General features: G+C 72.2%; 49 protein-coding genes and 2 riboswitches (1 of these 51 cut by a window edge). Of the genes, 46 read left to right on the top strand and 3 right to left on the bottom strand.

From position 1 onward, the window contains the following. The first annotated feature begins 17 nt into the window (after nucleotides 1-17). From ELR47_RS11005 to aspS, 10 genes are all read left to right on the top strand, one after another. Nucleotides 18-1,622, top strand: coding sequence for a potassium/proton antiporter (locus ELR47_RS11005; protein WP_130649938.1), 1,605 nt, complete (start codon nucleotides 18-20; stop codon nucleotides 1,620-1,622). 128 nt (nucleotides 1,623-1,750) lie between these two features. Next, complete coding sequence (gene yajC, locus ELR47_RS11000) at nucleotides 1,751-2,032, top strand: preprotein translocase subunit YajC (RefSeq protein WP_205745203.1); 282 nt, start codon at nucleotides 1,751-1,753, stop codon at nucleotides 2,030-2,032. Continuing rightward, a complete protein-coding gene (locus ELR47_RS10995; RefSeq protein ID WP_205745202.1) occupies nucleotides 2,029-2,913 on the top strand; it encodes an HD domain-containing protein in 885 nt (294 codons plus the stop codon). The genes yajC and ELR47_RS10995 overlap by 4 nt, the downstream gene beginning before the upstream one ends. A gap of 32 nt (nucleotides 2,914-2,945) precedes the next feature. Further along, a complete protein-coding gene (secD, locus tag ELR47_RS10990) occupies nucleotides 2,946-4,427 on the top strand; it encodes a protein translocase subunit SecD (protein WP_165404010.1) in 1,482 nt (493 codons plus the stop codon). Then, nucleotides 4,424-5,479 (top strand): protein translocase subunit SecF, encoded by a 1,056-nt coding sequence (gene secF, locus ELR47_RS10985; RefSeq protein WP_130649935.1) that lies wholly within the window; start codon nucleotides 4,424-4,426, stop codon nucleotides 5,477-5,479. The genes secD and secF overlap by 4 nt, the downstream gene beginning before the upstream one ends. Before the next feature lie 110 nt (nucleotides 5,480-5,589). Then, entirely contained in the window at nucleotides 5,590-6,114 is a 525-nt protein-coding gene (locus tag ELR47_RS10980) for an adenine phosphoribosyltransferase (RefSeq protein ID WP_130651340.1), read from the top strand. Nucleotides 6,115-6,436: 322 nt separating this feature from the next. After that, on the top strand, nucleotides 6,437-8,758 hold the full coding sequence (locus ELR47_RS10975) for a RelA/SpoT family protein (protein WP_205745201.1): 2,322 nt from the start codon (nucleotides 6,437-6,439) through the stop codon (nucleotides 8,756-8,758). A gap of 79 nt (nucleotides 8,759-8,837) precedes the next feature. Continuing rightward, nucleotides 8,838-9,575: an MBL fold metallo-hydrolase gene (locus ELR47_RS10970; protein WP_130649934.1), complete on the top strand. Its 738-nt coding sequence runs from the start codon at nucleotides 8,838-8,840 to the stop codon at nucleotides 9,573-9,575. 394 nt (nucleotides 9,576-9,969) lie between these two features. After that, nucleotides 9,970-11,280 (top strand): histidine--tRNA ligase, encoded by a 1,311-nt coding sequence (hisS, locus tag ELR47_RS10965; RefSeq protein ID WP_130649933.1) that lies wholly within the window; start codon nucleotides 9,970-9,972, stop codon nucleotides 11,278-11,280. Between the two features lie 75 nt (nucleotides 11,281-11,355). Further along, on the top strand, nucleotides 11,356-13,215 hold the full coding sequence (gene aspS, locus ELR47_RS10960) for an aspartate--tRNA ligase (protein ID WP_229730610.1): 1,860 nt from the start codon (nucleotides 11,356-11,358) through the stop codon (nucleotides 13,213-13,215). A gap of 64 nt (nucleotides 13,216-13,279) precedes the next feature. Here the strand turns inward: aspS and ELR47_RS10955 are convergent, their stop codons facing one another. After that, nucleotides 13,280-14,362 carry a ribonucleotide-diphosphate reductase subunit beta gene (locus tag ELR47_RS10955; RefSeq protein ID WP_130649932.1) on the bottom strand — a complete coding sequence of 361 codons (1,083 nt, stop codon included), beginning with the start codon at nucleotides 14,360-14,362 and terminating at the stop codon, nucleotides 13,280-13,282. An 11-nt stretch (nucleotides 14,363-14,373) separates the two neighbouring features. After that, nucleotides 14,374-17,289 (bottom strand): ribonucleoside-diphosphate reductase subunit alpha, encoded by a 2,916-nt coding sequence (locus ELR47_RS10950; protein WP_165404009.1) that lies wholly within the window; start codon nucleotides 17,287-17,289, stop codon nucleotides 14,374-14,376. 161 nt (nucleotides 17,290-17,450) lie between these two features. Beyond that, a riboswitch (cobalamin riboswitch) is annotated at nucleotides 17,451-17,724 on the bottom strand. 165 nt (nucleotides 17,725-17,889) lie between these two features. On the opposite strand from ELR47_RS10950, the gene ELR47_RS10945 reads away from it, so the two are divergent. From ELR47_RS10945 to aroB, 24 genes are all read left to right on the top strand, one after another. Then, complete coding sequence (locus tag ELR47_RS10945; protein WP_205745200.1) at nucleotides 17,890-19,320, top strand: replication-associated recombination protein A; 1,431 nt, start codon at nucleotides 17,890-17,892, stop codon at nucleotides 19,318-19,320. After that, a complete protein-coding gene (locus tag ELR47_RS10940; RefSeq protein ID WP_130649931.1) occupies nucleotides 19,317-19,667 on the top strand; it encodes a DUF948 domain-containing protein in 351 nt (116 codons plus the stop codon). The genes ELR47_RS10945 and ELR47_RS10940 overlap by 4 nt, the downstream gene beginning before the upstream one ends. Nucleotides 19,668-19,682: 15 nt before the next feature. Next, a complete protein-coding gene (locus ELR47_RS10935; protein ID WP_130649930.1) occupies nucleotides 19,683-19,949 on the top strand; it encodes a hypothetical protein in 267 nt (88 codons plus the stop codon). Nucleotides 19,950-20,025: 76 nt separating this feature from the next. Beyond that, the gene (gene alaS / locus ELR47_RS10930) at nucleotides 20,026-22,686 is read left to right on the top strand and encodes an alanine--tRNA ligase (protein WP_130649929.1); all 2,661 of its coding nucleotides are present in this window, start codon (nucleotides 20,026-20,028) and stop codon (nucleotides 22,684-22,686) included. Next, on the top strand, nucleotides 22,683-23,165 hold the full coding sequence (gene ruvX / locus ELR47_RS10925; protein ID WP_130649928.1) for a Holliday junction resolvase RuvX: 483 nt from the start codon (nucleotides 22,683-22,685) through the stop codon (nucleotides 23,163-23,165). Before alaS ends, ruvX begins: the two co-directional genes overlap by 4 nt. Nucleotides 23,166-23,246: 81 nt before the next feature. Next, a complete protein-coding gene (gene mltG / locus ELR47_RS10920; protein WP_130649927.1) occupies nucleotides 23,247-24,374 on the top strand; it encodes an endolytic transglycosylase MltG in 1,128 nt (375 codons plus the stop codon). Then, nucleotides 24,371-25,270: a shikimate dehydrogenase family protein gene (locus tag ELR47_RS10915; RefSeq protein WP_205745199.1), complete on the top strand. Its 900-nt coding sequence runs from the start codon at nucleotides 24,371-24,373 to the stop codon at nucleotides 25,268-25,270. The genes mltG and ELR47_RS10915 overlap by 4 nt, the downstream gene beginning before the upstream one ends. A gap of 39 nt (nucleotides 25,271-25,309) precedes the next feature. Beyond that, the gene (locus ELR47_RS10910; RefSeq protein ID WP_130649926.1) at nucleotides 25,310-26,302 is read left to right on the top strand and encodes a roadblock/LC7 domain-containing protein; all 993 of its coding nucleotides are present in this window, start codon (nucleotides 25,310-25,312) and stop codon (nucleotides 26,300-26,302) included. A 5-nt stretch (nucleotides 26,303-26,307) separates the two neighbouring features. Further along, nucleotides 26,308-27,186, top strand: coding sequence for a DUF4388 domain-containing protein (locus ELR47_RS10905; RefSeq protein ID WP_130649925.1), 879 nt, complete (start codon nucleotides 26,308-26,310; stop codon nucleotides 27,184-27,186). A gap of 52 nt (nucleotides 27,187-27,238) precedes the next feature. After that, on the top strand, nucleotides 27,239-28,906 hold the full coding sequence (locus ELR47_RS10900; protein WP_130649924.1) for a GspE/PulE family protein: 1,668 nt from the start codon (nucleotides 27,239-27,241) through the stop codon (nucleotides 28,904-28,906). Nucleotides 28,907-28,924: 18 nt separating this feature from the next. Continuing rightward, nucleotides 28,925-30,547, top strand: coding sequence for a PilT/PilU family type 4a pilus ATPase (locus ELR47_RS19135; protein ID WP_165404008.1), 1,623 nt, complete (start codon nucleotides 28,925-28,927; stop codon nucleotides 30,545-30,547). 15 nt (nucleotides 30,548-30,562) lie between these two features. Beyond that, entirely contained in the window at nucleotides 30,563-31,801 is a 1,239-nt protein-coding gene (locus ELR47_RS10890) for a type II secretion system F family protein (protein ID WP_205745198.1), read from the top strand. A 137-nt stretch (nucleotides 31,802-31,938) separates the two neighbouring features. Further along, nucleotides 31,939-32,031, top strand: a riboswitch (cyclic di-GMP riboswitch). Between the two features lie 102 nt (nucleotides 32,032-32,133). Next, a complete protein-coding gene (locus ELR47_RS19130) occupies nucleotides 32,134-32,583 on the top strand; it encodes a type IV pilin protein (RefSeq protein WP_130649922.1) in 450 nt (149 codons plus the stop codon). A gap of 86 nt (nucleotides 32,584-32,669) precedes the next feature. After that, entirely contained in the window at nucleotides 32,670-33,473 is an 804-nt protein-coding gene (locus ELR47_RS10880; RefSeq protein WP_165404007.1) for a prepilin peptidase, read from the top strand. 133 nt (nucleotides 33,474-33,606) lie between these two features. Next, nucleotides 33,607-34,644: a type IV pilus assembly protein PilM gene (gene pilM / locus ELR47_RS10875; protein ID WP_130649920.1), complete on the top strand. Its 1,038-nt coding sequence runs from the start codon at nucleotides 33,607-33,609 to the stop codon at nucleotides 34,642-34,644. Next, on the top strand, nucleotides 34,641-35,279 hold the full coding sequence (locus ELR47_RS10870) for a hypothetical protein (RefSeq protein ID WP_130649919.1): 639 nt from the start codon (nucleotides 34,641-34,643) through the stop codon (nucleotides 35,277-35,279). Before pilM ends, ELR47_RS10870 begins: the two co-directional genes overlap by 4 nt. Next, the gene (locus ELR47_RS10865; protein WP_130649918.1) at nucleotides 35,276-35,995 is read left to right on the top strand and encodes a type IV pilus inner membrane component PilO; all 720 of its coding nucleotides are present in this window, start codon (nucleotides 35,276-35,278) and stop codon (nucleotides 35,993-35,995) included. Before ELR47_RS10870 ends, ELR47_RS10865 begins: the two co-directional genes overlap by 4 nt. Continuing rightward, nucleotides 35,992-36,807, top strand: coding sequence for a hypothetical protein (locus tag ELR47_RS10860; protein ID WP_130649917.1), 816 nt, complete (start codon nucleotides 35,992-35,994; stop codon nucleotides 36,805-36,807). The genes ELR47_RS10865 and ELR47_RS10860 overlap by 4 nt, the downstream gene beginning before the upstream one ends. Nucleotides 36,808-36,893: 86 nt before the next feature. Further along, nucleotides 36,894-37,406, top strand: coding sequence for a hypothetical protein (locus tag ELR47_RS18360; RefSeq protein WP_165404006.1), 513 nt, complete (start codon nucleotides 36,894-36,896; stop codon nucleotides 37,404-37,406). Next, a complete protein-coding gene (locus tag ELR47_RS10855; protein ID WP_165404005.1) occupies nucleotides 37,399-38,832 on the top strand; it encodes a PKD domain-containing protein in 1,434 nt (477 codons plus the stop codon). Before ELR47_RS18360 ends, ELR47_RS10855 begins: the two co-directional genes overlap by 8 nt. Next, nucleotides 38,832-40,280, top strand: coding sequence for a hypothetical protein (locus ELR47_RS10850; RefSeq protein WP_130649915.1), 1,449 nt, complete (start codon nucleotides 38,832-38,834; stop codon nucleotides 40,278-40,280). The genes ELR47_RS10855 and ELR47_RS10850 overlap by 1 nt, the downstream gene beginning before the upstream one ends. Before the next feature lie 71 nt (nucleotides 40,281-40,351). Continuing rightward, nucleotides 40,352-41,539 (top strand): chorismate synthase, encoded by a 1,188-nt coding sequence (aroC, locus tag ELR47_RS10845; protein ID WP_130649914.1) that lies wholly within the window; start codon nucleotides 40,352-40,354, stop codon nucleotides 41,537-41,539. Beyond that, the gene (locus tag ELR47_RS10840; RefSeq protein WP_130649913.1) at nucleotides 41,539-42,126 is read left to right on the top strand and encodes a shikimate kinase; all 588 of its coding nucleotides are present in this window, start codon (nucleotides 41,539-41,541) and stop codon (nucleotides 42,124-42,126) included. Before aroC ends, ELR47_RS10840 begins: the two co-directional genes overlap by 1 nt. After that, nucleotides 42,123-43,256, top strand: coding sequence for a 3-dehydroquinate synthase (gene aroB, locus ELR47_RS10835; RefSeq protein ID WP_165404004.1), 1,134 nt, complete (start codon nucleotides 42,123-42,125; stop codon nucleotides 43,254-43,256). The genes ELR47_RS10840 and aroB overlap by 4 nt, the downstream gene beginning before the upstream one ends. 73 nt (nucleotides 43,257-43,329) lie before the next feature. On the opposite strand, the gene ELR47_RS10830 is transcribed toward aroB, so the two are convergent. Further along, the gene (locus tag ELR47_RS10830; protein ID WP_165404003.1) at nucleotides 43,330-44,529 is read right to left on the bottom strand and encodes an ATP-binding protein; all 1,200 of its coding nucleotides are present in this window, start codon (nucleotides 44,527-44,529) and stop codon (nucleotides 43,330-43,332) included. A 216-nt stretch (nucleotides 44,530-44,745) separates the two neighbouring features. Here ELR47_RS10830 and ELR47_RS10825 point away from each other — a divergent pair, with 216 nt between their 5' ends. The 12 genes from ELR47_RS10825 to ELR47_RS10770 all read left to right on the top strand — a co-directional run. Then, the gene (locus ELR47_RS10825; protein ID WP_130649910.1) at nucleotides 44,746-45,195 is read left to right on the top strand and encodes a type II 3-dehydroquinate dehydratase; all 450 of its coding nucleotides are present in this window, start codon (nucleotides 44,746-44,748) and stop codon (nucleotides 45,193-45,195) included. Then, nucleotides 45,192-46,343, top strand: coding sequence for a M24 family metallopeptidase (locus ELR47_RS10820; RefSeq protein ID WP_130649909.1), 1,152 nt, complete (start codon nucleotides 45,192-45,194; stop codon nucleotides 46,341-46,343). The genes ELR47_RS10825 and ELR47_RS10820 overlap by 4 nt, the downstream gene beginning before the upstream one ends. Nucleotides 46,344-46,375: 32 nt before the next feature. Beyond that, complete coding sequence (gene efp / locus ELR47_RS10815) at nucleotides 46,376-46,933, top strand: elongation factor P (RefSeq protein WP_130649908.1); 558 nt, start codon at nucleotides 46,376-46,378, stop codon at nucleotides 46,931-46,933. Continuing rightward, the gene (gene nusB / locus ELR47_RS10810; protein WP_130649907.1) at nucleotides 46,933-47,595 is read left to right on the top strand and encodes a transcription antitermination factor NusB; all 663 of its coding nucleotides are present in this window, start codon (nucleotides 46,933-46,935) and stop codon (nucleotides 47,593-47,595) included. Before efp ends, nusB begins: the two co-directional genes overlap by 1 nt. A gap of 35 nt (nucleotides 47,596-47,630) precedes the next feature. Beyond that, the gene (locus ELR47_RS10805; RefSeq protein ID WP_130649906.1) at nucleotides 47,631-48,575 is read left to right on the top strand and encodes a patatin-like phospholipase family protein; all 945 of its coding nucleotides are present in this window, start codon (nucleotides 47,631-47,633) and stop codon (nucleotides 48,573-48,575) included. A gap of 413 nt (nucleotides 48,576-48,988) precedes the next feature. Then, nucleotides 48,989-49,549, top strand: a complete 561-nt coding sequence (gene pyrR, locus ELR47_RS10800; RefSeq protein WP_205745197.1) for a bifunctional pyr operon transcriptional regulator/uracil phosphoribosyltransferase PyrR — start codon at nucleotides 48,989-48,991, stop codon at nucleotides 49,547-49,549. Further along, nucleotides 49,546-50,487, top strand: coding sequence for an aspartate carbamoyltransferase catalytic subunit (locus ELR47_RS10795; RefSeq protein ID WP_130649905.1), 942 nt, complete (start codon nucleotides 49,546-49,548; stop codon nucleotides 50,485-50,487). Before pyrR ends, ELR47_RS10795 begins: the two co-directional genes overlap by 4 nt. After that, entirely contained in the window at nucleotides 50,484-51,794 is a 1,311-nt protein-coding gene (locus ELR47_RS10790; RefSeq protein WP_130649904.1) for a dihydroorotase, read from the top strand. Before ELR47_RS10795 ends, ELR47_RS10790 begins: the two co-directional genes overlap by 4 nt. Continuing rightward, on the top strand, nucleotides 51,791-52,963 hold the full coding sequence (carA, locus tag ELR47_RS10785; RefSeq protein WP_130649903.1) for a glutamine-hydrolyzing carbamoyl-phosphate synthase small subunit: 1,173 nt from the start codon (nucleotides 51,791-51,793) through the stop codon (nucleotides 52,961-52,963). The genes ELR47_RS10790 and carA overlap by 4 nt, the downstream gene beginning before the upstream one ends. After that, nucleotides 52,950-56,393, top strand: a complete 3,444-nt coding sequence (gene carB / locus ELR47_RS10780; RefSeq protein ID WP_130649902.1) for a carbamoyl-phosphate synthase large subunit — start codon at nucleotides 52,950-52,952, stop codon at nucleotides 56,391-56,393. Before carA ends, carB begins: the two co-directional genes overlap by 14 nt. Then, nucleotides 56,390-57,322, top strand: a complete 933-nt coding sequence (locus tag ELR47_RS10775; RefSeq protein WP_130649901.1) for a dihydroorotate dehydrogenase electron transfer subunit — start codon at nucleotides 56,390-56,392, stop codon at nucleotides 57,320-57,322. Before carB ends, ELR47_RS10775 begins: the two co-directional genes overlap by 4 nt. Further along, nucleotides 57,322-57,671 carry the beginning of a dihydroorotate dehydrogenase gene (locus ELR47_RS10770; RefSeq protein ID WP_130649900.1) on the top strand. It continues 634 nt past the right edge of the window, so 350 of the gene's 984 nt are visible here — the first part of the coding sequence; it begins with the start codon at nucleotides 57,322-57,324; its stop codon lies beyond the right edge, outside the window. Before ELR47_RS10775 ends, ELR47_RS10770 begins: the two co-directional genes overlap by 1 nt.

The following is a 57,671-nucleotide window of genomic DNA, read 5'->3' as shown; positions in this document are numbered from 1 at the left end:
CGACCGCGAGGAGCGACGTGCAGCTCGAGATCGGTGTCGACGCGCTGCTGCTGGTCGGCTCCGGGCTGCTGCTGCTCGCCGGCCTGGCCTCGGCCGTGCTCGACAAGGCCGGCGCGCGGTTCCGTGTCCCCGGTGCACTGCTGTTCCTGGGCCTCGGGATGCTGGCCGGCAACGACGGGCTCGGCCTGGTCCTGCTCGACGATCCGCAGCTGGTGCAGAACGTCGGCACGGTGGCACTGCTGTTCATCCTGTTCGAGGGTGGGCTCACCACCAAGCCGACCGACCTGCGGCTCGCCGCCCTGCCCGGCGCGTTGCTCGCGACCATCGGCGTGGCGGTCACGGCCGGCATCACCGGACTCGGCATCTGGCTGGTGCTCGACCTCGATCCCGTGACCTCGCTGCTGCTCGGGGCCGTGGTCGCCTCGACCGACGCCGCCGCCGTGTTCTCGATGATGCGCACCACACCGCTGCCGCGGCGCATCTCGGCGTTGCTGCGCATCGAGTCGGGCGCCAACGACCCCATCGCGGTCATGCTCACGGTCGGCCTGCTCGCGACCCTCGCGGGCGACGAGGTCACGGCAGGGGACTGGGCCGTGTTCGCCCTCGTGCAGTTGCTGGGCGGCGCGCTGGTCGGGCTGGCCGTCGGCGGGATCGGGGTCGCGACGCTGCGGCGCCTGGACCTCGGCGTCGAGGGCATGTACCCCGTCGTTGCCGGGGCGTTGGGGGCGCTCGCGTACAGTTCGGCGGCGTGGGCGGGTGCCTCCGGGTTCGTGGCGGTGTACTTCGCCGGCCTGCTGGTCGGCGCCCTGGTCCCACGCCATCGACGCTCGATCCGCGGGGTGCACGAGGCGTTGGCCAACGCCGCCGAGATCGGGCTGTTCCTGCTGCTCGGCCTGCTGGTGACCCCCTCCGAGTTGCCACCGGTCGCGCTGCCGGGGTTGCTGGTCGCCCTGCTCCTCGCGGTGGTCGCCCGCCCGGTGGCGGTGTGGCTGTGCACGCTCGGGCAACGCTTCTCGTGGCGGGAGCGGGCCCTGGTGTCGTGGGGCGGGCTGCGCGGCGCGGTCCCGATCGTGCTCGCCACGTTCCCGGCGACCGCCGCGGCCGACGATGCCGGCGCGATCTTCAACGTGGTGTTCTTCGTCGTGCTCGTCTCCGTGCTGGTGCAGGGGACCACGCTGCGGCCGCTGGTGCGCGGGTTGCGCCTGCAGGTCGACCGTCCCGCGTGGGCGCCCGTCGCCGAGGCGCTGCCCATCGAGGGGCTCGACGTCGACCTCGTCGAGGTCTTCGTGACCGAGGACCTCGCCCTGCACGGCCGTCGCCTGCACGAGGTCCCGCCGCCCGACCGCGCGCTGGTCGCGGCCATCGTGCGCGGGCACCGGGTGCTCATCCCGCGCGGGGACACCCGCCTGGCCACGGGGGACGTGCTGCTGCTCACCACCCACCGCCAGGGGGACGTGCTGACGCGGATGACCGCCTGGGCGCGCGGTGAGGTTCCGACCACGGGCGGGTCCACCGCCCTGGGGCACACCGGGGACCCCGTCACGGCCGACGACGACCCCGCAGCGCCCGGGGCTGCCGGCCCCGCGACGGCGCATCCTGGCACCGACGACGACGAGCGATAGGCTGGCCGTCCGTACGCCCGCCGTTCGATCGCGGGCGGCTCTCGTCGCGCAGCGACACGCCGATCCGGCGTCCCGCGCGACGCCCTCTCGACATCTGGTGATCAAGACCTGCGACCAAGGACGTGCCCGTGGATGGTGGTGGCCTCGGCGGCCTGCTGTTGCCCCTGTTGTTCCTCGTCGTGCTCTACCTGCTGCTGATCCGCCCGCAGCAGAAGCGGCAGAAGGCCCACCAGCGACAGGTGGCCGACCTCCAGGTCGGTGACGACGTCGTCACCATCGGTGGTCTGCACGGCCGTATCACGGCGCTCAGCGACGACGCGATGGATCTGCTGGTGACCGACGACGTGGTCCTCCGCTTCCAGCGCAGCGCGCTCGCGCGCGTCGTGCGCGACGAGCCGGAGACGGCGTGAGCGACGAGCAGCAGTCGCTGGACCCGGCCGCCGCCGAGCGCGAGGCCGCACCGGCCCCGCCCGACGCGGCCGAGGTCGAGCGTCCCGAGCAGCTCACGGATCCGGCCAGCTTCATCGCCGAGTCCGCCGAGGCGGCCCTGGTGCGCGGCATGGACGCGACCGACGCGGTGGCGGAGGCAGCGGAGGTCGCGCTCGACGCCGAGCGCCGCACCGGGGGACCGGTCGACATCCTCACGCGCCTGCAGTCCGACGAGGTCGTCAGCGCCTTCATCAAGCTCTCGGACCAGTTCCTCGACGCGCAGGGCTTCACCGAGCACGGCTTCCGCCACGCCAACCTGGTCGGCCGGATCGCGCACAACGTGCTGCTGCATCTCGGCGCCGACCGGGAGCTGTGCGACCTGGCCGCCGTCGGTGGCTACCTGCACGACGTCGGCAACGTGGTCAGCCGCATGAACCACGGGCTGTCGGGGGCGTGGATCGCCTACGACGCGCTGCGGCGGCTCGAGGTCGACCCCTACCGGATCGGCCTGGTCCTCTCCGCCATCGGCAACCACGAGGAGCAGTACGGGTCCTCGATCGGTCCGGTCGGGGCCGCGGTCATCCTGGCCGACAAGGCCGACGTGCACCGCAGCCGGGTGCGCAAGGGCGCCGACACGGCCACCGACATCCACGACCGCGTCAACGACGCGGTCACGCACTCGTTCCTGCGCGTGGACGCGGAGCGTGCGACCATCACGCTGGAACTGGAGCTCGACACGGACCGTTCGACGGTCATCGAGTACTTCGAGATCTTCCTGGAACGCATGGTGATGTGTCGCCGCGCCGCGCGCACGCTCGGGTGCGAGTTCCGCATCACCGCCAACGGCGTGCCGCTCGGCTGAGCGCCGCCGGTCCGACACTCGTAGGAACCGACGTGAACAAGCGGAGCCTGGTCGCCACGTTGACGGTGACTCTCCTCGTGGTGCTGCTCGCCGGCACCTACCTCGGGCTGGGCAACCGTCCCAACCTCGGGCTCGACCTGCAGGGCGGCATCAGCGCCATCTACACCGCGGAGATCGAGGGCGAGGAACCCGAGGAAGGGCTCGACGAGATCCTCGACCAGACCGTCGAGGTGATCCGCGCACGGGTCGACAGTCTCGGGGTCGCCGAACCCGACATCTCGCGGGCCGGCACGGACATCATCGTCCAGCTGCCGGGCATCTCCGACGCCGAACGCGTGCAGGAGATCATCGGCACCACGGCCCAGCTCGCCTTCCGCCCGGTCGAGGAGGTCATCCCGCCCGGAGCCCCGGCCCACGACGAGGGTCCGGACTGCTCCGCACCGATCGACGAGCGCGAGCAGCTCGCGTCGGACGAGTCCGGGATCCTGTGCGGTTCCCCGTTCGACGGCGCCACGCCGGGTGACCCGGCCGAGACGGCGGCGACCACCCCGGTCGACAAGTACCGGGTCGGCCCCGTGGCGTTGACCGGTGAGCGCATCGAGAACGCCTTCCCGACGCTCGGGCAGGGTGGCTTCGAGGTCACCCTCGAACTCGACAACCAGGGTGCGCAACAGTGGGCCGAGATCACCGGCGAGCTCGCCTGCGAACGTGACCAGGGACAGCCCGGCATGCTCGCCATCGTGCTCGACGACGTCGTCGAGTCCGCTCCCGGCATGAACCCCGGGGTCGCCTGCGGGGTCGGCATCACCGGCGGCACCGCCTCGATCACGACCGGCGGCGCCACCCAGGAGGAGCAGGAGGCCGACGCCGTCGACCTCGCGCTGATCCTGCGCACCGGCGCGCTGCCGATCAGCCTCGAGGCGGCCACCTTCGACGTCGTCTCGCCGACGCTCGGTACCGAGTCGCTGCGCTCCGGCCTGCTCGCCGGCGCGATCGGGCTCGCGCTGGTCGGCGTCTGGCTGCTGTTCTTCTACCGGGTCCTCGGCGTCGTCGCGCTGTCGGCCCTGGCGATCTTCGGCGTCGTGACCCTGTCGCTGGTGACGGCGCTGGGCACGGTCGGTTTCGCGCTCACCCTGGCGGGGATCGCCGGTCTGATCGTGGCGATCGGCATCACCGCCGACTCCTCGATCATCTTCTTCGAACGCATCCGTGACGAGGCCAACCTGGGCAAGACGGTGCGCACCAGCGTCAAGACCGCCTTCGCCTCGGCGTTCCGCACGAACCTGGCCGGCAACACCGTCACGCTGGCGGCCGCGGTCATCCTGTACTTCCTCGCCGTCGGCCCGGTCCGCGGCTTCGCCCTCATGCTCGGCATCGCCAGCGTCCTGGACATCCTCATCATGGTCGCCTTCACCCGCCCGCTGGTGTTCCTGCTCGCGGGAACCAAGCTGATGAATCGTCGGACGGTGCGCGCCGCCGAACCGGCCGTCGCGACCGCGGGGGTGCGCCGATGAGGACGCCGACCTTCGACTTCGTCGGACGCAGCCGCCTGTGGGCGATGATCTCCGGCACCCTGATCCTGATCAGCCTCGGCTCGCTCGGGATCGGCGGTCTCGACCTGTCGATCGACTTCGTCGGCGGGACCGCCTACCGCCTCGAGGGCATCGACCCCGGCACCACCTCGGGCGACCTGCGCGACGCCGCCGAGGACGCCGGCGCGGTCGACGTCATCCCGCAACTCCAGGGAGCGGGCGACGACCGGGGCGCACTGGTGCGCACCGACGCGATGGAACCGGGCAGCGAACAGGCCCTGGCCGTCGAGCAGGCGCTGGTCGAGGCCTCGGGGGCGGAGAACTCCACGATCAGCTTCGTCGGCCCGACCTGGGGCCAGCGGATCACCCAGCAGGCCCTCGAGGCCCTGCTGGTGTTCATGGTCGTGGTCGTGATCTACATCTCGTTCCGGCTCGAGTTCAAGATGGCGGTCGCCGCCGTCGTCGCGCTGGTCCACGACCTGCTGATCACCATCGGGTTGTACTCGCTGGTCGGGTTCAACGTCTCGCCGGCGACGGTGATCGCCCTGCTGACCATCCTCGGGTACTCGCTCTACGACACCGTGGTCGTGTTCGACCGGGTCAAGGAGAACGCGGTCCAGCTCGGGGAGCCCGGGCGGCGGACCTATGCGCAGCTGGTCAACGCCTCGATGAACGAGGTGCTGTACCGCTCGTTGAACACCTCGATCACCTCGGTGCTGCCGGTCGGCGCGCTGCTGCTCATCGGCTCGCAGCTGCTGGGCGCGACGACGCTGCAGGACCTCGCGCTCGCGCTGTTCGTCGGCATGCTCGTCGGCGTGTACTCGTCGCTGTTCGTCGCCGCGCCGTTCCTGTCGTGGTGGAAGATGCGTGAGCCCGAGCAGGTCCGGGCCGCCGAGCGCGAGGCCGAACGGCTCGAGCGCGGTGAGGACCCCGACGAGGACGTGCCGTCCGTGACGGCCAGCACCGAACGCCGCGCGCCGATCACGACCGACTACGTGCGTGGCGAGGGCAAGCGCAGGAAGCGACGCCGCTGACCTTCGCGGCCCGGCGACGCGTCGCGCGTCACGCGACACCCCGCACCGGCGGCAACCGGCCGAACGTTCGACGGCGTGGTCCGGCGCCCGACAGGAGCAGTGCAGTGGAGATCCAACTCGACCCGGCCGTGCTCGCCGACAAGGTCCGTGACGTCCCCGACTACCCCAAGCCGGGCGTGGTCTTCAAGGACGTGACACCGCTGCTGGGCGACCACGTCAGCTTCTCGACCGCCGTCGACTGGCTGGTCACCCGCTTCGGGCGCGGCACGGTCGACAAGGTCGTGGGCATCGAGGCCCGCGGGTTCATCCTGGCCGCCCCGGTCGCCTACCACTTCGGTGCCGGGTTCGTCCCGGCCCGCAAGACCGGCAAGCTCCCGGGCGAGACGGTGTCGGTCACCTACGAGCTCGAGTACGGCCACGAGACGCTCGAACTGCACCGCGACGCGATCGCGCCGGGGGAGCGGGTGCTCATCGTCGACGACGTGCTCGCCACCGGCGGGACGGCCGCGGCCACCGTCGGCCTCGTCGAACAGCTCGGTGGTCAGGTCGTCGGACTCGGGTTCCTGATCGAGCTCGGCTTCCTCGAGGGTGCGAAGCGGCTCACGCACGATCACGTGTCCCTGCTCACGTACTGATCTCTCTTCCCGCCGGTTCCTCAGCGACCGGGGAGCGGGGCCGGTCACGCGTCGAGGGCCGAACGGTCTCCGGCGGGCGGCGCAGCTCCGGGTCGGCGCGCGGCCTGAGGGAGTCGCCGCCGGTTCCTCAGCGACCGGGGAGCGGGGCCGGTCACGCGTCGAGGGCCGAACGGTCACCGGCGGCGGCGCAGCTCCGGGTCGGCGCGGCCTGAGGGAGTCGCCGCCGTTCCTCAGCGACCGGGGAGCGGGGCCGGTCACCGGCGACGGGCGCGGACGGGGGGTCGGGCGGTGCTGGGTACAGTGGACGTCGGCGAGAGCAGAGGTGGACGAGCTGGCGCAGGAGTCGGGTACCGGGATCGAGCAGGGACGTGAGACGCGTCCCGTGCCTCGGCCGGCGCGCCCGTCGGGCGTGCTCGGCGTGTTCTCCCGCCTGCCGATCGGACGCGAACAGGTCCCGCCCGAACTCGAGGGGCTCGCTGCCGCCATCCGGGCCTCCACCCGGGCCGACGTCCGTGAGGTGGTCCGCGCCTACCGCTTCGCGGAGCTGATGCACGAGGGGCAGCGCCGCAAGTCCGGTGAGGCCTACATCACCCATCCGGTCGCCGTCGCCACCGAGCTCGCGACGCTCGGACTGGGTACGCCGACGCTGGCCGCCGCGCTGCTGCACGACACCGTCGAGGACACTCCGGCGACCCTCGAGGACATCCGCGAGGGCTTCGGCGAGGAGGTCGCCCACCTCGTCGACGGGGTCACCAAGCTCGACCGACTGCAGGTCGAGTCCAAGCAGCAGCAACAGGCCGAGACGCTGCGCAAGATGATCCTGGCGATGGCCCGCGACATCCGGGTGCTCGTCATCAAGCTCGCGGACCGGCTCCACAACATGGAGACCATCGGGCACATGCCGCGCGAGAAGCAGAAGCGGATCGCGCAGGAGACGCTCGACATCTATGCGCCGTTGGCGCACCGCCTCGGTATGCAGAACTTCAAGCTGCGGCTCGAGGACCTCGGCTTCCGGACCCTGCACCCCAAGCGCTACGACGAGATCGTGGCGATGGTGGACGACCGCAACCCGGAACGCGAGGCCTACATCGAGGAGGTGATGGCCGCCATCCGGGACCAGCTGCGCGAGCTCAAGGTGCGCGGCGAGGTCACCGGGCGTCCGAAGCACTACTACTCGATCTACGAGAAGATGGTGCTGCGTGGCAAGGAGTTCGACGAGATCTACGACCTCGTCGCGGTCCGCGTCATCGTCTCGTCGGTGCGCGACTGCTATGCCGTCCTCGGCCAGCTGCATGCGGCCTGGCGTCCCGTCCCGGGACGCTTCAAGGACTACATCGCGATGCCGAAGGTCAACCTCTACCAGTCGTTGCACACCTCGGTGATCGGTCCGAAGGGTCGCCCGCTCGAGGTGCAGATCCGCACCCGTGCGATGCACGAGACGGCGGAGTTCGGCGTCGCGGCCCACTGGAAGTACAAGGACGGTGCCCGCGGCAACGACGGCGAGGCCGGCCAGGCCGGTGACCTGCCCTGGATCGAGCAGCTGCTCGAGTGGCAGCAGGAGGTGCAGGAGCCGGGCGACTACCTCGAGTCGCTCAAGATCGACCTCTACCAGGACGAGGTGTTCGTCTTCACCCCCAAGGGTGAGGTCATGGGCCTGCCGGCCGGCTCCACGCCGATCGACTTCGCCTACGCCGTGCACACCGAGGTCGGGCACCGCTGCATCGGTGCCCGCGTCAACGGGCGGCTCGTGCCGCTCGACCACCAGCTGGTCAACGGTGACAGCATCGAGGTGCTGACCTCCAAGGCCGAGGACGCCGGCCCGTCGCGCGACTGGTTGCAGGTCGCCGCCTCCACCCGCGCCCAGTCGAAGATCCGGGCCTACTTCAACCGGGAACGCCGCGAGGACGCGATCACCCGCGGTCGCGACGCGATCACCCGCGCGTTGCGCCGCAAGGGCATCAGCTACGCCCGGGCGATGGCGGCCGGCGACCTCACCGAGGTCGCCCGGGGTCTGTCGTACAAGAACGTCGAGGCGCTGTTCCGCGCCGTCGGCGAGAGCCACATCAGCGCCGCCACCGTGGCTCAGCAGGTCCTCAACGAGCTGACCGAGGTCGAACAGGACCCGGCCGAGGAGCTGCCCCGCACGCCCAGCGCGTCCCCGATCCGGCTCTCACGCGGGAGCGGGGACGACGTCAAGGTCGAGGGCGACAGCGGCATGCTGGTCAAGCTGGCCCGTTGTTGCACGCCGGTGCCGGGTGACGAGATCATCGGCTTCGTCACGCGCGGCCGGGGCGTGTCGGTGCACCGTGCCGACTGTTCCAACGTCGGGGACCTCGAGAACGAGCCGGAGCGGTTCGTGCCGGTCGACTGGTCGGGCGAGGTCACGGCCAACTTCCTCGTGTCGGTGCAGATCGAGGCACTCGACCGCAAGCACCTGCTGCGTGACATCACCGCGGTGCTCGGTGACCTGCACATCAACATCACCTCGGCGCAGGTCGCCACCCGCAAGGACCGCGTCGCCGTGCTGCGCTTCTCCTTCGAGCTCGGCGACCCGACGCATCTCGAGTACGCCCTGCGCAGCGTGCGCCGGGTCGACGGTGTCTACGACGCCTACCGGGTGATCCCGCAGACCAGCAACCGGTGACGCGCGCGCCGAAGGTCGTCCCCTGAGCCGGGCGGTCTAGGCTCCGACCTCCGCGCGCCCGTACCCGTCCGAGGCCCACATGACCGACCGTTTCATCCTCGGTGTCCCGCTGGGCCGCTGGCAGACCAACTGCTGGATCGTCGGCGACCGTGGCCGCGGGTCGGCGGTCGTCGTCGACCCGGGTGAGCACGGCGCGGAGCAGGTGCCAGGCCTGTTGGAGCGGGCCGGTGTGCGTTGCGAGGCGATCCTGCTCACGCACGGGCACCTCGACCATGCCTGGGCGGTGCCGGAGCTGGCCCGTTCGCTCGAGACGCCGGTGCTGTTGCACGCCGACGACCGCTGGTTGTGGGACGATCCCGCCGCGGCCTTCGGGGCGCCACCCGAACTGCTCGAGCAGCAGTTCGGCCTGCGTTGGGACCCCCCGGACGAGTACCTGCGCGAGCTCCGTGACGGTGCCCGGCTGTCCTTCGCCGGCCTCCGGTTCGACGTCCGCCACAACCCCGGGCACACGCCCGGCCACGTGACCTACCTCGGCCGGGAGCTCGCGGACACGCCCGTCACCTTCGCCCTCGGCGACGCCGAGGTGGCGACCGAGGACGTGCTGTTCTCCGGCGACCTGCTGTTCGCCGGGTCGATCGGTCGCACCGACTTCCCGCGCGGGTCCACGGACGACATGTGGCGCTCGCTCACGGACACGGTGCTGCCGCTCGACGACGACACCCTGGTGCTGTGCGGCCACGGGACCGACACGACGGTCGGTCACGAGCGCGCGACCAACCCGTTCCTCCGTCAGCTGCCCGGCGTCGGCTCCCGCTGAGCTCGACACGTGGGAACCGGAGGGCACGACGAACGGGCGGCGTGACCTCGTCGGGGGTCGTGCCGAGCGCGGTGCGCACCGGGGCGCCGATGCCCGACACGAGCAGGTAGGAACGCCGCTGGTCGGTCGCGGGGCGCTGGAGGAGGCGCCCCGCGAGCGACCCTCGTCCACTCCCGCAGCCAGCGCCAGCGGCGGAGCGCGGGACCGGACCGTGCGCAGGTGGTCGGCGGACTCGTCGTGCCGACGAGCCGGCCCGCAGGGCCCCACCGACGGCTGGGGACCGCGGCGCTAGCCTCGCGGCGACGTGACGCCTGTCCGAGGCCGACGTCGCGGTCCGCCCCGTTGCCCGCGTCGGTCGTGCCGCCGCCCTCCGCCGAAGGTCGAGTACCCCGCCATGGCCACCATCGACGCCAACCCGCCGTCGGGCACGCGTGACTTCCTGCCCGCGGACGTGTCGCGACGCGAACGCGCCTTCGCGACCATCCGCCGGGTCTTCGGCGCCCACGGTTTCGAGCCGCTCGACACGCCCGCGTTCGAGCGCCTCGAGGTCCTCACCGGCAAGTACGGCGAGGAGGGTGATCAGCTCATCTTCAAGATCCTGCGCCGTGGTGAGCACGAGGCCACCGGTGAGGCCGACCTGGCGCTGCGCTACGACCTGACGGTCCCGCTCGCGCGGGTGGCCGCCCGCTACGGCTCGCAGCTGCCGATGCCGTTCAAGCGCTACCACGTCGCGCCGGTGTGGCGGGCCGACCGTCCCGGCAAGGGCCGCTACCGCGAGTTCTTCCAGTGCGACGTGGACACGGTCGGCTCGGACTCGCTGGTGGCCGACGCCGCCACGCTGCACGCGGTGACCGATGTGCTCGACCAGCTCGGGCTGTCCGGCTTCCGGGTGCAGCTCAACTCCCGCAAGGCGCTGCACGGCCTGGTCGAGGCCTACGGTGTGCCCGAGGCGCTCGAGGGATCGACGCTGGTGGCGCTGGACAAGCTCGACAAGATCGGATTGGACCGGGTCGCCGGCGAACTGCTCGAACGCGGGGTGCCGTCCGACGCCGTCGACGCGCTGGCGGGTGACCTCGCCGCGACCGACCTCGTCGACCGCGTCCGCGGCCGACTCGAGCGGACCGATCGCGGCCGCGCCGGGCTCGCCGAGGTCGACCGGGTGCTCGAGCTGGTCGGGACGGTTCCCGGTGGGGACATCGCCTTCGCGCCCGTGCTCGCCCGCGGGCTCACCTACTACACCGGCCCGGTCTTCGAGGTCGTGCACGACGGTCTCGACGCCACCATCGCCGGTGGTGGCCGCTACGACGGGCTGATCGGGATGTTCCAGGGCCAGGACGTGCCGGCGACCGGTGGGTCGCTCGGCATCGAGCGGATCCTGCTGCTGCTCGAACGACAGGATGCCGGGCGTCGCTCCGGTCCCGACGTGCTGGTCACCGTCCTCGACGAGGACGGTGCGACCGACGCGATGGCGCTGGCCCAGCGCCTGCGTGGCCAGGGCTTCTCGACCGATCTCTACGTCGGTGGCGGCAAGCTCGGCAAGCAGCTCAAGCACGCCGACCGGCGGGCGGCCCGCGTCGCCCTGATCCGCGGGGCCGACGAGCGCGCCGCCGGTACGGTCGCCGTCAAGCACCTGGCCTCGGGGGAGCAGACCACCGTCGCCGAGGCCGACCTCGCCGACCACCTCGCCCGCCTGCTGGCCGACTGAGCGCCCCGGCGCGCCGTCCCCGATCGCGGGCGGCGACGACCCGCACCCCTTTCGACTCCACACGAGGACCTCGACGTGAGCATCACCCCCTTCGGCGCCCTGCGCAGCTCCGGTGCCGGCACCCTGCGTGCCGAGCACGCCGGCGAGACCGTCACCGTGGCCGGCTGGGTCGACACCCGCCGTGACCACGGGGGCGTGGCCTTCCTGGACCTGCGCGACCGCAGCGGCGTCCTCCAGGTCGTCGCCGACACCGGCGCCGGGGAGGACGGCGGGACCGGGCCGGCCGGCGGGGCGCTCGAGGCAGCGCACCGCGTGCGCACCGAGTGGGTGGTCCGGGTGACCGGCACCGTCCGCGCGCGTCCCGAGGGCATGCGCAACGACCGGCTCGCGACCGGCGACGTCGAGCTGGCCGCGACGTCGATCGAGGTGCTCTCGGAGGCGCAGACGCCGCCGTTCCCGGTCGAGGACGACGTCGAGGTCGCCGAGGAACGGCGACTGCACCACCGCTACGTCGACCTGCGCCGGCCGAAGATGCTGCGCAACCTCCAGGTCCGGGCCCAGGTGATCTCGATCATCCGACGGGTCATGGAGCGGCACGGCTTCATCGACGTCGAGACGCCGCAGCTGACCCGTCCGACGCCCGAGGGCGCGCGTGACTTCCTCGTGCCCTCGCGCCTGCAGCCCGGCACGACCTACGCGCTGCCGCAGTCGCCGCAGCTGTTCAAGCAGCTGCTGATGGTCTCGGGCATCGAGCGCTACTACCAGATCGCCCGCTGCTTCCGCGACGAGAACCTGCGCGCCGACCGGCAGCCGGAGTTCACCCAGCTCGACCTCGAGCTGTCCTTCGGCGACGAGGAGGACGTCTACGCGCTGATGGAGGAGATGTTCGCCGAGATCTTCGCCGAGGTCCTCGACGTCGAACTGCCGACCCCGTTCCCGCGCCTGCGCTACGACGACGCGATGCGGCGCTTCGGGTCCGACAAGCCCGACCTGCGCTTCGCGATGGAGCTCGCCGACCTCGGCGAGGTGTTCGCCGACACCGAGGTGGGCGTGTTCCAGGGTGTGCTCGCGTCCGGCGGCGCCGTGGTCGCGCTCGCCCTGCCGCAGGGCGGTGAGCTGACCCGCCGCGAGTTCGACGCGTGGACCGAGTGGGCCAAGCGCCGCGGCGCCAAGGGCCTGGCCTGGGGCGTGGTCGAGGACGACGGCAGCCTGCGCAGCCCGCTGTCGAAGTTCATGTCGGACGAGGAGCTGGCCGGCGTCAAGCGCGAGACCGGCGCGCAGCCGGGCGACGCGGTGTTCTTCGGCGCCGGGCCGCGCTCGTTCGCCCGGCAGCTGATGGGGGCGCTGCGCGTCGCGCTCGCCGAGGACCGCGGGCTGATCGGGGAGGGCGGGACCGAACAAGGTCGCTGGGAGTTCGTCTGGGTGGTCGAGCCGCCGATGTTCGACCCGGCCGCCGAGTCCGACGACCCGACCGCGGCCACCTCGGCCGGCTGGGTCCCCAACCACCACCCGTTCACCTCGCCGGCGCCGGAGTTCCTCGACGACTTCGAGCAGCGGCCGGGCGAGGCGACCGCCCGCGCCTACGACATCGTCCTCAACGGCACCGAGCTGGCCTCCGGGTCGGTGCGTATCCACGACGCCGAGCTGCAGCGGCGGGTGTTCCGGTTCCTCGGCATCTCCGACGAGGCCGCCGAGGAGAAGTTCGGCTTCCTGCTGCGCGGGTTCTCCCACGGGGTGCCGCCGCACGCCGGCATCGCCCCGGGCATCGACCGCACCGTGATGCTGATCTGCGGCGAGAAGTCGATCCGTGAGGTCATCGCCTTCCCGAAGACCCAGACCGGCTCGGACCCGCTGACCGACGCGCCCGCGCCCTACGACCCCGACGCGCTGCGCGAGCTCGGTCTGCGCGAGCTGCCCAGGCCGAAGGCCGACTGACGCACCATGCCGCCGGGGCCGGCGGCGATCCGCCGGCCCCGGTTCGCGCGCGGGTGGCGACGCGTCAGTCCCAGCTGAGGCCGCCGCCGGTCTGGTACTCGGTGACGCGCGTCTCGAAGAAGTTCTTCTCCTTGCGCAGGTCCATCACCTCGCTCATCCACGGGAACGGGTTGTCGGTCACGCCGAACAGCGGCGCGAGCCCGAGCTGCGCACACCGCCGGTCGGTGATGAAGCGCAGGTAGGTCTCGCACGACGCGGCCGTGAGCCCGAGCATCCCGCGTGGCATCGTCTCGCGGCCGTAGACCACCTCGAGCTCGCACGCCTCGCCCAACATCGTGCGGATCTCGGCCTGGAAGGCCTGCGTCCACAGGTGCGGGTTCTCGAGCTTGATCTGGTTGATGACGTCGATGCCGAAGTTCAGGTGGATCGACTCGTCACGCAGGATGTACTGGTACTGCTCGGCGATGCCGACCATCTTGTTGCGTCGGCCCAGCGACAGGATCTGCGCGAAGCCGGTGTAGAACCACATGCCCTCGAACACGACGTAGAAGGCGAGCAGGTCACGCAGGAACGCCTGGTCCTTCTCGGTCGTGCCGGTGGTGAAGTCCGGGTCCTCGAGCGTCTGGGTGTACTGCAGCGCCCAGCTGTCCTTGTCGGCGATCGAGGGCACCTCGCGGTACATGTTGAACAGCTCGCCCTCGTCGAGCCCCAGCGACTCGCAGATGTACTGGAACGTGTGGGTGTGCACCGCCTCCTCGAAGGCCTGCCGCAGCAGGTACTGCCGACACTCGGGATTGGTGAGGTGGCGGTAGACGGCCAGCACGATGTTGTTGGCGACCAGCGACTCGGCGGTGGCGAAGAAGCCGAGGTTGCGCTGCAGCATCAGCCGCTCGTCGGCGGTCAGTCCGTCGGGGGAGCGCCACAGGGCGATGTCGGCCTGCATGGACACCTCGGTCGGCATCCAGTGGTTGTTGCAGCCGGCGAGGTACTTCTCCCACGCCCAGTGGTACTTGAGCGGCAGGAGTTGGTTGACGTCGGCACGGGCGTTGATCATCGCCTTCTCGGACACGTCGACGCGGCCGCCGGAGCGGTCGATCGCGCCGAGCCCGGAGGCGTTGGCGAGCACGGTGGGGTCGAGCGTGGACATGACGGGGCTCCTCACTGGCAGGCTTCGCAGTCCTGGTCGTCGACGGCGCACGCGGCGGTCGGGTCGGGCGCCGGCACGACGGGGGACACGGCGTTCAACTTGCCGTCCGTGCCGCGCAGCGTGGACTTCTCCACCGCCGTCCTGGACTGGGAGCGCAGGTAGTAGGTCGTCTTGCAGCCGTGGCGCCACGCCGCCCGGTACAACTCGTCGAGCTGCCGGCCGTTGGGCTCGGCCACGTAGAGGTTGAGCGACTGGGCCTGGTCGATCCACTTCTGGCGTCGGGCCGCGGCGCGGACCAGCCACATCGGGTCGAGCTCGAACGCGGTCGCGAACCGCTCCTTGACCTCGTCCGGGATGCGGGCGATGGGGCCGAGCTGCCCGTCGAAGTACTTCAGGTCGCCGACCATGACCTCGTCCCAGAGCCCGCGGTCCTTGAGCTCGGCGACCAGGTCGGCGTTGACCACGGTGAACTCGCCGGACATGTTCGACTTCACGTACAGATTGCGGAACAGCGGCTCGATCGACGGGTTCACGCCGGCGATGTTGGCGATGGTCGCCGTCGGGGCGATCGCCATCACGTTGGAGTTGCGCATCCCCGACGTCCGCACCCGCTCGCGCAGCGCGTCCCAGTCGAGGGTCGTCGAGCGGTCCAGCTCGACGTCACCGTCGCGCGCCTGTGCCAGCAGTTCGAGCGAGTCGATGGGCAGCACGCCCTGGGACCACAGCGACCCCTCGAAGCTCGCGTAGCTGCCGCGTTCTACCGCCAGGTCGTTCGACGCGCTGATCGCGGCGTGGCTGATCAGCTCCATGGACCGGTCGGCGAACGTGACCGCCTCCTCGCTGGCGTAGGGCAGCCCCAGGGTCGTCAACGCGTCGGCGAACCCCATCAGGCCCAACCCGATCGGGCGGTGACGCCGGTTGGAGCGTTCGGCGGCGGGGATCGTGTAGAGGTTGATGTCGATGACGTTGTCGAGCATGCGCACGGCGGTGGTGACGGTGCGCCGCAGCCGCTCGACGTCGATGCCCTCGGCGGTGACGTGCCGGGCCAGGTTCACCGAGCCGAGGTTGCACACCGCCACCTCGGCGTCGGATGCCGCCGCGGGTCCGGGTCGCGTCGCCACCGTGTTGAGGGTGATCTCGGTGCACAGGTTGGAGCTGTGCACGACCCCGGTGTGCTGCTGCGGCGAACGCAGGTTGCAGGGGTCCTTGAAGGTGATCCACGGGTGACCGGTCTCGAACAGCATGGTGAGCATGCGGCGCCACAGGTCCTTGGCTCGCACCCGACGGTGCACGGTCAGCTCGCCGCGCTCGGCGGCGGCCTCGTAGGCCTCGTAGGCGCGGGCGAAGTCCTTGCCGTAGCGGTCGTGCAGGTCCCCGACCTCGTCGGGGGAGAACAGCGTCCAGTGCGCGTCGGCCTCGACCCGCTGCAGGAACAGGTCGGGCACCCAGTTTGCGGTGTTCATGTCGTGGGTGCGGCGGCGGTCGTCACCGGTGTTCTTGCGCAGGTCGAGGAACTCCTCGACGTCGATGTGCCAGGTCTCGAGGTAGGCGCACACGGCCCCCTTGCGCTTGCCGCCCTGGTTGACCGCGACGGCGGTGTCGTTGGCGATCTTGAGGAACGGCACGATCCCGCTGGAGCGGCCGTTGGTGCCCGTGATCCAGGCACCCGTGCCGCGGACCGGCGTCCAGTCGTTGCCGAGGCCGCCGGAGTACTTCGCCAGCAGCGCGTTGTCCTTGATCGCACCGAAGATGCCGTCGAGGTCGTCCTCGACGGTGGTGAGGAAGCACGACGACAGCTGGGGGCGCGTCGTGCCGGCGTTGAACAGCGTCGGCGTGGAGGCCAGGAAGTCGAAGCTGGAGAGCAGCTCGTAGAACTCGATCGCGCGGGCGTCGCGGTCGCCGGGCTCCTGCTCGGCCAGCCCCATCGCGATCCGCAGGAAGAACGTCTGCGGCAGCTCGAAGCGCACGTCGGCGTCGTGCAGCAGGTAGCGGTCGTAGAGCGTCTGCAGGCCGAGGAAGGTGAACTGCAGGTCACGTTCGGGGCGGATCGCGTCGCCGAGCCGGTCGAGGTCGAACTCGGCCAACACCGGGTCCAGCTGTCCCGTGGCGATGCCACGCTGCACGGAGGCGCGCAGCACGTCGCCGTAGCGCCGCCCGAGCTCGGCCTGGGTCGCCTCGGTGGGTGTCCCGACCAGGGTCGTCAGCACCTCGCGGCGCAGTTCGTCGAGCAGCAGGCGGGCGCTGACGTAGGTGTAGGCCGGCTCCGTCTCGACCAGCGAGCGCGCGGCCAGGACCAGGGCCTGGGACAGCTCCCGGCGGGCGATGCCGTCGTAGAGGTTGCGCACCGCCTCGTCCACGACCCGCTGCGCGTCGACGTCCTCGAGGCCCTCGCAGGCCTCCGCCACGACCTGCGCCAGCCGGGCGGTGTCGAGCGGCGCGCGGCCGCCGTCGTCGTCGGTGACGTGCAGCGCGTCGGTGGCGGCATCGGTCGACGGCAGGGCGAGTCCACCCGGGGCGGTGGACGCGACGGAGGCGGCCGTGCGCGCCCGGGCGCGCGCCTCGCGGTAGAGGACGTACGCGCGGGCGACCTGCTGGTGGCCGGCACGCATGAGCGCCAGCTCGACCTGGTCCTGGATCACCTCGATGTGCAGGACGTCGCCGGGACCGACGTAGCGGACCAGTGCGCGCTGGACGGCGTCGGTGAGGGCGTCCACCTCGGCGCGCACGCGGCTGGAGGCGGCGGCCTCGTCGCCCTCGACGGCGAGGAAGGCCTTGGTCAGCGCGACGGCGATCTTGGTGGCGTCGAAGGCGACGACGGTGCGGTCGCGGCGGACGACGAGCACGTCGTCGACCGGGCCGGCATCCGGACGGGTGGGCGGACGGTCGGCCCCGGCGGGGCCGGTGTCGGGCAGCGTGAGCGTGGTCACGGTTCTCTCCTCGTGAACCTCGGACCGGAAGGCCGTGGGTCACGGGGAGGGGCGACGAGCCGCCGACACCGCGGACGACTCGGTCACCGGGTGCACGAGGTCTGCGGGTCGCGTGTGCTCGGGGACCCTCCCTCGAGGTCCCGTGGCCGCGCCACGACGGGCGTCGCGACGCGTCGCTGGCAGGTCTTCGGACTCACGAGCCGTGTCGCCGTCGACACCTGGCGGGTGTCGGGCGGGGGCCTACTGGCGACCGCTTCCCAGGACGCAGGTGCGTCCCAGTGCTGCTCCCGTTGCCCGGCCGGTTGCCGGGGGCGGGGGTCGCGTTCGTTCTCGTTCACCGCTGCGGGGCAGTCCCGGAGTTCCACCGGGTTCCCTGTTGCCTCGGCGTCCACCCCCGGTCGGGGCGGACGTCGAACCAACGACGCGGCTGACCCTAGGACAGCCGTGTAGTTCGACGCAAGTACTTCGCCGCAAGATGTGGCCGTTCCCCGCCCGTTGTGGCACAACATCTGGTGGTCCAGCGCCGGGTGGAGGACGCACGCACGGCTGCGCGGGAGCGACCACCCCGGCACCACCGTGCGCGCCGGTACCGTGCGCACGATGAGCGGCCAGCTGTTCGACGACGCGCCGGCGACCCCGGCGTCGCTCGGCCCCGGCGTGGCCGCGGACCGCTCGCGCCCGTCCACGGTGCCCGCGGGCATGCCGCTGGCCGCCCGCCTGCGTCCACGCAACCTCGACGAGTACGTCGGCCAGCTCGACGCGCTCGGGCCCGGCAAGCCGCTGCGGGCCATGCTCGACCAGGGCGAGTTGCGTTCGCTGCTGCTGTGGGGACCGCCGGGCGTGGGCAAGACCAGCCTGGCGACCGTGATCGCCGCCCACGTCGACGCGTCGTGGACCGAGCTGTCCGCCGTCACGGCCGGCGTCAAGGACGTCCGCCGCATCGTCGACGAGGGCCGCGGCCGACTCGAGCTGCGGGGTCGCCGCACGGTGCTGTTCGTGGACGAGATCCACCGTTTCAACAAGTCCCAGCAGGACGCGCTGCTGCCGGGCGTCGAGGCCGGTTGGGTGACGCTCATCGGCGCGACGACCGAGAACCCGTTCTTCGAGCTCAACCCGCCGCTGCTCTCGCGCTGTCAGCTCGTGCGGCTGCAGACGCTGACCGACGAGGACCTGCGTGTGCTGCTCCAGCGGGCCGTGGCCGACCCGGAGCGGGGCTTCGGCGGGCGGGTCGCGCTCGCCGACGACGCCGTCGCCCACCTCGTCCACGTCGGCGACGGCGACGCGCGTGCCGCGCTGACGGCCCTGGAGATCGCGGCGGCGGCCGCCGGCGTCACCCGCCCCGGCAGCGACGGCCCCAGCGCCGAGCTGAGCCTCGCCGACGTCGCCGACGCGATGCAGCGGTTCCGCTACGACAAGGCGTCGGACCACCACTACGACATCGTCAGCGCGTTCATCAAGTCGCTGCGCGGCTCGGACCCGGACGCGGCCGTCTACTGGCTGCTGCGGATGCTCGAGGGCGGGGAGGACCCCCGCTTCGTCGCCCGCCGCATGGTGATCTTCGCCTCCGAGGACGTCGGGCTGGCCGACCGGCAGGCGCTGCCGCTGGCCGTCGCGGCCTTCGACGCGCTCGACAAGGTCGGGCTGCCCGAGGCCCGCTACGCGCTCACGCACGCGGCGATCGCGCTGGCCGTCGCCCCGAAGTCCAACAGCGTGACGCGCGCGATCGGCGCCGGCCTCGAGGCCGTGCGGCGGCACGGCAACGCCGCCGTACCCCCGCATCTGCGCGACGCCCACTACCGCGGCGCGCGGACCCTCGGGCACGGCGTCGGCTACGACTATCCTCACGACCACCCCAGCGGGTTCGCGCCCGGACAGCGGTACCTGCCCGACGAGCTGGGCGGGAGCCGGCTCTACGAGCCGTCCCGCCACGGCCACGAGGCAGCCGTTGCCGATCGCGTCGCCTCCCTGCGTCAGCAGGCACGCGGCCGACCCGCCGACAGCGACACCCGACCGGGAGACGAGCCGACGTGACCGTGAGCGACTGGGCGATCGTGGGCGCCGCACTGTTCTGGGCCGTCCTGGTCGTGGTGCTGTGCGTGCTGGTGCTGCGGGCGGTGAAGCTGCTCGACTCGGTGATCGGGACCGTAGGGCGCGTCACCGACGAGACGGTGCCGATCCTGCGCGGGGTCAACGAGACCGTCGCGGGCGTCAACGTCGAGCTGGCACGGGTGGACACCATCATGGCCGGGGTCCAGTCGATCACCGCCACGACGGACCGGGTGCTCGGGGTGGTGCACGCCACCCTGGCCAGTCCGCTGATCAAGGCCGCCGCCGTGGCCGCCGGGACCGCCCGGGCGGCCCGTTCGCTCCGCGACTGACCGAAAGCGACCAGCATGCGCGTCTTCACGCTCGCCGTCGGCCTCGGTGCCGGACTGCTGCTCGGTGCCTACGCCGTCCGCCGGTTCGACGCGGCCCGACAGGCCGCCTCACCGGTGCACGTCGCCGGCCGCGCGGGTCAGGCCGCCGGATCCTTCAGCGAACGGGTGCGGTTCGCCGCCGAGGAGGGCCGACGCGCCGCCCGCGACCGGGAGGCGGAGTTGCGCATCCGCTACCGCGTCCCGGACGTGACCGCCGCCACGGCACCGGCCGTCGGCGACTGACCGGACGGCTCGACCGTTGTCGCGCCCCCGACGCCCCCGGCGGGCCGCGGCGCACCCCCAGACCAGGACGACTGCGTTGGACTCCCTGAGCATCCGCAACACGTTCCTCGACTTCTTCGTCGAGCACGGACATCGCCGCTACGAGTCGGCCTCCCTGATCCCGCAGGACCCGACCGTCCTGCTCACCATCGCCGGGATGCTGCCGTTCAAGCCCTGGTTCATGGGTGACGCGACGCCGCCGACGCCACGCGCCACGAGCTATCAGAAGTGCGCGCGCACCAACGACATCGAGAACGTCGGACACACGACCCGCCACCTGACGTTCTTCGAGATGCTGGGCAACTTCAGCTTCGGCGACTACTTCAAGCGCGAGGCGATCCGCTGGGCCTGGGCGCTGTCCGTCGAGCACTACCGGCTCGACCCGGAGCGGATCTGGGTCACCGTCTACGAGGACGACGACGAGGCCGAGCAGCTGTGGCTGGCGGAGACCGACATCCCCGCCGCGAGGATCCAGCGGCTGGGTGCCGAGGACAACTACTGGTGGACCCACGCGGCCGGACCCGGCGGTCCCAACACGGAGCTGTACTACGACCGCGGTGAGGCCTACGGCCATGCCGGCGGCCCCGCGGTCGACGACGAGCGCTACCTCGAGTTCTACAACCTCGTCTTCATGCAGCACGAGCTCGACGACGCGGGCAACGTCCTCGGTCAGCTCCCGGCGTTGAACGTCGACACCGGCCTCGGGCTCGAGCGCATGGCCGTGCTGCTGCAGGGCGTGGACAACGTATTCGAGACCGACCTGTTCGCGCCGCTGCTGGCGCGGGCCGGGGAGCTGTCGGGCACGGCGTACGGTGAGGACGCCGAGCGCGACGTGTCCCTGCGGGTCATCGCCGAGCACGCCCGCACGTCCGCGTTCCTGATCGCCGACGGCGTGCTGCCCTCCAAGGAGGGCCGCGGCTACGTGCTGCGCCGCCTGATGCGCCGCGCCGTGCGCCACGGCCAGCTGCTGGGCATGGACATCGGCAGCTCCGGACAGCAGCTGCTGCTGCCGATGGTCGAACAGGTCATCGAACAGATGCGTCCGAGCTACCCGGACCTCGAGCGCCAGCGCAGCCTCATCACCCGTGTGGCCGGCGCCGAGGAGACCGACTTCGGGGCGCGCATCCGCCAGGGGCTCGAGCGCGTCGACCAGGCCATCACGTCCGCGCGATCCACGGGCGACGACGCCCCCGCCTTCCCCGGCGAGGTCGCGTTCGAACTGCACGACACGTTCGGGTTCCCGATCGACCTCACCGCCGAGATCGCCGCCGACGCCGGTCTCTCGCTCGACCGGGGCGAGTTCGACGCGCTCATGCAGCAGCAGCGGGAGCGGGCCCGGGCCGCCGCGAAGAAGGGGAGCGGCGGGATCCCGGCCGAGACGTACCGGGAGGCGGCCGCCCAGGTCGGCACCACCGACTTCCTCGGCTACCGGGGGCTGACCGCCGAAGCGGAACTGGGCGCGATCGTCACCGCCGGTGGCCTGCTGCACACCGCCGGGGAGGGGGACGAGGTCGAGATCGTCCTGCCGCGCACCCCCTTCTACGCCGAGGGCGGCGGACAGGTCGGCGACGTCGGTCTGCTCGAGACACCGACCGGCCGCCTGCAGGTGACCGACACCCAGGAGGCGATCGAGGGGCTGATCGTCCACCGCGCCAGGGTCGTGGCCGGGGAGGTCCGTCAGGGGCAACCGGTCGAGGCACACGTCGACCCCTCCCGTCGCGTCGCCACGGCCCGCAGCCACTCGGCGACGCACGTGCTGCACGCCACCATCAAGGAGTTCCTCGGCGACCACGCCCAGCAGGCCGGCTCGTTGGTGCAGCCCGGCCGGCTGCGGTTCGACTTCCCGCACTTCGAGTCGGTGTCGCGTGACCGGCTGGCGGAGATCGAGGGCTCGATCAACGAGCGGGTCCTGCGTGACCCGCACGTCCACACCGAGGTGATGAGCCTCGACGACGCCAAGAAGTCCGGCGCGGTGGCCAACTTCGGGGACAAGTACGGCCAGGTGGTCCGGGTCGTCACCATCGGGGAGTTCTCCAAGGAGCTGTGCGGCGGCACGCACGTGCCCTCGGGCGCCAAGATCGGCACGATCACGATCGTGCGCGAGGAGTCGATCGGCTCCAACACCCGCCGCATCGAGGCCCTCACGGGCGTCGACGCGTTCGGGTTCCTGTCCAAGGAGCGGATGGTCGCCGAGGAGATCGCCCGCCTGGTCGACGTGCCCAGCGACCAGGCCGTGGAGCGGGTCGGTGCCCTGCTCGACCGGCTCAAGGCGGCGGAGAAGGAACTCGCCAAGCTGCGTGGCGCCAATCTGTCGCAGGAGGCCAGGCGGATCGCCGACGAGGCGAGCCGCGAGGACGGGCTGGCGGTGGTCGTCACGCGCGCCGACGGCCTGGCGCACGACGACCTGCGGCGCCTGGCGACCGAGATCCGCAACCACCTCGCCGAGCGGGCGGTGATCGTGGTCGGTACCGCGACCGACGAGGGCAAGGCCCAGCTCATCTGTGCGGTGTCGGCCGATCTCGCCGCGGCCGGTGTCGAGGCCCGCCCCATCCTGCACCCGGCGGCGCAGGTCGTGGGGGGTGGCGCCGGCGGCAAGGGCGACCTGGCCCAGGCTGGTGGCAAGCAGGGCGATCGGCTCGACGAGGCGCTGCAGGTCGCTGCCGGCGAGGCCCGTGCGGCGGCCGCCGCGAGCCGATGATGGGCTACGAGCTCGGCAAACGTCGCTCCGACGAGCTCCCGACCTCCGGCCGGCTGCTGGCGATCGACCTCGGTGAGGTGCGTATCGGCCTGGCGGTCTCCGACCCGACGCAGACGATCGCGTCGCCGTCCGAGACCCTCGAGGTCCCGCGCAACCAGGACGGTCCTGCGCTCGACGGCCTGGTCAACGCCGTCGGTCGGCACGAGGTCGCCGGCCTGGTGCTGGGCGAGCCCCGACAGCTCGACGGCAGCGAGGGAGCCCCGGCGCAGCGGGCGCGCTGGTTCGCCGAACGCCTGCGGAAGCGGACCGGCCTGCCGGTGGCGCTGTGGGACGAGCGCTTCACGACCACCGAGGCCGAACGGGTCATGCTCGCCCAGGACGCCTCCCGCGCGGACCGCCGGGCGAGCATCGACCGCGTGGCCGCCAGTCTGATCCTCCAATCGGTGCTCGAGGCGCAACGGCGGCGGCGTACCGGCTAGAACACGCACCGGCACGCCGGGCGCCACGGGGAAGACGAGCGGTCCAGCGCGGACCGCGGACGAACGACAAGGAGCGAGACGGTGGCGTTGAGCCGGGGCTCGAAGTGGTTCCTGGGGTTCCTCGGAGTCCTGGCCGTCGGCGTCGGGGTCGGGGTGGCCTGGCTCAACGACGCGCTGCCCGAACCGGGTGAGGGCGGGATCGAGGCCGGGCGACCGGTCGAGCTCACCGTCGAGTCGGGCGAGTCCGTACGCGCCGTCGGTGACCGGCTCGCCGACCTCGGGGTCATCCGCAACCCCACCACCTTCCGGATCGCCGCCGGCGACGCCGACCTCGCCACGCAGCTGCAACCGGGGGCCTACGACCTCGAGACCGGTATGGGCTCGGAGGCGGCGATCGACACCCTGATCGCCGGGCCGGTCCGCGGCGGTCCCGCGGGCCTGCGCTTCACGGTGCAGGAGGGACTGACGGTCGAACAGACCCTGGCGCGACTGGACGCACAGTTCGACGCGCACGACGAGGACGACTTCCGGGAGGTGCTCGACGAGCGGGTGGCGGCCGGGGCGAACGACCCGGGCGTGCTCGTGCTGCCGGACTGGGTGCCCGAGCCGGCCGAGATGCCCGAGGAGATCGTCGAACCCTTCGAAGGCCTGCTGTTCCCCGAGACCTACGAGGTCGCCGAGGACGCGACCCCGCTCGAGGTGCTCCAGCGCATGGTCGACCAGTTGGCGATCGTCGTCGAGGAGGTCCCAGCCGATCGGCGCGCCGACGCCGAACGACGTGGGCTCGACCGCTTCGAGGTCCTCACGCTGGCCAGCCTCGTCGAGCGCGAGACGCGGGTCGACGCGGAACGCCAGACGGTCGCCGGGGTGATCGAGAACCGGCTCGAGGAAGGCATGCGCCTGCAGATCGACGCCAGCGTCATCTACGCGGTCGGTGAGCCCCGGGACGTGGTCCTGCTCGAGGACCTCGAGGTCGAGCACCCGTACAACACCTACCTCGTGGACGGGCTGCCGCCAGGCCCGATCTCGGGCATGGGGCGGGCGTCGCTGCTGGCGGCCTTCGATCCCGAGGACGTCGCCTACCGCTACTACGTGCTGGCCCCGGAGTGCGACGGCAGCCACGAGTTCGCCGAGACCCTCGACGAGCACAATCGCAACGTGGCCGCCTTCCGCGAGGCGGGACGGTGCCAACAGGACGTGTCGGAGTGAGCGTCGCGGCCGGCGTGGGCGGCTGGCCGAGCGCGACCACGCGACCGGTCGTGCTGCTGGGTCGACCGGTCGCCCACTCGCTGTCCCCGGTGATGCACAACGCCGCGTTCCGCGCCGAGGGCCTGGACCTGGTCTACCTCGCCTGGCCGTGCCCGCCCGACGAGCTCGCAGCGGCCGTCCACACCCTCGGGGTGGTCGGTGGCGTCGGAGCCAACGTCACCGTGCCGCACAAGGAGGCGGTGGTGGCCCGGTGCGACCGGTTGACACCAGAGGCCGAGTCGATCGGCGCCGTCAACACGTTGGTGTTCACCGCCGATGGCCTGCTGGGGGACAACACCGACGCGGTGGGACTTCTCGAGGCGCTGCGACGTGACGTCGCGCCGCGGGCCGGCGACGAGGTGGTCGTCCTCGGGACCGGTGGCGCCGCCCGCGCGGCGGCGGTGGCGGTCGCTCGCCTGGCGGGGGCGTTGACGGTGGTCGGCCGCCGACCCGCGGCCGCAGCGTCGGTCGCTGCGGTAGGGGAGCGAGGCGGTGCTGTGCGGACGGCGGCGGTCGCGCTGGACGACGAGGCGATGGTGCGAGCGGCCGTGGCCAACGCGAGGATCGTGGTCAACGCCACCCCGCTCGGACTGCACGGCGAGTCGCTGCCGGCGCCGTTCTGCGCGCTCGGTGACGGGCAGATCGCCTACGACCTGCTCTACCCACGCGTGGCCGTCCCGGCCGGTCGGGAGGCGACGCCGTTCCTGCAGGCCGCTCGCGACCGTGGCGCGGACGCCCACCACGGGCTCGCCATGCTCGTCGGGCAGGCGGCGGTGTCCTTCGAGCGCTGGACGGACCGGCCCGCTCCCCACGGGGTGTTCCACGCCGCGGCGCTCGCGGCGCTCGGCGAGACCTGAGTCGTCCGCGCGCGCTTTAGCGGGGTGACCCGCGGGCCGATGGAGGAGACGGAGGGCTCGCATCCCGAGCCTCGCCATCTCGAGCCCGCGATCCCGGAGACCGATGTGTCCGAGCACCTCGACACCCGCGCCACACGGCTGGCCGAGGCTCTCGACGAGTTCCTGTACTGCTCGCAGGACGTCGAGGCGGCCGCCGTGTTGTCCTTCGACGGGGTCCCGATCGCGAGCGCCCTGCCGGACGAGCTCGACGAGAGCGCCGTCGCGGCCGTGAGCGCCGCGATGCTCGGGCTCGCGCAGCAGGCATCGACCGGTTTCGCCCGCGGACGCCTGGAGCAGGTCGTCGTGGAGGGTGAGGCGGGCTTCGTGCTGGTGCGCAACGCTCACGACCGGGCCGTGCTGGCCGCGCTCGTGGCGGCGCCCGCGAAACTCGGGCTGCTGCTCGCCGACCTGCGTGTCGCCGCCGATCGCATCGGTGCGCTGCTCGCGCCGGTCCCGTCGGTGGCGGACACGACGCTGCGGGACAACGTCCCGGTGACCGCGCCGTGCGGGTCCGAGCCGGCCGAGACGGTCGCCGTCGTTCCGGGTGTGTTCGCCGAGGGCCACCCGACCACGCCGCAGGTCGAGCCGGCGGATGAGGTCACCGCCTTCGCCACCCCGGTTTCCTTCGCCACCCCGGATCCCTTCGCCACCCCGGATCCCTTCGCCACGCCGGCCCCCTTCGCACCTCACGCGCTCGCCGGGCCGGTCCCCGCACCGGCGTCGTTCGCCACGCCGTCCGGGCCGGTGGGATCCCTCGACGTCCCGCTGGAGCCGGCGGAGGCACCCGGGTCGGCCGCGCATGACGGTGAGGAGCTGCCGCCGGCGAACGACTACGAGGCCGAGCTGCTGGCCATCCTGGCCGACCAGGCGGTTGCACTCGACGAGCGCGACCTGCTGACCGAGGCGTTGGTGGAGGTTCGTCGCGCCACGGGTGGTGACCGCCAGGACGCGGCCTGGGCCGGCCCCGAGGTCGCCGCGCCGGGACGGGGGTGAGCGGCGTGCTCGAAGGACGACTCGACGAGTTCGCACTCGAGGACATTCTGGTGCTGTTGACCAGCTCCCGCAAGACGGGCCTGCTGTGCCTGGAACTGAGCGACTGGGTCGTCGAGGTGGACCTGTTCGACGGCCGGATCTCGCACGTGCGGGCCGGTGGGTCGGCACCGTGCGACGCCCTCGACGTGCTGCTGGACGTGCTCTGTACCCGTCCCGCCGGGGCGTTCCGTTTCTTGGCCGACGCCTGCGCGACCCCGGCCGTGTCCGACGGGGATCTGTGGCCCACGGCTCGCCGACGGGCGGCGACGTGGCCCGGGCTGATCACTCGCACCGGCGGACCGGACGTCGTGCTGTCGTTGGCGGTCCCGACCGGTGAGGACGACGTGGTCGTCGACGTCGACCGGTGGCGGCTGCTCGCCCAGGTGGACGGGTCCCGGACGATCGCGCAACTCGCCGACCGCTGGGGACGTGGGCAGCTTCGAGCGCACGAGGCCGTGGCCGACCTGCTCGACCGGGGTCTGCTCCGTGTGGCCGCGGCGACCGCATCGAGCACCGAGGACGTCGCGTACGACGTCCCAACGACCTCCGTCGTCGCCGACCTGCTCGTCGCCGACCTGCTCGACGCCGACCTGCTCGACGCCGACCTGCTCGACGCCGACCTGCTCGACGCCGACCTGCTCGACCCCGTCCTGCTCGACCCCGAACCGCACGAGGCCGACCCGTTCGACCCGGACGGGTCCGACGTCTTGCAGATCGCCGGGGTCGGGGTGCTCCACTTCCCGCCGTCCGGTCCCCGGCGGCTGCCCACGCGCGTCCACCAGTACCGGATCGGTCCGTGTCCGGTAACGGGGCCGGACCCGCGGCTGGGGGTGAGCGGGTCTTGACCCCGCGGCGCCCCGCAGGACCGACGTGGTGCCCCACGGCGGCGGTCGGGCGATGAGGGCACTGGCACAGGTCCTGCTCGGCCGCGGACTGCTCGACGAGTCACAGCTGCGTGCGGCGGTGGCGGAACAGCAGCACACCGGCCATTCGCTCGGTCGGATACTGGTCGCGCGGGGGTCGCTGACCGAGCAGCAGCTGCTCGAGGCCCTCGCGGTGCAGGTCGGACTCGACGTCGTCGACCTCGGCGAGGCCGAGATCGACGCCCGGCTGGCGCTGCTGGTTCCGATGAACACGCTGCGCAAGCACTGCGTGCTGCCCTTCGCCTTGCGCGAGGGCAAGCTGCTCGTCGCGATGAGCGACCCCTCCGACGTGGTCGCGATCGACGACGTGCACACCATCACGGCGCACGACGTGCAGCCCGTGGTCGCCCGACGGGAGGACATCCTCGCCGCGATCGAACGTCACGCCCACCTGACCGACGACATCGAGGCGATGGCCGACGACCTCGCCGACGTCCAGGACGCCGGCGACGACCTCGCCTCGATCCAAGCGGTCACCGAGGAGGCGCCGGTCGTCAAGTTCGTCAACCTGCTCATCTCACAGGCGGTGGCCGACGGGGCGTCGGACATCCACATCGAGCCGGGAGAACGCGACCTGCGGGTCCGCTATCGCATCGACGGGGTGCTGCACGAGGTGGTCCGCTCGCCCAAGACGATCCACTCCGGGCTGGTCAGCCGACTCAAGATCATGGCCGACGTCGACATCGCCGAGCGGCGTCTCCCACAGGACGGCCGCATCGGTGTCACCACCAACAACCGCGCCATCGACCTGCGCTTCTCGACGCTGCCGACCGTCTACGGGGAGAAGGTGGTCATGCGCGTGCTCGACAAGACCTCCGTGCTGCTCGAGCTCGGCGACCTCGGCTTCCTCGACCACAACCTCGCTCGCTTCGAGGAGGCCTACCGCAAGCCGTACGGGACGCTGTTGGTCACCGGACCGACCGGGTCGGGCAAGTCGACCACGCTCTATGCCGCCCTCAACGTCCTCAACGAGCCTGGTGTGAACATCATCACGACCGAGGACCCGGTGGAGTACCGGCTGCCGGGAATCTCGCAGGTGCAGGTGAACCCGAAGGTCGGTCTGACCTTCGCCGCCGCGCTGCGCTCGATCCTGCGCCAGGACCCCGACATCGTGCTCGTCGGGGAGATGCGGGACCGTGAGACCGCCCAGATCGGGATCGAGGCCGCCCTCACCGGGCACCTGGTGCTGTCGACCCTGCACACCAACGACGCGCCGTCGGCCATCACCCGTCTCACCGAGATGGGCATCGAGCCGTTTCTCGTCGGCTCGGCCGTGGACTGCGTGCTGGCGCAGCGTCTGGCGCGCCGGGTCTGCCCGCGCTGCGCCGAGCGCCTCCGCCCGTCCGACGAACTGCTGCGCGCCGCCGGCTACGACGACGACGTGGTCGCCGCGCGCCCCGAACTCCTCCGGGCGGTGGGCTGCGTGGCGTGCAGCGGCACCGGTTACCGCGGCCGCCTGGCGCTGCACGAGGTGCTGACCGTCACCGAGGACATCGAGCGGCTGGCGGTGGCGCGGGCATCGTCGGAGGAGATCTCGCGTGTCGCCGTGGCCCAGGGCATGCAGACACTGCGGCAGGACGGCCTGGCGAAGGTGCTGCTCGGGCAGACCACCCTCGAGGAGATCGGACGGGTCGTCGCTTGACGACCGAGGAGGACGTTGGTGAGCGCACTGGGCGACGCACTGGTGCAGCAGGGGACGCTGCGCCCGGAACAGGTCCGGTGGGCCGAGCAGCTGGCCGCAACTGGCGGCGGCAGCTTGCCCAAGGTGCTGATGGAGCACCGTCTGGCCGACGAACGCACGCTGGTGCGCGCCTTGGCCCTGACGCTCGGGATGTCCTACGTCGACGTCGACAGCAGCAGCGTCGACGTAGAGGTGGCAGCCCTGCTGCCGGGTCCGCTGGCCGCCGAACTCGGCGCGCTCCCCATCGGCATCGGCCCGGACGACCGGGTGGTGGTCGCGGTCGCCGACCCGAAGGACGTGACGCTGCGCGCACGGGTGCAGGACGCCCTCGCGGTCCCGGTCACGTTCGCGCTCGCGTCACGCCGCGAGCTGCAGGTCGCGATCGCCGCGTACACCGGGTCGTCCCCGGCCCGACACGACGAACACCGACCGTCGTCGGAGGCGAGCCCCGCGGCCGTTCTGCCGACACCGGCGACGCCCCCGCCGGCGGCCGTCCCGGACGGGCGCGACACCCTGCTGCCCTTCGAGCAGCGCGCCGCGTTCGAACTCGACGACCTGCTCGTCGCGCTGGTCGAGCGGGGTGGCTCCGACCTGCATCTCACCGCCGGCATCCCCCCGACGATCCGCGTCCACGGCGACCTGGTGTCGCTCGACGAGTTCGCCCCCTGCGACCCGGACGACCTGCAGAACCTGCTCTACGGAATCATGACGCAGAAGCAACGTGAGCAGTTCGAGAACGAACTCGAGCTGGATCTGTCGTACGCGATTTCCGGACGGGCCCGCTTCCGCGTCAACGTCTTCCAGCAGCGAAACGCGCTGGGCTCGGTCATGAGGGTCATCCCCTTCGAGATCAAGGTGCTCGAGGACCTCGGTGTCCCCGAGCAGGTGGCCAACTTCGCGTACCTGCCGCGCGGGTTCGTGCTGGTCACCGGGCCGACGGGCTCGGGGAAATCGACGACGCTGGCCGCCGTCATCGACCTGATCAACCGCAACCGGCCGGCCCACATCATGACCGTCGAGGACCCGATCGAGTTCCTTCACAGCCACAAGCGTTCGGTGGTCAACCAGCGCGAGGTGGGCAGCGACACCCACGGCTTCCAGCAGGCGCTCAAGCACGTGCTGCGCCAGGATCCCGACGTCATCCTCGTGGGGGAGATGCGTGACCTCGACACGATCCAAGTCGCCCTCACCGCAGCGGAGACCGGCCACCTGGTGTTCGGCACTCTCCACACGCAGGACGCGCCGCAGTCCGTCGACCGCATCATCGACGTCTTCCCTCCCCACCAGCAGGAACAGATCCGGGTGATGCTCGCGGGGGCCCTGCAGGGCGTGGTCTGTCAGACGCTGCTCAAGACGGCCGACGGGGAGGGACGGGCGGTCGCGGTCGAGATCATGACCGCCACGTCCGCGGTCAAGAACCTCATCCGCGAGGGCAAGACCCACCAGCTCTACAGCGCCATCCAGGCCGGCGCGCAGCACGGCATGGTCGCCATGGACCAGTCACTCGCCTCCCTGGTGAAGCGGGGGCTGGTGACCTACGACACGGCGCTGGAGAAGGCGAACAACGTGGCCGAGTTCCAACGCCTGGCCGGCCGGGCCTGAGAGGGGAGGATGACGATGGCCAGCTCCGTGCTGCACCGCTTCGACTACAAGGTCCGCGATCGGGCCGGCAGGCTCATCACGGGTCAGCTGGAGGGTGACTCGCAGGCCGCGGTCGCCACGAAGCTCACCTCCATGGGCTACGCACCGGTCTCCATCGCCCAGGTCAACGAGCGTGGCCTGCAACAGGAGCTCCGGATCCCCGGTCTGTCGGACCGGGTCAAGCTGAAGGACCTGGCGGTCTTCTCGCGGCAGTTCGCCACGATGATCAACTCGGGCTTGAGCCTGATCCGTGCCCTGTCGATCCTGCACGAGCAGACCGAGAACCGCACGCTCGCGACGACGATCGACGGCATCCGTCAGTCGGTCGAGACCGGCACGTCGCTGTCCGCGGCCCTGGCGGAGTACCCGAAGGTCTTCCCCGCGCTCTACGTCGCCATGGTCCGGGCGGGCGAGGCCGCCGGCATGCTCGACGAGGTGCTGCTGCGGGTCGCGGCCATGCTCGAGGCCGACGTGACGCTGCGCGCGAAGATCAAGTCGGCGATGACCTATCCGGTGATCGTGCTGGTCATGGCCATCGTGCTCTCGAGCGCGATGCTGATCTTCATCGTGCCGACCTTCGCGGGCATGTTCGACACGCTCGGTTCGCAACTACCCACCCCGACGCGGATGCTGCAGTCGCTGTCGCAGTTCGTCACCTCACCGCTCGGGCTGCTCGTGTGGCTCGGCACGCCGGTCGGGCTGTGGTTCGCCTACCGGTCGATCGCGGCCAAGCCGAAGGGACGCTTCGCGCTGGACCGGCTCAAGCTCCGGCTGCCGGTCTTCGGACCGCTGTTCCACAAGATCGCCCTGACCCGGTTGGCCCGCAACCTGTCGACGCTGCTCGCGGCGGGTGTCCCGATCCTTCAGGCGCTCGAGATCACCGCCGAGACCGTCAACAGCGGCCCGATCGCGCAGGCGCTGGGGGACGTGCGCGACTCCGTGCGCCAGGGCGAGTCGATGAACCGGCCACTGGCGCAGCACGCCGTCTTCCCGGCGATGGTGGTGCAGATGATCGCGGTGGGGGAGGAGACCGGCAACATCGACGGCATGCTCGGCAAGATCGCCGACTTCTACGACACCGAGGTCGAGTCGACCACGCAGTCGCTGACGGCGATGATGGAGCCGCTCATGATCGGCGTGATCGGGGCCATCGTGGGCGGCATGGTCATCGCGCTGTACATGCCGATGTTCAGCATCTTCGACGCGATCCACTGAAGCGGGACGACGTCCGGTGGTCCGGAGGTGGCGGCGCGGTCCGCGCCGCCACCTTCGTGCGTTGTTGCGACGTCGCGGATCCCGCCCCTCAAGTTCGCGACCCACGCGCCGACGGAAACGGTTGACGAACCGTGAGCGCGTGAGAAGGGCGACCCCGTCGTAAGGCGGGCAAGCAACGTCACGGGACCTCACCCCGGCCGCGTGCCGGGACGGTCAGCCGGACTACCTCGCGCAGGGGACTCTCCATCCCTCGATGGGGACCTGTGCAGGTGACACCACGCACGGCGCGTCGCACAGGTCCACGTCCGACATCTCCGGAGAACAGGGTTCCCATGTCCCCGCTGAAGCTGCACACCGCACGTGAGGAGGAGGGCTTCACCCTCATCGAGCTCCTCGTCGTCGTCATCATCATCGGCATCCTCGCCGCCATCGCCATCCCGAGCTTCCTGTCACAGCGCGAGCGCGGCTGGCAGGCCGAGCTGACCTCCGCGGTCCGCAACGCCGCCCTCGAGGTCGACGCCGCCGCGACCGCCCAGAACGGCAACTACCCGACCACCACCGACGGCAACGCGCTCGTCACGCCGTTCGAGAACGGCGTGCTGATGACCCTCGACTACGCCCCGGTCCCCAACACCGCCGGTGCGGCCATCGGGTTCCGGCTCAACGGCACCCACACCCGCATCAACGGCGGCACCAACTGCCTGAGCTACGTCTACGACGGTGAGAACCAGGGCCGTCTCGGCGACTTCGGCAATGAGGCATGTACCACAGCCACGCCGTAGCCGGCTCTCTCGACACGACGTGGGGCGGCCTCGGGCCGCCCCACGTCGTACGAAGTAGGGTCCACGTCCGACGTGCAGGAGACGCCGTGGAAGCCGTCGTGGTGGTGGGGCTGGCCGGCCTGCTCGGGCTGGCCCTCGGGTCGTTCGCGACCGTCGCGATCCACCGGTGGCCGCGCGGTGCGGCGGTGACCGAGCCGAAGCGCTCGGCGTGTCCAACCTGCGGGGCGATGGTCGCGCCGCGGGACAACGTCCCGGTGCTGTCCTTCCTGCTGCTGCGCGGACGCTGCCGCGCCTGCGGCGCGGGGATCTCGCCGCGCTACGCCGTGGTGGAGCTCACCACCGCGCTGCTGTTCGCCGCCGTCACGTGGGTCTGGGGCTGGCACCCTTTGCTGCCCGCGCTGCTGGTGTTCGTCTGGGCGCTCGTGGTGGCGACCGCGATCGACCTCGAGCACCGCATCATCCCCAACCGTCTCACCTACCGTCTGCCGTTCGTGCTGCTCCCGTTGGTGGTGCTCGCCGCGGCGCTCGACGGTGACTGGGCCGCCTTGCGCGGGGGCGTGATCTGGGCGCTCGTGGTCCCGGCGGTGATGTTCACCTTCGCGGAGCTGTTCCGACTGGTCCGTGGCCAGGCCGGCATGGGCATGGGGGACGTGAAGCTCGCCGTCTCCATCGGCCTGGTCGTCGGCAACCTCGGAGGCGTCCACCTGGTGGCCTTCGCCTACGCCACGATCGGCGCCGCCGTCGTGGTGGTCGTCGGCCTGCTGGTGTCGGGGCGGGCACGCCTGGCCAGCCGGGTGCCCTTCGGGCCCTACCTCGCCGCCGGGTCGCTGGTGGTGGTGCTGGCCCCCGACGCGAGCGCGACCGCGGTCCGTACCGTGCTCGGCGTGTGAGGCGATGATGGTCCGGGTTCCGTCGGGCTCGCCGGGCGCCGTCACTGAACGCCGACTGCTCAAGACCCGCGTACCGCCGCCGACGAGGAGGTGGTCCGGCCCCTCGAGGGGCCGCCGTCGGACGGACTGAGACGTGGCAACCACCGCTGTGGGGGTGGACATCGGCACCCGCACCGTCACGGTCGCGGAGGTCGCGTCCTCCCGGTCGGGCCCCCGCATCACGAACTTCGGCGGCATCGAGCTGTCGCCGGGTTGGGTCGTCGACGGTGAGGTCCACGAACCCGATGCGGTGGCCAACGCCCTGCGCGACCTCGTCGCCGCCACGAAGGTCCGCACCAGGAAGGTGTGGCTCGGCGTGGCGAACTCCCGTGTCGTCGTCCGCCAGCTCGACCTGCCGGCCATGCCGCTCGAGGACCTGCGCGCCTCGATCCGCTACCAGGTGCAGGAACACATTCCCATCCCGGTCGAACACGCCGAACTCGACGTGCACGTGCTGGCCGAGGAGGTCACCGAAGACGGCGAACGACGCCAGCGGGTCCTCATCGCCGCCGCGCACCGGGACATGGTGAACCGTCACGTCGAGGCCGTCCAGCGCGCCGGTCTGCGCGCCGTCGGCGTCGACCTCAACCCGTTCGCGATGCTGCGCGCCATCGGGAACCACTCGCCGTACCAACAGGCCGGCGAGGTGCTCGTCGACGTCGGCGGCGGCGTCACCGACGTCGTGGTGCAACACGGCGGCACCCCGTTGTTCGTTCGCATCCTGACGTCGGGCGGCGACGAGGTGACCGACGCGATCGCCATGGAGCTCGGCATCGACCACACGGAGGCCGAACGCCTCAAGCGCACGTCGGACCCGACGGCCGACGGGCGTCTCGCGGCGTTGGTCGCGCGTCACGTGGAGCGGCTCTCGGAGGAGATCCGCAGCTCGATCGACTACTACCTCGCCCAGCCGGGTGCCGCGCCCCTCGCCGGTGTCGCGCTCACCGGCGGCGGCGCCAACCTCCCCGGGCTGTCGGACCAGCTGGCGGAGTCGCTGCGCCTTCCGGTGGAGCTCGGCAGCGTGTTCGACCACTGGGGTGCCAAGGTGGCCGCTTACGACGCGCCGGCGCTGCGCACCGTCGGCCCGACCCTGACCACGGCCGTCGGCCTCGCCCTAGCGGGACGCGAATGAGCGTGCGGGTCAACCTGCTGCCGGTGGCGAACGTCGCACATCGTCGTGCCAGCCGGCAGCGCGCCGTGGTCGTCGTCGCGCTGGGGGCGGTCGTCGCGGCACTCGGCATCGTCCACGCCGTGCAGCACGCGACCCTGCGAGGGGCCGAGGCCGAGCTCGCCGCGGCGCAGCACGAGGTGCTCGCGCTCGAGGGGGCACGGGCCGAGCTCACCCCGTACGCCGAGCTCGCGGCGCAGGCGATGGCGGCCGAGGAGCAGGTCCGCGCGGCGCTGGCCGACGAGGTCTCGGTCGCCGGGTTGTTGCAGGACCTCGCGCTGGTCACCGCCACCGAGACCGGACTCGAGACGATCGACATCCGGCTGCAACCGCCGCTCGGGGCGGCGCCGGCCGTCGACGGTGTGCCGCCGGATGTCGTTGGCACGGTCACCCTCACCGGGGCCAACACCGCCGGACACGCGCCGGGCGTCGAACGCCTGCTGCTGGACTACGCCAGCCTGGTCACGCTGGCCGACCCCTACGTGTCCTCCTCGACGCTGGACGAGCACGGCAACGCGAGCTTCGTCGTCGACGTCGACGTCCGGCCCTCCAGTCGCACGGAGCGCTACGCCGACGGGTTGCCGGAGGTGTTGCGATGACCCGCACCCAGATGGTGTTGATGGGGCTCGTCGGGGTCCTGATGATCGCCCTGTATGTCGTGCTGCTGCACCAGCCACGCGCCGCCGAGATCGCCCAGATCCGGTCCGACACCGTGACCGCACAGGACGACCAGGCACGGCTGCAGGCCGAGATCGCCCGGCTGCAGCAGGTCCGCTCGCGCGCCCCCGAGCTCGAGGGGGAGCTCACCGCCGCCCGCGCGGTCGTGCCCGACGCCGCGGCGCTGCCCGCGCTCGTCCGTCAGCTCGAGACCGCCGCGGACGACGCCGGGGTCGCGGTCGGCACGATGACCCTCGGCAAGCCGGCCACCGAGGCCCCGGCGGCCATGGTGGCGCGGCTCCCGGTCAGCCTGAGTGTGTCCGGGTCGTTCTTCCAGCTCGTCGACTACCTGCGCCGTCTCGAGGACCCGACCCTCACGCCCCGCGGGCTGCGCTGGGACGCGGTGAGCGTCACGACTGCCGAATACCCCGAGCTGACCGCGACGCTGACGGGCCGTGCCTTCGTCGACGCGGCCGCGGTCACCCCGCTGGACGCGGCAGCCGCCGGCGCCACGGCACCGGCCTCGCCCGAGTCCACCGCCGGGGCGAGCCAGCCGGACGGCGACCCCGGATCGGCCCCCGTGCCAGACGGCGGCGGGACGGAGGTTCCCGTGCCCGGCGAGACGGGCGCCGGCGTTTCCGTGGAGGCCGCGTCATGACTACGGACACCACCGACCTGCCGGTGCGGAGCACGCGTCTGCCCCTACTGCTGGCGCTGCTCGTGGCGGCCATCGCCGGCCTCGTGCTGGTCAGGTTCCTGACCGGCGAGCCGAGCGGTCCCGACGACGCGCAGGTCACGGCGCTGCCGGCGGCTCAGGTCCCCGAGGCCGAGGCCGTCCCGGCGCCCGCGGCGCCCGGCCGGGGCCAGCCGTTCTCTCTGTCGGAGGCCCAGGATCCCTTCCGTCGCGTGGCCGACGCTCCCGTCGGAACGGTCGATCCCGACCCGGACCTCGCCCTGCCCGCCGAGGTCGTGGAAGACCTCGACGCCCTCCCCGACGCCGGAGAGCGGGTGCCCGTGCCGTCCCCGGGCACGCTCCCCACGGGCGGTGACCCGGTCCCGACCACGGACGTGGGCCCCGCCGTGGACCCCGCCGTGGGCGCCGACCCGGCACCCGTCACCCCGGCGCCCGCGCCGTCGGCCCCGCGGTCACCGGCGCCCACGCCCGGGACTCCGCCGGTCCTCGATCCCTCGCCCACCCTGCCGAGCCCGTCGCCGAGGTCGCCGACGTGCGAGACGCGCGACGGCGACGTCGTCTGTGACGGCCAGCTCGTGCGTCTGGCACGAATCTTCCTCGACGTGCAGGGCCAGCAGCAGGCGCTCGTGCAGGTCGACGACGGACTGTTCCTGGTGCCGCCGGGACAGGTCTTCGCGCGCGCGTTCTTCTTCGACCGGTTCGACGAGGGCTGTGGCGAGTTCGGCTATCTGACCGAGACCTTCCGTCTGTGTCTCGCCGCGACGCCGGCACGGTGACCGGCGTGGCACGCCCGCCCGGTCGCTCAAGCCGCGTGGCACTCGTGCCGACAGCTCGGTCGAGACGTCGGCGAAGCGAGGACGCGGTGCGGCAGACGCGTGGTCACGCGTTCCCGTCGCGCCGCGCCGGGGAGGAGGGCGCCTCGCTCGTCGAGGTGCTGGTGACCGTGGCGCTGCTCGCCACGGCGTTCCTCGCGCTGGCGCAGGTGGCGACGGCGAGCCTGCTGTCGCTGCGCGGTTCGGCGGACCGCACGACGGCCGTCGCCATCGCCACCGAGGCGGTCGAGGCCAGCCGGCAGCTGCCGTGGCACGACCTCGGCCTGCACCAGGTCACCCACGCCGCCCGGTGTGCGCAGTCCTTCCCGGTCGACGTCGCCGGGACGCTGCGCGAACCCACCCTGTGCCTCGCCGACGGCGGGGTCACCGACACCCTGCCGTTCACGGGCCGCAACGGCGACTACGAGGTCGAGACGGTGGTCACGACCGTGCCGAGCTACACCAACGCCCGGCGGGTCACGACGGTGGTCCGCTGGGAGGATCGTGGCCGTCACCGCGAGGTACGTACCAGTTCCGTCGTCGCGGGGGTGGAACGTGGCTGAGCGCCCCCCGCGGACCGGTGCCGGCGAGCGTGGTTTCACCCTCGTCGAGCTCCTCGTCGTTCTGGCGTTGGCCCTGGTCGTCGGTGCGGCCGTGGTCTCGAGCGTCGGCGCCGCCGCCCGGGCCGAGACCCGCGCGCTCGACCTGCGCGGGAACACCGACGCGGCCCGGGTCGCGGCCGAGCGCGTGCGCGACGGGGTGCGCCAGGCCTACGGCGTCTGCGACGTCTCCGACGCCGACCGGCTCGTGGTGTGGACCGGCGACACCGACGGCGACGACCGCATCGACGCCGACGAGCTGCGGACCTACCGGGTCACCGCCGGGCGGCTCGAGCGCCAGGAGGGGGTGGCGACACCGATCGTGCTCGCCGGCGGGCTCGCCGCCGGGTCTCCGTTCAGCTACTTCGACCGCGAGGGCGACCCCCTGCCGGTGCCGCTGACCGGCGTGGCGCTCGACTGCGCCTCGACGGCGGTCGTCGAGGGCCGCGGCGGCGTCGCCTCGGTCGGGCTCGCGCTGGCGGGCGACCGCGCTCCCGACGGTCGCACGGCACCCGTGGTGGTCGACTCGAGGATCACGCTGCGCAACGCGGCCCAGGCGGACGCGGTCATCAACCCGAACCGGCCGCCGCGGGCCCAGTTCACCCAGACCTGCACCGGGCGGCAGTGTGCCTTCGACGGTCGGGGCTCGTTCGACGAGGACGGCGAGGTGGTCCGCCACGAGTGGGACTTCGGCGACGGCACGGCCACGGCGACCGGTGACTTCCCGCCCGTCCATGTGTTTCCCAACGACCTGCCGTACCTGGTGACGCTGACGGTGACCGACGACAAGGGCGCGGTGGACAGCCTGACGCAGGCAGTGCTGCTCGACTCGGGCGCGGCGACCCCGGCCGCCGCCTTCACGGTGGTCTGCGCGAGCGACCGCGGCTGCCGCTTCGACGCGAGCGGCTCGTTCGACGCCGACGGCGACATCAGCCGCTACGACTGGGACCTCGGCGACGGGCACACGGCTTCCGGGTACGAGCTCGACCACCAGTATGCGGCCTCCGGGGTCTACGCCGTCACGTTGACGGTGACCGACGCCGGTGGTCGCTCCGGTTCGCAGGTCCACTACGCCAACCCGACGGCCACCCCCAACGCGTTCGCGGTCGCGGGGTTGACCGACCTCAGCACCACCGACGGCGTCAAGTCCGGCTGGCTGCCCATCGTCGAGATCGAGATCCGCTACGCCGACGGCGCCCCGGCCCACGCGGTACGCGTGGAGGGCCAGTTCGCCACCGACACCACGCTGCGCAGCGGCTTCACCAACGCCCAGGGCCGCATCCGACTGCAGGCCAACGGGATCGCGTCGGGCAGCCGGACCACGTTCACGGTGCAACGCGTCGGCACCACCGTCCCCGTGGGGACCCGCGGAATCGAGCTCCGGAAGTGATGACCACCAGCGACCGGGTGACCACGACCTCCCTCCGACGGCATGCGGACGAGCACGGCATCGCCCTGCCGACCGCCCTGCTGGCGATGCTCGTCCTGCTCATGCTCAGCGGCCTGTTCGTCGCGCACGCCGCACCGCAGGAGGCGGCCACGGCCGACACGCAGGCCTTCGAGGCCGGGCTGCACGTGGCCGAGAGCGCCGCCGAGCTGGCCGTGGCCGCACTGGCCGACCCGAACCATCCGGCGCAGCCGTTCACGCCGGCGGTGGCCAACGTCCCCACCACCGCCGCCGGGGCCCGGCAGTGGGCGCTCGGGCAGGCCGCCGCACGCGTGACGCCCGACTGCCGCAACTTCGAGCGCACCGCCAACGGCGACGGCATCGCGATCCTCGACCAGACCAACGGCGACCTCTACGGCGTGGCGTTCCTGCCCGACTGCCGCGACCGGCGCTCGAGCCGTGTGGTGCGCATGGCCTACGACGTGCGCCCCGTGGTCCCGCTCGCCGCGACCGTGTCGATCCTGACCGGGTGCGACGTCGAGTTCGCCCACACCAACGCCCAGATCGGTGCCGGCGGGATCCACTCGAACTGCCACATCACCGGCTTCCCGCGGGTCGCCGCCGGCGTGCCCTACACCGCCAGCGGCAGCTGCGACACGGCCGGGGGCTGTGCCGGCGGCCAGCCGAAGCGCAACATCCCGAACTACCACGCGCGGGTGTTCTGGCAGCAGCGCAACGCGCCCGGGGTCGCCGGCGCCCAGGCCGACCCCTTCTACGAGCTGTGCCCCGATGGCAGCGTCCGTCAGAGCACCCCGCAGGCCGTGGCCCCCTGCAACCCCGCGACCTCGACCGAGGTGGTCCCCCCGAGCGCGCACTGGGTGTTCACCGCAGCCACCGACGGCAACACCTGGACCTGGACGAGCAACGCCGGGCCACCCAACGGGCAGTACTACGCCTACCAGGCCAACGTCGTGAATCGCATGAACAACGGCAACGGCAACTCGACGCGGATCACGCTGTTCGCCGAGGCCGACCGTGCCCGGATCCTGGCCGGCGACGGCCGCCACTCCGGCAACATCACCTACACCGAGAACCCGAAGTTCTTCACCTCGTGGCCCGGCGTGGGAGCGGTCGCCGACGTCGACCTGCTGGTCGACAAGAACATGCACGCCGACGGGCAGATGACCCTCATGTTCGCCCGCGAGCAGTTCCGCATCGACTACAACGGCCGCTACGACCGGCTGTTCTTCATGACCTGCGACGCCGCGCTCGACGCCGAATTCCGCCACGACTCGCCCTACTGCGAGACGTCGCGGTCGTCGAGCACGCCGGGCAGCCCCATCCACCGCAACCAGATCACCAAGAACTCCGACTACCTGATGCCGCCGTCAGGCAACGCGATCGTCCCGAACCTCGGGATCAGTGGCGTCACCGACTGGGAGGCGCTGTAGCTCGGGTGCGTACCCGGGCGCGGATAAGCTGCGAGGTCCGTCGTCCTCGAGCCTGCGACCGAGGTGTCCGCGTGCCGCGTCTGCGCTACCTGACCGCCGGTGAGTCCCATGGCCCGGCGTTGGTCGCCACCCTCGAGGGGCTGCCGGCCGGCCTGCCGGTGTCCCGGGCGGTGCTCGCCGACGAGCTGGCCCGCCGTCGTCTCGGGCACGGACGCTCGCCGCGGATGGCGTTCGAGGTCGACGAGGTCGAGGTTTTCGGCGGGGTGCGTCACGGTCGCACGCTGGGCTCGCCCGTTGCGGTCGTCATCCGCAACACCGAGTGGCCCAAGTGGGTCGACGCGATGGACCCCGAGCCGCGCGACGACCTCGAGGCGATCCGTGACACCGGCCGGGGCCGTCGACTGACCCGCCCCCGCCCCGGACACGCCGACCTCACCGCGGCGCTCAAGTACGGCTACGACGACGTCCGTGACGCCCTCGAACGCGCCTCGGCCCGCGAGACGGCCGCCCGCGTCGTCGTCGGCACGCTCGCCAAGCGCCTGCTCGCCGAGGTCGGCGTCACGGTGGTCAGCCACGTCGTCAACATCGGCGGCGTGCGTACCGCCGACGACGCGGCCCGCCCCGGGCCCGAGGACCTGGCGCGGGTCGACGCCTCGCCGGTGCGGTGCCTCGACCCCGACACCGAGGCGGCCATGATCGCCCGTATCGACGCGGCCCACGCCGACAACGACACGCTCGGCGGGACGATCGAGGTGCTCGCGCACGGTCTGCCGCCCGGCCTGGGCAGCCACGTCCACTGGGACCGCAAGCTCGACACCCGGCTGGCCGCCGCGTGCCTGTCGGTGCAGGCGATGAAGGGCGTCGAGTTCGGCGACGGCTTCGCGCTCGCCGACCGGCCCGGCTCGCAGGCCCACGACGAGATCCTGCACGGCCCCGACGGCTACGCCCGCCCCACCGACCGAGCAGGCGGGATCGAGGCCGGCATGTCGACCGGGCAGCCGCTGCGTCTGCGGGTGGCGATGAAGCCGATCTCCTCGCTGCCGCGGCCCCTGCGCACCGTCGAGCTCGACACCCACGACGAGGCGGTCGCGATCACCCAGCGCTCCGACGCCTGCGCCGTGCCGCGCGCCGGGGTCGTGCTCGAGTCGGTCGTCGCCATCGAACTCGCCGACGCCCTGCTGGAGAAGACCGGCGGGGACACCGTCGCGGAGGTGGTGCGCAACCTCGACGCGTACCTCGACGAGGTGGCCGAGCGCTGATGATGAGCCGCAACCTGCTGCTCCACGGGATGATGGGCGCCGGCAAGTCGACCGTCGCGGTGCTGCTCGGCGAGCGCCTCGGCCGGCGGGTCGCCGACACCGACGAGGAACTGCGGACCTGGACCGGCCGGTCCATCCCGGAGCTGTTCGCCACCTACGGCGAGGCCGGTTTCCGGGACCTCGAGCGCCGGGTCGTCGAGGAACTGGCGACCTACCACGACCTGGTCGTCGCGCTCGGCGGTGGCGCCGTGCTGCGCGACGACAACGTCGCGTCGCTGCTGCTGACCGGCGTGCTGGTCGAGTTGCGCGCCACCCCGGAGGTGCTGGTCGAACGGCTCGCCGGCAGCACCGACCGCCCGCTGCTCGGCACGGTCGGCCCGGACGGGAGGGTGAGGGGGACACCGGCCGAACTTCGGCAACGGGTGGAGCGGACCCACGCCGAACGTGCGCGACGCTACGCCGAGGTGGCCGACCTCACCGTCGATGCCGCCCGCACCCCGGACCAGATCGTCGACGACATCCTGGACTGGGCGCTGGCCCAGGGGGACGTGCTGACCCCCTCCGAACACGAACAGGTGATGCGTTGACCGCACCCAAGCGCGTGGACGTCCCGATCGAGGGCGCCCCGTACCCCGTCCTGGTCGGCACCGGCTGGCTCGACGACCTGCTCGACCACGTCGCGTTGCCCGACGGCGTCGGCCGGGTCCTCGTCGTCAGCCAGGAGCCCGTCCAGGAGGCCGGCCATCTCGGTCCGGTCGTCGCCGCCTTCGAGGCCGCCGAGGTCGAGGTCCACCGCTACGACGTCCCCGACGGTGAGGCCGCCAAGAGCGCAGGGGTGCTCCGCGAGCTGTGGGAGGCGTGTGCCGAGGCGCCGCTCGGCCGCCGTGACCTGGTCGTCGCCGTCGGCGGGGGGGTCGTGGGCGACCTCGCCGGTTTCGCGGCTGCGACCTGGAACCGCGGGATCGGTGTGCTGCAGGTGCCGACCACCCTGCTCGCGCAGGTCGACGCGGCCATCGGGGGCAAGACCGGCATCAACCTGCCGCAGGGCAAGAACCTCGTCGGCGCCTTCCACCAGCCGCTCGCGGTCGCCTGCGACGTCGCGACCCTGGCCACCGTCGCTCCACGCATCCGGGTCGAAGGGTTCGGCGAGGTGGTCAAGTACGGGTTGATCGCCGACCCGGACCTGCTCGCGCTGCTCGAGGACCGCGCCGAGGACGTGCTCGCCGGCGACCCGGAGCTGCTGGAGGACATCGTCCTGCGCTCGGCCACCGTCAAGGCCCGCGTCGTCGCCGCCGACGAGCGCGAGGGGGGCGTGCGTGCGCACCTCAACCTCGGCCACACCTACGGACACGCGGTCGAGTCGCTCACCGGCTACGACGAGGTGCTGCACGGCGAGGCGGTCGCGATCGGCACCGTGGTGGCGTTGCGGCTGGGCGTGCGGCTCGGGCGGACGCCGGCGGCGCTCGCCGACCGGGCCGAGCAGCTGCTCGACCGGCTGGGGCTACCCACCCGCGGTCCCGTGCTCGACCGCGCGCAGGTGTGGACCACCATCGCCCGCGACAAGAAGGCCGACGCCGGCGGCGTGCGCTTCGTCGTCCTCGACGACCTCGCCGAGCCCGCCGTGGTGACCCCGGAGCGGGCCGAGGTGGACGCGGTCCTCGACGAGCTCGGCGTCATCGACGAACCGGTCGAGGAAGCGGCGCCAGCCGACGCCTGAGGCGGTCGCGCCCGGAGATCGACCTGGCTGGTCCACCCGCCCCACGGCAGGCCGGGCACGAGATGCGCGGCCGTCAGGCGTCGTCGGCGGTGGCGCGCAGGTGGTCGGCGAGCCCCGGCAGGGCGAACTCGAGGCGACCGTCACCGGTCGGGCGCAGCAGCCCGTGCTGGGCGGTCAGCGCCTGCTGCGTGGAACCGAGCTGCTCGCTGCGGCGGCCGAGCGCCGCCGCGATGGCCCCGGTGGTCCGGGCGCGGTCCTCGAGGCGCGCCGCAGCGTGCAGGTAGCGGCGCTGCAGCGGCCCGAGCTCGCGAAGGCGCTGCTCGTAGAAGTCGGTGACCAGTGGCCGGGCCGCGGCCAGGCCGGCGGCGGCGTCGGCACGGGTGATCACCGCACCGTCACCGGCGTTCCACATCTGGCTGCCGATCAGGTGCAGGAAGTACGGATAGCCCCCGCAGGCCGCCATCAGCAGCTCGAGCGCGTCGGCGTCGAACGTCGCGCCGCCTTCACGGGCGAGCGCGCGCAACCCCTCGCGCATGTCGCCCTCGCCGAAGCCGCGCAGCGGCAGGGGCTTGCTGCGCTCGCCGAACGTGGAGCCGGCGTTCTTCAACCGCCCGACCAGTCCGGGGAGCCCGGCGACGACCGCACCGACCGGCAGTGCGTCACGGCGCAGCGCCCCGGAGCGCCCGTCGCGGGTGGCGACCACCCGACCCTGGACCTCCTGCAGGGCGTGGAAGAGGTCGCCCAGTGCGTCGAGACCGATGTTCTGGGCCTCGTCGACCAGCAGCAGGAGCACCGTCCCGCGCTCGCGGGCGAGGCCGCCGACGGCGGCGAGCAGTTCCTCGAGCTCGTCGGCGCGGTCGGAGGTGCCGGCCTCGTGCAGCTCCACGGTGACCCCACCGGGGCCGAGCGAGATGCCCGCCAGCCGGCGCAGCGCATCGCGGGCACCGCGGGCCAGGCCGGCCGCGACGTCGCGTTCGTGGAGCAGGGTGGCCAGGCCGCGGCACAGGCGGCCGATCACCGCGTCGCCGCGGGTGGCCGACGCCCGTACGACCCACCGGCCGGCCTCGCGCTGTTCCTCCTCGAGCTCGCGCAGCAGCGTGGTCTTGCCCACGCCGCGGTCACCGGTGACCAGACGCACCTGCTCGTAGATGCCCTGCGCCAACCGGTCGACGAGCAACTCGAGGTCGGCGAACTCGGTCTTGCGCCCGGCGAAGACGCGCGGCAGGTTGCCGAAGCCGGGCGTGAACGGGTTGGTGGCGGGGGAGCGGCCCACGCAGACTCCTCGCGTCAGCAACGTAAGCTTACGTCCGGTACGCAGCTCGACGTCCCTGCCGGCCACCGGCAGGAACGTCGAGGAGCGAACCACCCCGGTGCGACACCGACGTACCGACGTACCGGCGGTGCCGGTACCCGTGGCGGCGTGCCGATCGCGCTCCCCCGGTGCCACTGCCCGACACCCGCCGCCGACGTCCATCACCCGAGGCGCCCGATGACCAGCATCCTGTTGCTCCACGGCCCGAACCTCTCGCAACTCGGCGCGCGTGACCCGGCCCAGTACGGGACCGACACGCTCGAGGACGTGGTCGCCGTCTCCCGCGCGGAGGCGGAGGCCGCCGGGGCGCGCCTGGAGGCGGAGCAGTTCGAGGCGGAGGGGGCGCTCGTGTCGCGGGTGCACGCCGCCCGGACCGACGGGACCGGCGCCGTGCTGATCAACGCCGGCGCGCTGACCCACTACAGCATCGCGCTGCGCGACGCGCTCGACCTGCTCGAGGTCCCGGTCGTGGAGGTCCATCTCTCCAACGTCCACGCCCGCGAGCCGTTCCGACAGCACTCGGTCATCGCGGCCGTCTGCGACGGCAGCATCGTCGGGTTCGGGACGGCCGGCTACCCCCTGGCCGTGCGCGCCGCTCTCGCCCTGCACGATCGGCACGTCGCATGAGCAGCCGGCCGTCCGCCGCGGGTCCGCAACCGGGTGGCCCGCGACCCGGTCTGCCACGGGTCGACCACGCCTCCCGCCGAGCCCGCGCCCGGGATTACCTCGCCGACGCGGACGTCGACGCGCTGCTGGTCACGGCACCCGCCAACGTGCGGTGGCTGACCGGCTTCTCGGGCAGCAACGGGCAGCTGCTCCTCGCCGCCGAGCCGGCCGGTGACGTGTTGGTCACCGACGACCGCTACGCGCAGCGGGCAGCCGAGGAGGCCGCAGGGCTCCCGCTGGTGCTCACCCGCGACCCGGTGGGTCATGCCGTCGAGTCGCTGGGCGGTGGCGGGTCGTGGCGGTTGGGCGTGGAGGCCGGTGCGGTCAGCTGGGCCGACGCCCGACGGTGGCACGGGCGCCTGGTGGAGGCCGGCGCAGAGCTGTGCCCCACCGAGGCGATGGTCGAAGCGCTGCGGGTGGTCAAGGACGACGCGGAACTGGCGCGGCTGGCCGAGGCGTGCCGGATCACCGTCGACGCGCTGAGCTGGCTGTTCGATGCGGTCGTCGCCGTCGGCCGCACCGAACGCGAGCTCGCCACCGCCCTCGAACGGCGCTTCGTCGACCTCGGCGCCGACGGGGTCGCGTTCCCCTCGATCGTGGCATCGGGCCCGAACGCCGCCGTTGCGCACCACGCGCCGACCGACCGGGCCCTGGTGGCCGGCGACGTGCTCACCGTCGACGCCGGCGCGACCGTCGACGGCTACCACGCCGACTGCACCCGCACGGTCGCGCTCGGGCACCTCGACGCGCGGCTCGTCGAGGTGTACGCGGCGGTCGAACAGGCGCAGGCCCTCGGACGCGCCGCGGCGGTCGCCGGCGCCACCGGCGCCGAGGTCGACGCGGCGTGCCGCGACCACCTCACCGCCGCCGGCCTCGGCGACCGGTTCGTGCACGGCACCGGCCACGGAGTGGGTCTGGACGTCCACGAGGCTCCGGCGGTCGCCAGGGGGTCGGCTGCTACGCTCGCGCCCGCAACGGCGCTGACCGTCGAACCGGGGGTGTACCTGCCCGGCATCGGCGGCGTCCGCATCGAGGACACGATCGTGGTCACCGCGGACGGACCGCCGACGATCCTGACGACCGCCCCCCGGGAGCTGCGCGTCCTGTAGACGTGCGCCCCGCCCCTCGAGAGGTCCCTTTCGTGGTCTCGACCAACAACCTCAAGAACGGCATGACCCTCCTGATCGACGGCAAGCTCCAGCAGATCGTCGACTGGAACCACCACAAGCCCGGCAAGGGCGGCGCCGTGGTGCGCACCAAGCTCAAGGAGGTCGAGACCGGCAAGGTGGTCGAGAAGACCTTCCGTGCCGGTGAGGACGTCGAGCAGGCCATCGTCGAGCGCTCGACGGTGCAGTTCCTGTACCGCGACGGCGACGACTACGTGCTGATGAACAACGACACCTACGAGCAGCAGAACGCGCCGGCGCCGGCGATCGGTGAGGCCGCCGACTACCTCGTCGAGGGTGACGAACTGCAGATCCAGATGTACGCCGGCCGCATCGTCGGCGTCGAACTGCCGGCGTCCAAGGTGCTCGAGATCACCTACACCGAGCCCGGCGTCGCCGGCAACACCGCCACCTCCGCCACCAAGCCCGCCACGCTGGAGACGGGCAAGGAGGTCCAGGTGCCGCTGTTCATCGAGCAGGGCGAGAAGATCAAGGTCGACACGCGCACCGGCGCGTACATTTCGCGCGCCTGATGGCGCAGGCCGACTCCTCGTCCGCGGCGCGGCGCCCATCGGCTCGGCGGACCGACACGCGCGACCCGCGCCGCGCCCGTGAGCGGGCGCTCAAGATCCTGTTCCAGGCCGACCTGCGCGGCGACGACCCCGTCGCCACCCTGGAGCGGGTCGCCAACGACCCGTCCGCGCGAGCGATGCTCGACGACCTCGACGACCTGCACGACGAGACCGACGCGGTCGCCGACGTGGAGTCACAGGCGCGCCTCGACGCGGCCGCGGACACCACGCTCGCGGCACCCCGCCAACGCGTCGCGCCCGTCGACGCGTTCACCCGCCGGCTCGTCGACGGGGTGAGCGAGCACCGCGGGGAGATCGACGAGCTCATCGGGCGCTTCGCCCGCCGCTGGGCGATCAGCCGCATGCCGGTGGTCGACCGCACCGTGCTGCGCCTGGCCACCTACGAGCTGTTGCACGAGGACACCAGCCCGGCCGTGGTGATCAACGAGGCGGTCGAACTGGCCAAGTCGTTGTCGACCGAGGACTCGGGCCGCTACGTCAACGGCGTGCTCGAGTCGGTGCGTCGCTCGGTCGCCGGCGAGGACGTCGCGGGCGGCGACGTCGCGGGCGGCGACGTCGCGGGCGGCGACGTCGCCGGTGGGGACGTCACCACCGACGGCTAGGTTCCGCGTCGCCACGTCGACGGGGGAGCGGGCACGTGCGGTCGGACCTGGTCCTCGAGGGCGGTGGCGCCAAGGGTGTGGCCCTGGCCGGCGCGGTCGCCGGGTTGGCCGCGCACGGCATCCGTTTCGAGCGGATCGCCGGCACCTCGGCCGGGGCGATCGTCGCCGCGTTGCTGGCCGCCGGCATGCCCGCGCAGGAGCTCGACCGGCTGGCGCGTGAACTGGACCTGCGTGCACTGGTCCCGGCCGGTCCGCTCGATCGGCTCGGTCGCGTCGGGCAGGGACTGCGCGGGCTGTCGGTGCTGCTCGAGCTCGGCATCTTCGACCACCGTCCGCTGATGGCGTGGTTGCGCGAGCGGTTGGCGGCGTTGGGCGTGGAGACGTTCGGCGACCTGCGCCGCGAGGTCGACGGCGACGACGTCTCCGGCCGACGCCAGTACCGACTGGTGCTTGCCGCTGCGGACATCACGCGGGGCCGGCGGGTGCTGTTGCCGTGGGACTACGACGAGTACGGGCTCGACCCCGACGCGCAGCCGGTGGTGCCGGCCGTCGCCGCGTCCGCGGCGATCCCGCTGGTGTTCGAACCGGTGCGCCTGCCGTTCCCCGACACCGACGACACGGCCGTGCTGGTCGACGGCGCGCTGCTGTCGAACTTCCCGGTCGACGTCTTCGACCGCACCGACGGTGCCCCGCCCCGGTGGCCGACGATCGGGGTGAAGCTGACCGCCCGACCCGAGGGCCCGGCCGAGATCGTGACACCGGTCACCGGGCCGGTCAGCTACCTGCGTGCGGTCATCGGCACGGCGGTCACCGCCTGGGACCAGCGCCACCTCGACGACCCCCGTGTGGTCGCGCGCACCGTGTTCGTCGACACCACCGGCTATCCGTCGCTCGACTTCGACCTCACCCCGGTCCAGCGTGCGGCGCTGGCCGACCGCGGTCACGCCGCCGCCGCCGCCTGGCTCGGCGCCCGCCCCTGACCCGCCGCCGCCCGTCCCTGCCCCGACAGCTGCGGCCGGCCGACGCCCGCGACGCCCGCGACGGACTGCCCGGACGCACGTGCGTCCGAGGACGGGGGTATGCGGACCAGGACGCACGTTCGTCCGTGCCTCCGGCGGCTCGACGACGCACGTGCGTCCCAGCGCCGGGCGTTGCGGACCACGACGCACGTGCGTCAGCGGCCGTCGGGTCTCGACGGGGTGGACGGCGCGTTCGGTGGCCCGCCGGCCGGCTGCTACGGTCCCCGTCGAACCCCGCGGTCGCACGCGGGCCACCCGTGCGACGCGCTTCCTTTAACGACCGGTCCTGTGAGGCCGGGAAGGAGCTCCCAGGTGCGTTCTCTGTCCGTCTGCGCCCATCGCCAGGGTGCGCGTCCCGGCATCGACCGGCCGGCGTGACGCAGCTGCTGTCGGCTGACGACCTCTCGCGGGCGCTCAAGCGTCTCGCCCACGAGTTGCTCGAGGCCAACCACGGCGCCGACGGCCTGGTGCTCGTCGGCATCCAGACCCGCGGTGTGCCGCTCGCCCGGCGCCTGGCCGCACTGATCCGGGACATCGAGGGGACCGAGGTGCCCGCCGGTGCGCTCGACGTCACCCTCTACCGCGACGACCTGACCCGCCGCGGCCCGCTTTCGTTGGGGGAGACGCGCGTCCCGGCCTCCGTCGACGGCCGCACCGTCGTGCTGGTCGACGACGTGCTCTACACCGGCCGGACCATCCGCGCCGCGATGGAAGCCGTGCTCGAGCTGGGTCGGCCGGCCCGCATCCGGCTGGTCGCCCTGGTCGACCGCGGCCACCGGGAGCTGCCGATCCGCGCGGACCACGTCGGCAAGAACCTGCCGACCAGCGCCGGTGATCGCATCCGGGTGCTCGTCGAGGAGGTCGACGGTCGCGACGAGGTGGTCTCGGAGCCGACATCCGAGTCTCCGGCCGTGCGGGAGGGCGACGAGGCATGAGGCCGCTCCGTGACCTGATCTCGATCGAGGACCTCGACCCGTCCCAGGTGCTCGCCGTCCTCGACACCGCCGAGCAGCTGCTGCCGATCGCCGACCGCCGCCGCAACTCCGTGCCGACGCTGCGCGGCAAGGTCGTCTGCAACCTGTTCCTCGAGGACTCGACCCGGACCCGCATCAGCTTCGACCTGGCCGCCAAGCGCCTGTCGGCCGAGGTGATCAACTTCTCCGCCAAGGGCAGCTCGGTGTCCAAGGGCGAGTCGTTCAAGGACACCGCCCTGACGCTCGACGCGATGGGCGTCGACTGCGTGGTGGTCCGCTCCGGCTCGTCGGGCGCGCCGTTGCAGCTCTCGCGCTACCTCGAGGTGCCGATCCTCAACGCCGGTGACGGCTGGCACCAGCACCCCACCCAGGCGCTGCTCGACGTGTTCACCATGCGCCGCCACCTCGGTGAGCTCGCCGGCCGCCACGTCGTGGTCGTCGGCGACGTGTTGCACTCGCGGGTGGCCCGCAGCGAGGTGCAGGCGCTGAAGCTGCTCGGGGCCCGGGTGACGTTGGTGTCGCCGCCGACGCTGTTGCCGCCCTCGGTCGCGAGCTGGGGGGTCGAGGTCGCCGGCGAGCTCGACGCCGTGCTGCCGGACGCGGACGTCGTCTACCTGTTGCGCGTGCAGCGTGAACGCATGCACCGGGCGTTCTTCCCCACCTCCCGCGAGTACGCCCGCGTCTGGGGGGTCGACGAGCGTCGGCTCGCCCTGCTGCCCGAGCACGCGATCGTGATGCACCCCGGCCCGATGAACCGGGGTGTGGAGATCACCGCCGACGTCGCCGACAGCGATCGCGCGGTCATCGTCGAACAGGTCACCAACGGCATCGCCGTGCGCATGGCCTGCCTGTACCTGCTGCTGTCCGGCGACGCCGACGCCACCGAGGGAAGCGCATGAGCGACTCCACCATCCTGCTGCGCGGCGGTCGGGTGCTCGACCCGGCTTCCGGGACCGACGCCGTGCTCGACGTGCTGGTGCGCGACGGCCGGGTCGAGGCCGTCGGCGAGCAGCTCGCCGCCGACGACGCCGAGGTGGTCGACTGCGCCGGCCGGTGGGTCACCCCCGGGTTCGTCGACCTGCACACCCACCTGCGCGAACCCGGCTTCGAGGACGCCGAGGACGTGGCCAGCGGCTCGGCCGCCGGTGCTGCCGGTGGCTACACCGCGCTGTGTCCGATGGCGAACACCGACCCGGTGTGCGACGCCGCCGCGGTGGCCGAGTCGGTGTGGCGACGTGGCAACGAGGTCGGGCTGGCCGACGTGTTCCCGGTCGGTGCGATCACCAAGGGGTTGCGGGGCGAGCAGCTGGCCGAGTTCGGGGAGCTGCACGACTCGGCGGCCCGGGTCGACTTCTTCTCCGACGACGGCAAGCCGGTCGCCGACAGCCTCGTGATGCGGCGTGCGCTGCAGTACGCCAGTGCGTTCGACGTGGTCATCTGCAACCACTCGGAGGACCCCGACCTGACCGCCGGGGCCCAGATGAACGAGGGCGAGGCGTCGTCGGTGCTCGGGCTGCCCGGGTGGCCGCACGAGGCCGAGGAGATCATGATCGCCCGGGACCTGATCCTCGCCGCCGGCGTCGGGGCGCGGCTGCACGTCCCGCACGTGTCCACGGCCGGTGCGGTCGAACTGATCCGTGCCGCGAAGGCCCGCGGGGTGCGGGTCACCGCCGAGGTGACGCCGCACCACCTGAGCCTGCAGGACCACCTGATCCGCAGCTACGACCCGGTGCTGAAGGTGAACCCGCCGCTGCGTACCGAGGCCGACGTGCAGGCCCTGCGCACCGCGCTGGCCGACGGCACCATCGACTGCGTCGCGACCGACCACGCCCCGCACGCGCCGGAGCTCAAGGACCAGGAGTGGGAGCACGCCCCCTGCGGCATGCTCGGCCTGGAGACCGCCTTCGCGGTCGTGCACACCGAGCTCGTCGCCACCGGGCTGATGGACCCGCTGACGGCGATCGCCCGGTTCACGACCGGTCCGGCCGGGGTCCGCGACGTCGGCGCCCACGGCGGGGCGCTCACGCCGGGGGCGGACGCGAACCTCGCGGTGCTCGACCCGGCGCAGCGCTGGACGGTGGACGGCCGGGCACTGCGGTCCAAGGCCCGCAACACCCCCTTCCACGGGGCGGAACTGGTCGGCCGGCCGGTGCACACGCTGTTGCGCGGCCGCTTCACCCTCCGCGACGGAAAGGTGCAGGCATGACCGCGGTCAGCAACCCGCTGCCGTCCAGGACCTCCGTGCCGGCGCTGCTGGTGCTCGAGGACGGTTCGTCGTTCCGTGGTCGTGCCATCGGTGCGGCCGGCACGGTGTTCGGCGAAGCGGTGTTCAACACCGGCATGGCCGGCTACCAGGAGGTCCTCACCGACCCCTCCTACCGGCGCCAGATCGTCGCCATGACCGCCCCGCACGTGGGCAACTACGGGCTCAACGACGCCGACATGGAGTCCGACGCGATCCAGGTCGCCGGCTTCGTCGTCCGCGAGGCGGCCCGGCGGCCGTCGAACTGGCGCTCCCAGCGCGACCTGCGCACCGCGCTGACCGAGGACGGCGTCGTGGGCATCGAGGGCATCGACACCCGCCGGCTGACCCGCCTGCTGCGCGACGAGGGGGCGATGCGGGCCGGGCTGTCCACCGAGGTCCTCGACGTCGACGCCCTGCAGGCCCAGGTCCTCGACGCGCCCGGCATGGCCGGCGCGGAACTGGCCAGCGAGGTCACCACCCGCGAGCCGTACGTCCTCGACCCGGTCGGTGGCCGCCGCCTGCGGGTGGTGGCCCTCGACTTCGGCATGAAGCGCTCGATCGGCCGGTTCCTGGCCGAACAGGGCGCCGAGGTGCACGTCCTGCCCGCCTCGGCGACCCCGGACGAGGTCCGCGAACGGCGACCGGACGGGCTGTTCCTGTCCAACGGTCCCGGCGACCCGGCGACGGTCACCCAGGGCATCGCGACCACCGCCGAGCTGCTCGGGGAGGTGCCGACCTTCGGGATCTGCCTGGGTTCGCAGCTGCTCGGCCATGCGCTGGGCGGGGAGACCTACAAGCTCGACTTCGGCCACCACGGCGTCAACCAGCCGGTGCTGCGGCGAGCCGACGGGGCGGTCGAGATCACCTCCCACAACCACGGCTTCGCGGTCCGCGCCTCGGCTCTCGGTGAGCAGACCGACGCGCACACGTACACCACGCGCGAGCACGGGCGGGTCGAGGTCAGCCACGTGAACCTCAACGACGACGTCGTCGAGGGCCTCACCGCGCGCGACGTCCCGGCGTTCAGCGTCCAGTACCACCCCGAGGCGGCGCCCGGCCCGACCGACGCCCGCTACCTGTTCGAGCGGTTCACCCGCCTTGTCCTGGAGGTCCGCGGTGCCACGGCGTGACGACATCTCGAGCGTGCTGGTGCTGGGCTCCGGCCCGATCGTCATCGGACAGGCCAGCGAGTTCGACTACTCGGGTACACAGGCCTGCAAGGTGCTGCGCGAGGAGGGCCTGCGGGTCGTCCTGATCAACTCCAATCCGGCCACGATCATGACCGACCCGGCGATGGCGGACGCGACCTACGTCGAGCCGCTGACCGTCGCCACGGTCCGGGCGGTGATCGACAAGGAGCGGCCCGACGCGCTGCTGCCGACGCTGGGGGGGCAGACGGCGCTCAACCTCGCCGTCGAGCTGTACGAGTCCGGGGTCCTCGAGGAGTACGGGGTCGAGGTGCTCGGCGCCGACCTCGACGCGATCCAGACCGCCGAGGACCGGCTGCGCTTCAAGGAGGCGATGGCCGAGATCGGGCTGGAGTCGCCCCGTTCGACCTACGTCAGCCAGGAGTCACAGGCGTACGCGGCGGCCGCCGCGTACGGCTATCCGGTCGTGCTGCGGCCCTCGTTCACACTCGGTGGCAAGGGCGGCGGCATCGCCTACGACGAGGACGAGCTGCGCCGGATGATCCGGCAGGGCCTGGCCGACTCGCCCGTCCACGAGGTGCTGGTCGAGGAGTCGGTCCTCGGGTGGAAGGAGTACGAGCTCGAGGTCATGCGCGACCGCAACGACAACTGCGTGATCGTGTGCTCGATCGAGAACCTCGACGCGATGGGCGTCCACACCGGCGACTCGATCACGATCGCCCCGGCGATGACCCTGTCGGACCCCGAGTACCAGCAGATGCGTGACGCCGCGTTCGCGGTGCTGCGCCGCATCGGGGTCGAGACCGGTGGTTCGAACGTGCAGTTCGCCGTCGACCCGGTCACCGGCCGCCAGCTCGTGATCGAGATGAACCCGCGGGTGTCCCGGTCGAGTGCGCTGGCGTCCAAGGCGACGGGGTTCCCGATCGCCAAGATCGCCGCGAAGCTGGCCATCGGTTACACGCTCGACGAGATCGCCAACGACATCACCCGCAAGACCAGGGCCGCCTTCGAGCCTTCCATCGACTACGTGGTGGTCAAGGTGCCGCGGTTCGCCTTCGAGAAGTTCCGGGGCACCGACGACACGCTGACGACCAAGATGAAGTCGGTCGGCGAGGTCATGGCCATGGGCCGGACCTTCAAGGAGGCGTTCAACAAGGCGCTGCGCAGCCTGGAGGACGGTCGGATCGGCTTCGGCGCCGCACCCTCGTTGGGCGTCGACGACGACGCGCTCGAGGCGATGTTGCGCCGACCGACCGCGACCCGGCTCGACGCCGTCGACGAGGCGCTCACCCGCGGCTGGTCGGTCGAGCGGGTCAGCGGGCTCACCGGCTTCGACCCGTGGTTCACCGACCAGCTGCTGCAGCTGGTCGAGCGTCGGCGGGAGCTGCGCGCCCACGAACACCTGGCGGCGCTGCCCGACGAGCTGCTGCGCGAGGCCAAGTCGGACGGGTTCTCCGACGCCCACCTGGCCCGCCTGCTCGACACCACCGAGGACGCGGTCCGGGCCCGCCGGCACACGGTCGGCATCCGCCCGGTGTTCAAGACCGTCGACACCTGTGCGGCCGAGTTCGAGGCCTACACGCCCTACCACTACTCGACCTACGAGGACGAGGACGAGGTCACCGACTCGGACCGGCCGAAGGTGATCGTGCTCGGTTCGGGGCCCAACCGCATCGGCCAGGGCGTCGAGTTCGACTACTGCTGCGTCCACGCGGTGCAGGCGCTGCAGGAGGTGGGCCGGGGGGCGGCGAGCGAGCGTCAGCGTTCGAGCCAGGGGACCCGGCTCGACGGTGGTTTCGAGACCATCATGGTCAACTGCAACCCGGAGACGGTGTCGACCGACTACGACACCGCCGACCGGTTGTACTTCGAGCCGTTGACGTTCGAGGACGTGCTCGAGATCTGTCACCGTGAGCAGCCCGTGGGGGTGCTGGTGCAGCTGGGCGGCCAGACCCCGCTGAAGCTCGCCGCGCAGCTCGAGGCCGCCGGTGTGCCGATCTGGGGCACCCCGCCGGACGCGATCGACGCGGCCGAGGACCGCGGCCGCTTCGGATCGCTGATGCGCGAGCTCGGCGTCGCCATGCCGCCGGGCGGGATCGCCCGCTCGTTCGACGAGGCGCGCGAGATCGCGCTCGGCATCGGCTACCCGGTCCTGGTCCGTCCCTCCTACGTGCTCGGCGGCCGGGCCATGCAGATCGTCTACGACGAGGACGGCTTGCGGACCTACCTCGAGGAGGCGGTCCGGGCGTCGGCACCGGCGGCCGACGGCGCGCCGCACGCGTCATCCGGGCATCCGCCGATCCTGGTCGACCGCTTCCTCGAGGGAGCGATCGAGGTCGACGTCGACGCCGTGTTCGACGGGACCGAGACCTTCGTCGGCGGCGTGCTCGAGCACATCGAGGAGGCCGGGGTGCACTCGGGCGACTCGGCCTGCACGCTGCCGCCCATCACGCTCGGCGGTGGACAGATCGAGGAGATCCGCCGGGTCACCGACGGCATCGCGCGCGGCCTCGGCGTCCGCGGCCTGCTCAACGTCCAGTACGCCCTCAAGGACGACGTGCTGTGGTGCATCGAGGCCAACCCCCGGGCGTCGCGCACCGTGCCGTTCGTCTCGAAGGCGACCGGGGTGCCGCTGGCCAAGGTCGCCGCGCGGGTGATGGCGGGGGAGACCCTGGCCGAGTTGCGCGACGCTGGGGTCCTGCCGGCCAGGGACGCCGTCGAGGGCCCCCAGCCCCGGCACGTCGCGGTCAAGGAGGCGGTGCTGCCCTTCGACCGCTTCCCGGGTGTCGACGCGCTGCTCGGACCGGAGATGCGGTCCACCGGTGAGGTCATGGGCATCGACCACGACTTCGGCGCGGCGTTCGCCAAGTCGCAGGCCGGGACCGGGTCGATGGTGCTGCCCGCGCCCACGCTGGCCTCCACGTCCACGGACGCGGACGCGGGGTCGGGTGCGGCGGTCGCGGACGGCCGGCGCACCCAGGTGTTCGTGTCGGTCGCCAACCGGGACAAGCGGGCCGTCGTCTTCCCGGTGATGCGCCTGATCGACCTCGGCTTCGAGGTCGTCGCGACCGCGGGCACCGCCGAGGTGCTGCACCGGGTCGGTATCCCGGTCACGGTCGTCCCCAAGGTCTCGGAGGGCTCGCGCGAGATCCTCGATCGCATCGAGTCCGGTGCCGTCGGGCTGGTGCTCAACACCCCGTTCGGGTCGGGCACCCGTGGCGACGGCTACGCGATCCGCCAGGCGGCCGTGACCAACGGGGTGCCGTGCATCACCACCCTGGCCGGCATCCTCGCCGCGGTGCACGGGGTCCGGGCCGTGCAACAGGGCCGTTTCCAGGTCCGCTCGCTGCAGGAGTACCAGGCGGTGCTGCGCGAACAGCACGAGGAAGCGACCGCGGAGGTGGACGCATGATGCGGCGTGGGTTCGTCCAGGGCCGTAGCGAGGCCGACACGCCGGTCCGCGCCATCTGCGAGGTGATGGCTCGCCGTCGCGAGGGCGCGTACTGGCAGCTGTCGTTCTCCTCGCCCGAGATCGCCGACCGGGCCCGGCCCGGTCAGTTCGTCGAGATCGCGGTCGGCAGCCCGGGTGCGTTGCTGCGACGGCCGTTCTCGATCGCCCGGGTGTCGCGCCAGGGCGCGTTCGCCAGCACGGTCGACGTGGTCTTCGACGCGCACGGTCCCGGGACCGAGTGGCTGACCAGCCTGGACGTGCACGATCTCGTCGACGTCGTCGGCCCGCTGGGCACGGCCTTCCCGCTGCCGCAGCGCAAGGTGTCGTGTCTGCTGATCGGCGGCGGCTACGGCGCGGCGCCGATGTACTTCCTCGCCGACGAACTCGCACGGCAGGGTCTGCGGGCCGACATGATCATCGGTGCGGCCAGCCAGGAGCGCATCCTCAGCGCCATCGAGGCCAAGCGCATCTCCGCCAGCGTCACCTTCACCACCGAGGACGGGACCCTGGGGGAGCGGGGGCGGGTCACCGACGTGCTCGAGGACGTCGCCCGCTCGTGCCGCACGGGCGTGGTGTACGCCTGCGGGCCCAACCCGATGCTGCGGGCGGTCTCCGAGCGGTGCCGGGAGCTCGAGCTGCCGGTGCAGGTCGCCGTCGAGGAGCACATGGCCTGCGGTGTCGGCGTGTGCTTCACCTGCGTGATGCCGGTGCGCGCCAAGGACGGCCGCGTGCGGATGAAGCGCAGCTGCATCGAGGGGCCGGTCTTCAACGGGGCCCGCATCGCCTGGGACGAGACCCGCTGGCGCAACGAGCCCGACGTGCTCGACGACGAGCCCGACGAGCAGCCCGTGCAGCGCCTGACCGACGCCGAGCTGTGGGGGGAGGGATGATGCCCGACGTGCGCCGCATCGACCCGAACGTGGTCGACACCGCCCGGGACACCGGCATCCCGGTCGACGACGTCGAGCTCGCGGTCGAGTTGGCCGGCATCGCGCTCGACAACCCGATCACGACCGCGTCGGGCTGCTTCGCCTCCGGAGCCGAGATCGACCGGTTCTACGACGTCACCGAACTGGGGGCGGTCGTGGTCAAGTCGATCACGTTGGAGCCCCGCGAGGGGCTGCCGACGCCACGGATGGCCGAGACGCCGTCGGGCATGCTCAACGCCATCGGCCTGCAGAACCCGGGCATCGACGCCTGGCTCGAACGCGACCTGCCGTGGCTGCAGGGCCGTGGCGC

The organism is Egicoccus halophilus (genome assembly GCF_004300825.1).
Classification (GTDB): Bacteria; Actinomycetota; Nitriliruptoria; order Nitriliruptorales; family Nitriliruptoraceae; genus Egicoccus; species Egicoccus halophilus.
Note: the sequence above shows the minus strand (reverse complement) of the source record. Positions and strands in the feature narration are given on the sequence as shown.

Coding starts and splice junctions, on each gene's coding strand:
- secF (WP_130649935.1), top strand. CDS start 4,424: ATGAGGACGCCGACCTTCGACTTCGTCGGACGCAGCCGCCTGTGGGCG.
- ELR47_RS10970 (WP_130649934.1), top strand. CDS start 8,838: ATGACCGACCGTTTCATCCTCGGTGTCCCGCTGGGCCGCTGGCAGACC.
- hisS (WP_130649933.1), top strand. CDS start 9,970: ATGGCCACCATCGACGCCAACCCGCCGTCGGGCACGCGTGACTTCCTG.
- ELR47_RS10955 (WP_130649932.1), bottom strand. CDS start 14,362: ATGTCCACGCTCGACCCCACCGTGCTCGCCAACGCCTCCGGGCTCGGC.
- ELR47_RS10945 (WP_205745200.1), top strand. CDS start 17,890: ATGAGCGGCCAGCTGTTCGACGACGCGCCGGCGACCCCGGCGTCGCTC.
- ELR47_RS10935 (WP_130649930.1), top strand. CDS start 19,683: ATGCGCGTCTTCACGCTCGCCGTCGGCCTCGGTGCCGGACTGCTGCTC.
- ruvX (WP_130649928.1), top strand. CDS start 22,683: ATGATGGGCTACGAGCTCGGCAAACGTCGCTCCGACGAGCTCCCGACC.
- ELR47_RS10910 (WP_130649926.1), top strand. CDS start 25,310: ATGGAGGAGACGGAGGGCTCGCATCCCGAGCCTCGCCATCTCGAGCCC.
- ELR47_RS10900 (WP_130649924.1), top strand. CDS start 27,239: ATGAGGGCACTGGCACAGGTCCTGCTCGGCCGCGGACTGCTCGACGAG.
- ELR47_RS10890 (WP_205745198.1), top strand. CDS start 30,563: ATGGCCAGCTCCGTGCTGCACCGCTTCGACTACAAGGTCCGCGATCGG.
- ELR47_RS19130 (WP_130649922.1), top strand. CDS start 32,134: ATGTCCCCGCTGAAGCTGCACACCGCACGTGAGGAGGAGGGCTTCACC.
- ELR47_RS10870 (WP_130649919.1), top strand. CDS start 34,641: ATGAGCGTGCGGGTCAACCTGCTGCCGGTGGCGAACGTCGCACATCGT.
- ELR47_RS10865 (WP_130649918.1), top strand. CDS start 35,276: ATGACCCGCACCCAGATGGTGTTGATGGGGCTCGTCGGGGTCCTGATG.
- ELR47_RS10860 (WP_130649917.1), top strand. CDS start 35,992: ATGACTACGGACACCACCGACCTGCCGGTGCGGAGCACGCGTCTGCCC.
- ELR47_RS10850 (WP_130649915.1), top strand. CDS start 38,832: ATGACCACCAGCGACCGGGTGACCACGACCTCCCTCCGACGGCATGCG.
- ELR47_RS10840 (WP_130649913.1), top strand. CDS start 41,539: ATGATGAGCCGCAACCTGCTGCTCCACGGGATGATGGGCGCCGGCAAG.
- ELR47_RS10825 (WP_130649910.1), top strand. CDS start 44,746: ATGACCAGCATCCTGTTGCTCCACGGCCCGAACCTCTCGCAACTCGGC.
- ELR47_RS10820 (WP_130649909.1), top strand. CDS start 45,192: ATGAGCAGCCGGCCGTCCGCCGCGGGTCCGCAACCGGGTGGCCCGCGA.
- nusB (WP_130649907.1), top strand. CDS start 46,933: ATGGCGCAGGCCGACTCCTCGTCCGCGGCGCGGCGCCCATCGGCTCGG.
- ELR47_RS10795 (WP_130649905.1), top strand. CDS start 49,546: ATGAGGCCGCTCCGTGACCTGATCTCGATCGAGGACCTCGACCCGTCC.
- ELR47_RS10790 (WP_130649904.1), top strand. CDS start 50,484: ATGAGCGACTCCACCATCCTGCTGCGCGGCGGTCGGGTGCTCGACCCG.
- carA (WP_130649903.1), top strand. CDS start 51,791: ATGACCGCGGTCAGCAACCCGCTGCCGTCCAGGACCTCCGTGCCGGCG.
- ELR47_RS10775 (WP_130649901.1), top strand. CDS start 56,390: ATGATGCGGCGTGGGTTCGTCCAGGGCCGTAGCGAGGCCGACACGCCG.